The following is a 57,671-nucleotide window of genomic DNA, read 5'->3' on the forward strand; positions in this document are numbered from 1 at the left end:
GCCGATAGGTGGGAGAGTAGGTCGATGCCGAATTTAGAAGAGAGGGCGAGTTCAAAAGACTCGCTCTTTTTTATTTTGTCTCATTTTCAATTTTCAATTGTTTCATTACCTTTGTGTATTACAGTTTGTTTTTATGAGAATTCGGACCAATATAATATCGATAGGATTAATCTTGTTAGCTTTATTCATTGCCGCTATTTATTTAATAGGGGAAAAGATTAGTGACGTGGGGAACGATATGAATAATGCGAATGCACGAGAGGCTTGTCGATACCGGGCAGAATCTGTTGCGTATGAATTTAAGAAAACCGAAGAATTACAGCGATTGGCGAGAGAGTTTTTTGGGAAAAGTGAATCTTACCGGGAGCAGGATTTATTTTCGCTTTTGAAGACGATGCAACAATTGGACCCGAAATTAAGTAGAACTTGGTTTTTCAGGGGCACCAATGATTCTCTACGGTTGTTGGAACGGAATAGTTCCGAGTTACGTAAGATGAAACTTTCCGGGATCGAGTTAAAGTATATGTATACATTATTGGATTCACATGCGGATCACCATTTTAGTGGTACGTACCACGAGGATGGAAAGACTTACTGGACGACAATCGAGGCTATTGAACCGACAGCGACCCGACGTATTCTTTTTGGATTTGATATCTCGTTGACAGACTTACATTCATATTTTGCAGAGGTTACAGGAAAGGTGTCAAGTTACGTGTTTATTGTAAATGAACGGGGTATATTACTTTCGCATCCTGATGAAAATTTATTGGGAACCTCACCTTTCCAAAAAGAAGAGTTGGATTCCATCAAGGAGGTATTAAAAAGTCAGAGTGAATTGGAAATTATGATTCATTCTAATTTCTTGTCTTCACAGGTGCTTCGAATTTACTATCCCCTACTTGTCGGGAGTGAAAAGTGGGTGATTGCCGTTAACGTACCGCAGTATGGAAATCGGGAGATATTGGATGAATTTCATCGTTACACGGCGATGATTGCCTTGATTACGGTAGTTATATTCGCGATTTTGTTACTTTTTGCCCAGCATAAATGGCGTAAGGAATACCGCTTGCGGCGTAGTTTGGAACAGGAGTCGATGGAACTACATTTACAACAATTGAAAAATCAGATTAACCCTCACTTTTTGTTTAATTCCTTGAATTCCTTGAGTGTGTTGATTGGTTCGGATTCTACTTTGGCGAGGGAATTCGTGTTGAAGTTATCAAAGGTGTATCGCTATTTGCTGGAGACAAGAAACGAAAGCTTGTCCACGGTGAAGGAAGAGATCGAGTTTACCCGGCAATATTATTTTTTGCAGAAGATTCGTTTTGGGGATCAGTTGGATTTGTCCATAGATGTGAGACCGGATTGTTTGGAAGCAAAGATTCCTTCGATCAGTTTACAGATGTTAGTAGAGAACGCTATAAAACATAATCAGGTGACTTTACAAAATCCCTTGCATATTAAAATTTATGATCGGGATGAATGTTTAATCGTGGAGAATAATTACCAGCCCCGTGCAGAATCTAGCGAGGAGTCCATGGGCGTGGGTTTCGAACGTATTCAGGCCATTTATGACTTTTATTCTGGTGAGAAATTTGTATGTAATTGTGAAAATGGATGTTACGTTTGCCTGCTACCTCTTTTGAAAAATCGTTTATAACAAAAAAACGATGATTCACTCCTTTTTTTCGGGGTTTCACTCCCCTTTTATTTTTATTGATTGAAATCTGTCTTATCATTGTAAAGAATCAGTTAACCAGATAGATTTAATGAATAAAAGAAGTATGGTAAGAACAAAAACATTCATTTTAGGTGCGATAGCCCTTGTTGCCCTATCATTATTGTCTGAACCGGGATATTCTCTGGAAAGACGAAAGAAAAAACATGCCAAGGATACAACGGAAGTGTCCAAACCGGATGCTTACGGGGATTTGGTGAAAAAAGCCAAGATTACTGAAGGTATGGTAAAGATTTTAACGGTTGAGAATGATTACTATTTCGAGGTGGCTGATTCGTTGATGGGACGTGATCTTCTAATCGTTAATAAAGTGTCGGGAGTACCTTACGAGTTGAATGATGCAGGCTTGAATAGAGGAATGGAGTCGAATGACAAGCTCGTGCGTTTCTATAAAGATAAATCTATGAACAAGGTATGGGTGACAACTTACAATGGAAAGGTAAGCGTACCCGAAGGAGATGCGATCAGTGAATCAGTGAAAGCCAATTATCGCGAGTCCGTGATCGAGTATTTCCCGATCGAGGCTTACGGGAAGGATTCGACTTCCGTGGTTATCAAGGTGAACAAGATTTTTGATGGGAGCGAGAAAAGTTTTAATGATATATATAATGAGATTGCTTTAGGCGGTTCGGTAAAAAAGGACTTGTCGAAGATATTGGGCGTGAAGGTTTTCCCCAAGAATGTGGTGGTAAAGGCGTTAATGACGACGCAGGTGGTTGATGGCGGCGTGGCGGTGCCTCTTACGGTTGAAACGACAACGAATCTGGTGTTGTTGCCTAAGGTGCCTATGAAGCCACGTTTCGCCGACCCCCGTGTAGGCTTTTTTGCCACGGAGCATATTTATTTTACAGACGAGCAACAGCAAGTGGAAAAACGGGAATTCGTTCATCGTTGGAGATTGGAACCAAAACCGGAAGATATAGAGAAATATAAAAGAGGAGAGGTCGTAGAGCCTGTAAAACCGATCGTGTTTTATATAGATCCTTCTACCCCGAAACAGTGGAGAGAAGAGATTAAAGCAGGAGTTCGGGATTGGCAGGCCGCATTTGAGGCGGCAGGTTTTAAAAATGCTGTTGTCGCGAAGGATGCACCGGAAGGTGATGAAGATTTTGACATAGACGACATTCGTTATTCGGTCATCACCTACGCGGCATCCCAGCAGGCTAATGCTATGGGGCCGTCCGTGGTTGATCCCCGTTCAGGAGAGATTATCGAGGCTGACGTGGTTTGGTGGCATAACGTGATGTCATTATTACATACTTGGATGCGAGTACAGACAGCACCGATAGATCCGAGAGCCCGTGCAAATAAATTGAGCGACGAGCATATGGCCAGCGCTATCCGCTTTGTTTCTTCTCACGAGGTAGGGCATACTTTCGGGTTGAAACATAACATGGGTGCTTCTCATGCTTTCCCCGTGGATTCTTTGAGATCCCCGATCTTTACGGCAAAAATGGGTGGAACGGCAAGTTCTATCATGGATTATGCGCGTTTTAACTACGTGGCCCAACCGGGAGACGGGGTAAAGGAAATTACTCCTAAAATCGGGACGTATGACAAGTTCGCGATTAACTGGGCTTATCGTTGGCTAGACACGGAAACACCGCAAGAGGAGTTACCGATATTGAATGAATGGATTCAAGAGCATGAAGGTGACCCGATGTACTGGTATGGCGAGCAACAAGACCCGAAAGATCCGATCGATCCTCGTTCTCAGGATGAAGACCTTGGAGATGACATCGTGAAAGCCAATCGTTACGGGATTATGAATCTGAAACGGATTGTTCCGAATATTGTCGCTTGGACAGAGGAAGACGGAGAATCTTTCGCGGAGGCAGGAAAATTATTGATGGCGGTGATAAACCAATGGAAGATGTATGCCGGGCATGTTACGGCTAACGTGGGAGGTATTTATATTAATAACCCGGTGAAGGGAAGTCCGGAGGATCGGTATATCCCGGTGCCGAAAGAGATTCAGAAAGAGAGCGTGAAGTACTTGATTGAAGAGGTGTTTATTGTTCCAGAATGGTTGTTCGGTGCTGAGGTCTGGAAGAAGAGTTACCCGATCCAGATGGGCGTGGAATATTCTCCTTACACGGTTGCACGTGAGTTGCAGTACGCTACATTCTATAATCTGTTGAAGGACGAGCGTTTGTTGCGTATGTTTGATTCTGAAGCGACTTTAGGCCGGACAAAGAGTTACACACCGGAAGAGATGTTTGCGGATATTCATAACGTGATATTTGCTAGCAGTAAGGCTGGGCGTAACTTATCTATCTACGAGCGGATGACACAAAAGAATTTTATCGATGCGATCATCGTTAGCTCGAACAGGGCTGTGGAGAAAACGACCAAGAAAGCGTTGCATCATTCAAACACGTGTTGTTTTGCCTCTAAAGCCCCCGAATTTACGATTGAGCCTAGAGAAGAGGTGCAATTGAGGACCTTACACTTCTCTTCCATGGGTAGAGTTTCCGAGGCTGTATCGGTGAAGAGAGGCGAATTGTTGAAAATTTTAAAATTAGCGGAAAATAAACGAAACACGGGTAATGTAGAAACTCGTAATCATTACGAGGATTTGATTATCCGGATTAAAGAGGCGTTGAATATGAGATGATTTTACACCTTATAACATACAAATTAAATAAGTTAGCATGAAGAAAAGTTTATTATTGATTGCGTTATTATGTCCGCTTTGGCTGTTTGCCCAGAGCGAGAGCGACTATCGTACGATCAAAGGAGTCGTGATGGACTCCGTGACGAACGAGACTTTGATTGGAGCTACGGTAATGATTGACCCGGATGCGGCAGAGGCTAAGAATCTCGGCCCGAAGGGAACGATTACTGATTTTGACGGAAAGTTTGAATTGAAAGTGCCGAAAGCGGTGAAATATGTGGTGGTTAGTTTTGTTGGTTATAAAAATGTGAAACTGGACGTGACGAAAACCACGGAATTTAAGGTTATGCTGCAACCGGATCAGGAGCAGTTGACCGAGGTGGTGGTGACGGGTTACCAACAGATTGAGAAACGCAAAGTTACTTCAGCAATCCAGACTGTAAAAATGGATGATATTAAGCGAATTGGTGTTGCTAGTATTGATCAATTATTGGAAGGTCAAGTGGCAGGTATGACATCTATTCCTACGAATGGCGCTCCGGGAGCCCCGAACAAAATGCGTATTCGTAGTACGGTTTCCCTGACGGGAAGTACTGATCCTCTTTGGGTGTTGGATGGGATGATTTTGGAAGGGAATGATATTCCGGCAAATTTCAGTGATAAGGATAATATTGATAATCTTTATAATACTTCTATTGCAGGAGTGAATCCAGCGGATATAGAGGATATTACTATTTTGAAAGATGCTGCGGCAACGGCAATTTACGGGGCTCGTGCAGCCAATGGTGTTATTGTTGTAACCACTAAAAAAGGGAAAGCGGGAAAGATGCGTGTAAATGCATCCGGTTCTGTTTTTTATACGTTAAAGCCAGATTTAGATAAGTTGAATTTGATGAATGCTTCTGAGAAGGTAGATTTTGAGTTGGGGCTTGCTACCCAAAAAGATTTAACCTACCGGAGTGACTATGGAAGTGTTGCCCGTATTTTAAATAAATATGGACAGCTGGAAACATTGCAAAATAATGGCTTCGATGCTATTTCTATGGAGGCACAAAATGAGATCAATAAGTTGAGAAAGTCTGGTGTAGATTGGGGAGATGAAGTGTATCGTAACGCATTGAATCAACAGTATAATTTGAGTATATCAGGTGGAGGAGAGTTAGCAAATTATTATTTTTCTGCAGGATATTATAATGAAGAAGGAACCACTCGGGGAACTGGGTTCGAACGTTATAATATGACCATGAAGACGGATTTCAATTTGCTTGAAAATTTGAATGTTGGAGTGTCATTATTCTTGACGGACAGTAAACGTAAAAGCTATGTGACGGATACGGAGGCGTTTACAAATCCATCTAATTATACCAGAATGGTGAATCCATACTTGGAGGTGAAAGATGAGAACGGAGATTATATATATGATCCGGATATTTTGGACAATGATGGACGGAATTTAGAATTCAATTTTATAGAGGAAATGAAGAATACAAGTTATTCTTTGAAAAACAGATCTATAAAACCCATGATTACTTTGGACTATAAAGTTACTTCTTGGTTAAGGTTATTCTCTCAATTTTCAATGCAATTAGAAAATTCGAAAACGGAGAAAATAGCTAATAAAAACTCTTACTTTGTTCGGAAATATAAAGAAAAGTCCAAGTATACCTATCGGCCTTCAGATGGCTCTCCGAGTGAAACAAGATATTTTTTGCCTGATGGTGGAGTTATACAGTATTGGGACAATGACATGACTCAATATCAATGGAAATTGCAGGGAGAGTTTGCAAAATACTTTGGAGAGTTTCATTCTGTAAATGTGATGGCAGGTTTGGAAATGCGTGGAAATAAGACTACTAATGTTCATACGAAGGGATTTGGTTATGATCCTAATTCCTTAACTACGGAGACATTAGTTATTCCAGATAATACAAATTTTCAGAATGATGCGAATTTTGAACAATATAGTAAATCGTTCACGGAAGATAGATTTTTGTCATATTATATGACAGCATCTTATACCTATGATAATCGATATACCATGTTTGGGAGTTTACGTTATGACGGGTCCAATATGTTTGGGGTTGAACGGAAATATAAATATCTTCCGATATGGTCTATATCAGCAGCTTGGAATGCGGATAGAGAGGATTTCTTGCAAAATGCTGATTGGTTGACTAATCTGAAATTGCGTATTTCCTATGGAATTCAAGGAAATGTAGACAAGAACACTTCTCCTTTAGTAGTGGGAGAATGGGGAAACACTTCTGTATTACCGGGAGGTAGTGAGCCAAATATTGGAGTAACGAATCCTCCAAATCCATATTTGCGTTGGGAAAAAACAACAAACTGGAATGTGGGACTTGACATGGGTGTATTGAATAATCGTATCACGTTCTCTGTTGATGCTTATCACCGAGTTAGTTCTGATCTGATTGGAACCAGAGCTTTGCCGGGAGAGAATGGTTTTGACTATGCACCGATGAACTGGGCAAAAGTAACTAATAAAGGAGTTGAGTTCTCGTTATCAACGGTAAATGTTAAGACAAAAGACTTCCGTTGGGTGATGGATTTTAACATCGCTCATAACAAGAGTAAAATTAATAGTATAGAGACTCCAGATAATTCTTATCTGCCTTCCGGAGAAGGTTATTCTATCGGAGCACTCTTTGCATTAAAAACTGCAGGATTAGATGAGAATGGAATACCGATGTTTTGGAAGGACGGGCAGAAAGTATCATTCAGTGATTTTTATGGTTTGGAAGTGAACCATGACCTGTTTGGAGATGCTACTTTAAGTAGTAAATTATCCAATCAAGAGTATCGGGATTTGTTCACTTACGTGGGAACGAGTGAGCCAAAATTTACAGGAGGCTTGATTAATCGTTTTTATTATAAAAATTTTGATTTAACAATATCAGGTAGTTTTATCATAGATCAGACGGTTCAAGAAACACCCTTCTATGATCCTTCTCAAACTTCTCCGGGACAGAATTATTCCAAGAGAATGTTTGATGTTTGGTCTTCCTCCAATCCTAATGGGAAATATCCGGCATTGTTAGGTAAAACGATGGAAGACGGTAGTTTGAATATGGCTCAACAGTGGATTAGCTTGAAAGATCCGGGAAATTCATTTAGAAATTATGACATATGGTTTAAACAGATGAGTTATTTCCGAGTGAATAGTATCAGATTAGGCTATACTCTGCCTAGTGACATTGCGGAAAAATTACGATTGGCAAGTATGCGTGTAAGTTTGGAAACTCGTAATCCTTTTGTTATTGGAACTTCTTATAAAGGATACTTTGATCCGGAAACCTATGGAAGTATTTATGCTCAACCACTGGCAAAAACCTTTTCTTGTGGTTTAGACTTAACCTTTTAAAACTTGAAGATTATGAAGTTAATACATTATATAGTAATGATGACTGTGTTGTTTACATCTTGTAATTATTTGGATGTAGAACCAGTTGGAAAGGTAATTCCAGATGAAGTATCGGAATATCGGGCTCTATTGACAACGGCTTACAGTCGTTTTCCACAACATAAGAAATTACTGACAGTACGTGGGGATGAAGTGGGACCGGGAATGATTTCAATCACTTATGATGCATGGATTGATATTGTAACTTGGAATGACGAATCTCCTGATCCGGTAACTTATACATTCCCATGGACTCAAATGTACAATGTTATATTCTATGCTAACAGTGTTATTGAGGATGTTATGGATGCAGGGATTGATGATCGGACCGAGACTCGGGAACAATTGAAAGGAGAAGCTTTGTTATTACGGGCTTATGCTCATTTTGAATTATTGAATTTGTATGCTAAGCCATACGATGCCGCAACGGCTACTTCTGAAAGAGGTGTTCCACTTTATCTGACAATTGATATTAATCAGGAGTTTAAGCCTGTTTCAATAGAGAAAGTATACGAGCAAATCTTGTCAGATATAGAAGAGGGTGAGAAGTTAATGACTGTTGAGGAACAACCGGCCGAAACTCGTTATCGTTTTTCAAAGAAATCGGCTAAAGCATTAGAGGCAAGAGTACGTTTGTATCGAGGAGAGTGGGATAAGGCTTTAGCAGCAGCAAAGGAAATATTACCTTCTTGTTCTTTGGAAGACTTGACCGTAGATGGTTTTTCTGCTCCTTATTTGTATACCTCAAAGGAATCTATTCTTGCTTTAGAACAAACGGGTAATACAGAGATCACGGATGATATGGAGATGTTGTCTAATATTATGGATAAATATAATCAAAGTGAGGATTTACGAGTGAATTTGTATTATCGCGATGGGAGTGGCCCGAATAAATGCTATGATGCAAGTATGAAGATTACTTTCCGTAGTGCAGAGATCTACCTTATTGCAGCAGAAGCAGCAGCTCATATAAAAGAGAGTGTACCTGAGGCAAAGTCATACTTGAAAACATTGATTAAGACTCGTTTGTCGGCTAGCTATTATGCAGAACGTGAAGGAGAGATTGACGCAATGAGTCAAGATGAGTTAATTGCAGAAATTGCAGATGAAAGAGCTAGAGAGTTAGCGTTGGAAGGACATAGATGGTATGATTTACGTAGAACAACTCGACCTGAAATTGTAAAAACGTACTGGAATAAGAATTTTGAACAGGAGACTGTGACTTTACCTGCGAATAGTGCCAAATATACGTTGCCCTTCCCAACAGAGGCTATAACGAATAATCCGAACCTAAATGAGTGGGAAAAATAGTTATGTGGATTTATTTGAAATATAATCAAGGATAATTTGTATGTTACTAGGTTGATCTAGTAGTTGGAAGGCCGTGGGGGTGGTTCCCCCACGGCTATTTTATTGTTTCATGAATTATTTTCGTTATTTTTGTGAATACTGAAATGATGGATGAAAGAATCCGGAGAAAGTATTGATAAAAATAGCCTATGAATGCAATTATAATTGAAGATGAATATCTTGCAGCGGCAGAGTTGGAGCGATTGTTGGGAGAGGTAGCCCCGGAGATCACGATATTGACGAAACTGGATTCGGTGAGTGGGAGCGTGAAATGGCTGAAGAAGAATAAGGCCGATGTGATTTTTATGGATATTCATCTGGGGGACGGGCAGAGTTTTGATATTTTCGAGCAGGTGGAGATCACGGTACCGGTTATTTTTATCACGGCTTATGATGAATATGCGCTCAAGGCATTCAAATATCAGGGGATTGATTATATATTAAAACCTTTTGATAAAGAGGAATTACAGCAAGCATTGAATAAGTTGGAATCGCTTTCCCCGGTAAATGCTCCTTTCCCCGTGGCATCGTTGACCGTGTATCAGGAGCGTTTTCTGGTTACCGTGGGGACGAAGATGAAATCCGTGACGGTGGGGGATGTTGCCTATTTCATGGCGGACGGAAAGTATCTGGTACTTTTCACCCGTGACGGGCAAAATTATATTTTGGATCAAACGATCAGTGGTATAGAGACGAAATTGAATCCGGCACAGTTTTTCAAGATCAACAGGAAATTTATAATCAGCTATAATTCGATCAAGGAAATGGTGAAATACTCCAATAGTAGGATCAAAATCGTACTAACCCCGGCACCTCCTGTTGGAATTGAGGCAATCGTGAGTTCCGAAAGGATTCAAGAGTTTAAGCAATGGCTGAATCAATGAAGTAAAACTTATTTAGAATAAAAGTCTGATAAAAAAGCCGAAATCAGCCAAGCGAGGACAACTGATTGATAATGTGAGGTTAATATCCTTTGTTTGTCTGCTTCTTGCGCCATCGCTCATAACCTCTTGTAACTCAAAGTAAACTAATTTTGTAATCTGTAAAAACTTTGAGTTATGGCGCAGCGTAGCACATTCAAAATTCTGTTCTATTTGAAACGGAACAACATTAAGCCAGACGGAACAGTTCCGTTAATGGGAAGAATCACGATTGACAAAACAATCAATCAATTCAGTTGTAAAATGACCATACCGCCCAACCTTTGGGACACCAAAGCGGGACGGCTGACAGGCAAAAGTACCTTAGCAGTAAAAACAAACATTGCCTTAGACAAAATCCGAGTGGATATTAACCGCCACTATCAGGAAGTAATGCAGACTGACGGTTTTGTTACTGCCGATAAAGTAAAGAACGCTTATCTAGGATTAGGTGTAAAACAAGACACGTTCCTAACCTTGTTTGCTAAACACAACCAAGAGTTTTCCCGAAAGGTAGGATATAACAGAGCAAAAGGCACATATGCAAAATATTGTCTTTTATATCGTCATATAGAAAGTTATATCAAGCAGGAGTATAAGTGAGATGATATTTTTCTTAAAGAGCTGGATCTCGCTTTTATTAATGGCTTTGAACATTATTTGAGAACGGAAAGGGAGTTGTTCAACTAATACGATATGGTCATACATGATAGGTGTAAAGCATATTGTTTCTATTGCTCGCAATTCGGGACAGTTAGCTATTAATCCTTTTGCGGGTTATCTGATAAGTCCTGAAACCAAAGACAGGGGATTTCTGGACAAGGAAGAAATAAACTTGCTTGTCAATGCCAAGATGAAGAACGCCCAATATGAATTGGTAAGGGATTTGTTTGTTTTTTCAATTTTTACGGGGTTAAGTTATTCAGATGTAAAGAACTTGACGAAAAACCACCTTAAAACCTCGTTTTCATAAATTAGAATCTCTCGAAAAGCAGATTACCGAGAGGATATAATATAGGGCAGACCGAAAGGTCTGCTTTGTTTTTACGCTCTATATTGAAACCATAACATCAGATGCTATGATTCTTTCTATATTCCGTCAGCGACATACCTGTATGCCGCCGGAAGAAACGCCCCATGTACGACGTGTCCTCAAAATTCAACTGTTCAGCAATCATTTTCACAGGAAGGCTTGTAGTTTCCGCCAGTTTCTTTAGCTCCAGTATAACGTAAGCATCAATGATTTCCTTCGGAGATTCTTTCATATATTTTATCGTTATCGTCGAAAGATAATAAGGAGTGATGCATAATTCTCCGGCATAATAAGCCACATTACGATGTTTAGAAGCGTATTTGGCAACTAAATAAAAGAACTCTTGGAGTATTTTTTCACCACTCCCCACAAGTACCCTTTCGGGATTATCTTCTATCTTTTGTAGTTCGTAATGGATGGTCAGGTATAGACTTTCCAAATAATTCCTCATGATTGTACGGCTGTGTGGGTGAATATTCTCCTTTTCAAACCACTCCACCTGCTCTTGCCATGCCGACAACGTCCGGGCTTGTTCCGGATTGGTTTGCAATACCGGGTAAAGGTATAAGAGGTCGAAGAAAGTGATAGGCAGATTGTAGCTAACTTCACTCTCAAAAGGTTGGGACATCATACAGTAAAATACCGAAAAGTCTTCGGATACCCTTAAGAAAATAGCTATCATATCTAAGGAGAGGATCAGTATATCGTCTTTCCGGAAGAGATAGTTTTTGAAATAAATATTCACTACAGCCTGCCCGCTCCGGCATATAAACACTACGCTGCTATCGGCCAAATTCAGAGGACGATGAAGCATATTCTTCATGGTGGCCATGCCTGTTACATAGTATTTCTTTTCTTTCCGGAATGTAGGTTCTAATTGTATCATAGCCTGAAAATTGTAGCGTAAAAATAACATATTTCATTCATAAAACGATAGATACTTTCGAAAAGTACCCAAACTGTCGGCTTTATATACAGTATGCAAAAAGAGTATGTCCCTAATTTTGCAGACTAAAATAAATCTAATTTCTAATTCAATTACAAATAATAGTTTATGGTAAAAAGTATTTTCTCATTAGCGCTATGTTCTCTCATGTTTATGACAGCATGCAAACAGCAGGAGATTCCCGAAGAGCAGGTGGAATTTGCAACAACAGAAGTCAAAGTATCGGATGCAGAGATAAACGAATCTTATTCGGCCTCTATACGGGGACAGCAGGATGTGGAAATCTATCCGCAGGTATCCGGCACTATTTCCCAACTTAGAGTACAGGAAGGACAAAAAGTGCAGAAAGGAGAAGTACTCTTTGTCATAGATCAGGTTCCTTATCTAGCTGCCGTACAGACTGCAAACGCTAATGTCAATGCGGCTCAGGCCGAAGTTGAAACAGCTAAACTGCTTTACGACAGCAAGAAAATCCTTTTTGCCGAGAATGTAGTTTCCGAATTTGACCTGTCCACAGCAAAAAACAGTTTGGCAGTAGCAGAAGCTGCATTGGAGCAGGCAAAGGCACAGTTAACGGACGCAAAAAACAGCCTCTCCTACACAGAGATTAAAAGCCCGTCGGACGGCGTGGTCGGAACATTGCCCTACCGCTTGGGGGCGCTGGTCGATCCCTCGATGCCGCTACCACTGACGACCATATCCGACAATGCCCGGATGTTTGTCTATTTCTCCATGACGGAAAATCAAATCCGCTCTTTCATAAACCAACACGGTTCGCTTGAAGAAACCATCCGTTTGATGCCTCCGGTCAGGTTGCGACTGAACGACGGCTCTGTTTATGATACGGAGGGCAAAATAGAAAGTATAAGCGGAGTTATCAATCCGCAAACGGGAACGTTGTCCGTCAGAAGCGTTTTTCCGAACGAGAAGCGGGTGTTGTTCAGCGGAGGCGTGGGCAACGTGATCATTACACACGAGATCAACAATACGATAATCATTCCCCAGTCGGCCACTTATGAAGTGCAGGATAAGATTTTCGCTTATGCTGTGAAAGAGGGTAAGGTCACATCCAGATCGCTGGTTGTGGAAAAACTGAACGACGGGAACAACTATATCGTCAAAGCAGGGTTAGCTCCGGGCGATGTAATCGTTACGGAGGGTATTGGATTGTTGCGCGACGGCATGGAAATTACGGTAAAAGAGAATATTCAATAACAAAATCAAATTGACAATAGTATATGAATTTAAAATATTTCATTGACCGCCCCGTCCTTTCGGCAGTCATTTCAATAACCATTGTATTAATGGGGTTGGTGGCAATATTCTCCTTGCCTGTCGAACAATATCCCGATATTGCTCCCCCTACCATAAGCGTATCCGCCTACTATCCGGGGGCAAGTGCGGAGACGGCTCAGAAGGCCGTTGTAGTACCGCTCGAAGAAGCTATCAACGGCGTCGAGAATATGAACTACATTACATCTACGGCTGCTAATGGCGGAGACGTTTTTATTACCGTTTATTTCAAACAGGGAACCGATGCGGATATGGCCGCCGTGAATGTGCAAAACCGGGTTTCCACTGCATTAGGCGTGCTTCCGTCCGAAGTAGTACAGATCGGAGTTACTACCACGAAACAGCAAAACTCCGAGTTGAAAACAATTGCCCTGTACAGTCCCGACGATTCGTATGATATGCAATTCCTCAACAACTACATGAAAATCAATGTGGAGCCTCGCATCAAACGAATTGCAGGCGTTGGAAAGACCGAAGTGTTGGGGTCGAATTACAGTATGCGTATCTGGTTGAAGCCGGATGTAATGGCACAATACAAACTGATTCCGTCAGACATTACCTCTGTCTTGCAGCAACAAAATATAGAAGCTGCAACAGGTGCGTTTGGAGAAAACCACCCCAATGCGTTTCAATACACAATGAAATACAGGGGGCGTTATTCAACCCCTGAAGAGTTCGGCAATATCGTAGTCCGTGCATTACCGGGCGGTGAGGTATTGCACCTCCGGGAAGTGGCCGATATCCAATTGGGAGACGAGGCATATAGTTATAAATCAAGAATAAACAGTCATCCGGGTTCTGTAATGATTGTCTATCAGACCGCCGGCTCCAATGCTTCGAGCATTATCCAGGAGATTGACGACGTAATGGATGCAATAGCCGAAGACTTGCCCAAAGGAATAGGGTTTGTTACACTGATCGACACCAACGAATTCCTTTACGCATCTATTGAAGAAGTAATTAAATCCTTACTGTTGGCGATTGTCCTAGTTGTACTTGTGGTATATTTTTTCTTACAGGATATCCGGGCAACGCTGATTCCGACCGTGTCAATTATTGTTTCCATCATTGGTACATTCGCCTTTATGGCCGTAGCCGGATTCAGTATAAACCTGTTGACATTGTTCGCTTTGGTATTGGCAATCGGAACGGTAGTAGATGATGCCATTGTGGTGGTAGAAGCCGTACAAGCCCGTTTTGATGCCGGATATAGGTCTTCGCATAAGGCTGCAAGCGATGCCATGAAAGGAATTGCTTCGGCTATATTTACTTCCACCCTTATATTTATGGCCGTATTTATTCCCGTGTCGATGATGGGAGGAACTTCGGGGGCGTTCTACACCCAGTTCGGGATAACGATGGCCGTAGCGGTCGGCATTTCGGCTATCAATGCCTTTACACTTTCACCCGCCCTTTGCGCCTTGCTGATGAAACCATATAAAGACGAAAACGGCAATGAGAAAAACAACTTCGCGGCGCGTTTCCGCAAAGCATTTAATGCTTCGTTCACTGTCATATCAGGTAAATATACACGTGGAGTATTGTTATTCATTAAAAAGCGGTGGCTGATGTGGGGAACACTTGCCGTTTCGCTGGTGCTGTTGGTGTATTTTATGCGGACAACTCCTACCGGACTTATACCGGATGAAGACACCGGAACCATTATGGTGAGCCTGAACACCCCTTCAGGTACATCGTTGCACCGCACATCAGAAATCATGGACCAACTGGAAGAAAACTTTAAACAAATGCCCGAAATCGAATACTGCGCCGCCATACCCGGATTCTCCTTTACCGGCTCAGGACCTTCATACGGTATGTTTATGATTTCCCTCAAAGATTGGGGAGAACGCGAGAAATCCATCGTGGAAACGATCTACGAGATTTACTATGCCGCCGCGGATATTCCCGATGCGCAGATATTCGCCACCACACCGCCAATGATTGCCGGATACGGCATGAGCAACGGCTTTGACCTCTATGTTCAGGACAAAGCGGGAGGCGATGTAGAGAAGTTCAAGGAAGTAGCTGATGCGTTTATCGGCGAACTGAACAAGCGCCCTGAAATAGAAGGCATATATTCGCAGTTTGCCGTAGATTTTCCACAATATATGGTAGATGTAGATGCCGCCAAATGCGAACAGGCAGGCGTTACTCCGGCGGAAGTACTGGCGACTTTGGCCGACTATTACGGCGGAGGCTATATTTCTAATTTCAACCGTTTCTCCAAACTATACAGGGTAATGATACAGGCAAGCCCGGAATACCGTGTTACGCCCGAATCGCTCGACCGCATCTATGTGAGGGTCAGCGAAGATATGGCTCCCCTCAGCCAGTTTGTAACACTAACCAAGACCTACGGGCCGCAAGGCTTAGACCGTTTCAATCTCTATAACTCCATCACGCTTAATGGATCAGCCGCAATTGGTTACAGTTCGGGCGATGCCCTGCATGCGATTGAGGAGACAGCCCAGAAATTCCTTCCGAGAAATTATGGTTACGAATTTGGGGGCATATCGAGGGAAGAAAGCGGCACGAAGAACAATACAATCATCATTTTCGCTCTTTGCCTTGTATTGGTATATCTTATATTGAGCGCGTTGTATGAAAGCTTTTGGCTACCGCTGGCCATTGTTATATCCATTCCCTGCGGGCTTATGGGGAGTTTCTTTTTTGCTTGGCTCATTGGACTGGAAAACAATATCTATATGCAGACCGGATTGATAATGCTTATCGGTTTGCTCGCTAAAACAGCCATTCTTCTCACTGAATATGCTACCACGCGGCGACAGTCGGGGATGGGGTTGGTATCATCCGCCCTCAATGCGGCGAAAGTCCGCTTACGTCCCATTCTTATGACCGCTTTAACGATGATTTTTGGTCTGCTCCCGCTTTTATTCGCAACAGGTGTCGGTGCATACGGATCGTTCTCTCTGGCTACCGGAGCGGTCGGAGGTATGTTGGTCGGTACGGTCGTAATCCTGTTCCTTGTACCGGGGTTGTTCGTTGTATTCCAATATATACAGGAGAAATTCAAACCGATAGAAGTAACTACGAAAACCGATAAGTTATGAAACATATATTAATTATTATCCTTACAGCATTCCTGTTTACGGGCTGCGGAGTTTACAAACGATATTCGCGTCCCGAAATGAATACATCCGGCCTGTATGGAAGCGCCGAGACAGCCGACACGACCACGATTGCCTCACTAAGCTGGAAAGAACTCTTTGCCGATCCGTTACTGCAATCACTCATCGAAGAAGGACTGCAAAATAATACGGACTTAAAAATAGCCCGGCTCCGGGTAGAAGAAGCCGAAGCATCATTGTTTGCCGCAAAGCTGGCCTATCTCCCTTCGCTATCGTTGGAGCCACAGGGAAATATAAGCAGTTTCGACGGCAGTAAAGTATCAAAGACCTATAACCTTGCCGCCACGGCCAGTTGGGAGGTGGATATTTTTGGCAGAATAACCAATGCCAAACGGGGCGCAAAGGCTTATCATGAGCAAAGCAAAGCCTACGAACAGGCCGTGCAAACCACACTCGTTGCCACGATAGCCAACCTCTATTACTCGCTTCTCATGCTCGATGAGCAACGGGAGATCAGCCAAAAAACAACAGAGAGCCTGCGGCGCAACGTGGAGGTTCTGACTGTGCTGAAAAGAGCAGGACAGGCTAATGCCGCCCATGTAGCGCAAGCCGAAGCCAACCTGCTATCGGTCGAAGCATCCCTGCTGACGTTCCGGAAAGAAACGAACGAACTGGAAAACGCTTTGTCAAAATTATTAGGCAGAGCGCCGGAAGCCGCACAAAGAGGCCGCTTGCTGTCACAGAATTTCCCCGACCAGCTTGCGGTAGGAGTTCCTATCCAGTTGTTAAGCAACCGTCCGGACGTCCGCCATGCCGAATATACGCTTGCACAAGCATTTTATGCGACCAACGAAACCCGTTCCGCCTTTTATCCGAGTATTGTATTGGGAGGCTCGGCAGGATGGACGAACAGCGTAGGTGAAATGATTATCAATCCGGGCAAATGGCTGTTAAGCGCCGTCGGTTCATTGGTGCAGCCTGTTTTCAATCAAGGAGCAAATACCGCCCGCTTGAGAATCTCGAAGGCGCAGCAGGAACAAGCCCTTTTGTCTTTTCGGCAAATGCTGTTCGATGCGGGAGTAGAAGTAAACAATGCCCTCTGTCAATGGCAAACCGCCCGGCAGAAACAGGAATTGAACAAAGCGCAAATCCAAACCCTCCAATCGGCAGTAAGAAGCACACAGCTTCTTATGCAGCACGGAGATACCAACTATCTGGAAGTATTAATAGCGCAGCAAACGCTTTTGCAAGCCGAATTAGTGAACGCTTCGGATAAATTTGAAGAGATACAGGGGGTTATCAATCTGTATCATGCACTTGGGGGAGGACAATTTTAATAATTGGAGGATGTGCGATTGTAAAAAGGCAATAAAATACTATCTCCAAAGAGTAGTATTTTATACTAACCTAAAGACGTGCCAAAAGTTTCTTTTGACACGTCTCCCTATTGATTACCTAGTTGTTTAATCTGTTTAATTTCCCATAAAGACGATACCTACACTGATCGTGAAGTTTTGCATGGCTTCCACTTTCCCAGATTTGGTTCCGTAGGTGTATTTAGCCCCGATGTTGAATGCAAATTGGTCATTGACGGGGATAATGGTACCTATTTCGGGTGCGAAAGCGAATTGCCATCTTGCGTTCGTGGCAGTGAATTGTCCCAGATCGGTTTTTAGTTCTGTCCAACTGGTACCTAATCCGAGTCCTAGGTAAGGTCTGAACGTGGTGTTCTGATCTGTCAGCCAGTAACGTCCCATCACCATGATGGGTACCGTGTTGATGTAGCGGTATTGATAACCGGTGATCGTGTGAATATCTTTGCTACCTTTGAACAGGAAGTCTCCCGTTAATTTACCTTTGTCCTTGTAGAACGTGTTCCAACCGATCATACCCCCGATAGAGAATTTCTCGTTTAGGAAATGATGGTATTCAAGATCCATACCCCGGAAACTCATTTTGCCGGCATAGTCATTCATTTTTCCAAGTGGAACAGACATCTGGTAGTTTAAGTTCAGCATTTGTCCTTTTACTAATGGGCTAAGCCCGAATAGTATGAGCGATATAATTAATAACTTTCTCATAATCGTTTAAATTTAAAATTGACAATTAATGATCTATCCTACTATTTTTTCAAGTACGGTGACTGGATGAAACACTGGTCAATCGTCGATTCCATTCTGTCAATAATAGATTGTTTTGATCCTTGTAACAAACCGTCGGCGATACCGCTCCAGAGTACAGGAACTTTCTTGGTTGAGCTGGCTTCTTGGTTGGTTGCGATCATGTCAATCACGATGGAACCACTTCTGTAAGAGTATACCGTTACCGGGTACCACGGGTATGAAGGACCCCAGCCCGGACCCCATGTCGGACCCCAGATCCAGTTCCAGCCCGGATACCAACCCCAGTAGTTATACCAGTAGTCAGAGCCATAATAGTAGTTCACGTTAGAGAAAGCTGATACGGTGACAATGAAACTCGGTTGTTGATCCTCCTCGCTAGTCGGTTCGATGTACGAGTATCCGAGTTGGGTAAAATTGTCTTTTACCAGTTGTAAGATTTGGGCGTCGAACTCGTGGTTCGGAGTTTCTCCTTTTGCCACGAAATAAACAATAGTGTCGGGGAGCGAGAATGTGGTGTACTTGGTGAAGTCCGCATTTTTGTCATAATTCGTTATGGCAACGTCCATCTCCTCCACGTTGTCAGCGCCTCCGGGATAGCATGATACCAGAAACTGTGCAAACAGCCCGATGAATGATAAAAATAATAAACGTTTCATACTGTGTTAGTTTTAGTTTAACAATTGTTGCTAATATATTTATCTACAACGAGATAATCATTACAAGCGATGAATGTCAAGTTTTGCTCACTTGTGAGGTTGTATACGCCGACTTGAACGATAGGTTTCAGCTACACGATTATTTTTTTCGTGAACCTGTTCTGGGCTAATTCGGTAGTATGAATTTTTAGAGGCTATTCGGGTTCCGTGCTTAGGATAAGGCGGTAGTTGTGATCTTTGGCGATATTCATCACTTTCACGATTTGTTCCAGGGGAACAGATTTATCCGCTTGAAGGGAGATACACGGATCTTCCAATTCCCGCAGTTCTTCCACGAGCCGGCGCTCCAGCATGGAGAAAGGGATTACTTTTTCGTTCAGGTAGAACGTGTAGTTTTTGTCGATAGACACGACCGTGACAGGTTTGTCCGAAGTTTGATTCGTGCTTTTGGGTAATAATAATTTCAATGCGTTGGGATTGATCAACGTCGAGGATATCATGAAGAATAGCAACAATAGGAAGAATATGTCGGTCATGGACGACATGTTGAAATTCGGGTTGATCTTGCTTTTACGTTTTATTGCCATGACGAAATAATTGAAAATTGAGAATTGAAAATTATTTTTTGGGACGGAGGTATTCGATAAGTTCAGAGGAGTAGTGTTCCATGCGGAAAACGATTTTGTCAACACGGGCAACCAAAAAGTTGTAGGCCAATTGACCGATGATTCCGACGATCAACCCGGCCACGGTGGTGATCATGGCGGTGTAGATACCCCGGGAGAGAAGACCTATGTCGATGCTGTTTCCGGCCATGGACATATCGTAAAAAGATTGTACCATCCCGACCACGGTTCCCAAGAATCCGATCATGGGAGCGGTTCCGGCACAAGTGGCTAAGGTTGGAAGACCTCGTTCCAAGTTGGCGACCTCGTAATTGGCCGTGTCTTCCATGGCCTGGCGAATTTCTTGCGGGTCTTCGTTGCTTATTTTGATTCCCTTGGCGATAGTGTGTGCCAGTGGCGAGCCTTCTTTGTCACATTCTTCGAGCGCGACACGTGTGTTTCCGGTTTTCAAGGTTTCTTGTATTTTTTCCATGAAAGGGACATCCGTTAGCCCTGTTTTACGGATAAGCCAGAATCTTTCGCAAGCAATGTAGATAATGATAACAGACAATATAAATATGGGGATCATCAACCAGCCGCCCATTACGACCATATCCCATAGATTCATTCCAGCGTTGTTTGCGGGTGCAGTTTGCACTGCCAGTATAAAAGTTTTAATCATACTCGTTTTTTATAGTCGTGCGAAGATAATGTGGTTTTTACGAATTCACAAATTCGAGGGGAGAAAGTTTGTAAAGTCTATAAAGTTCATAAGGTTTGTAAAGTTAATAGAGGCCTTCGAACAATGTTTAGCGGCAGCTCTAGCTGCCATCGACAAAGCTACCGCTAAAGTTAACGGATGTTATGAACTTTTAGAACCGAAGGTTCAACTTTATAACTTTACAAACTAGAGGTGTGCCAAAAGTCTTTTGACACACCTCTTGCATTATCGGGATCTGATTTCCTTTCTCATGAAAGAACCATACGAGAGTGCGAAACAGATGACGGTGGCGGCAATCAGTCCCGTGAGTTGTGGCCAGACAACCATTAAACTTTGTCCCAGTGGTAGCGGGCTGGGGATTGCCCCATGAACCTGTTCCATGGTCAAGGGACCCAAGCTACGAACCGAGGGCATCAGTAGTGTTGTGGTTGCCTCGTTGAAGAGCATGCTTGGGGCAAAACGCAATAGGTTGAGCATGAATTTCTGGTAACTGATGACTTGGTAGGCGCTAGCCATGGCCGAGGGGCTGATGGCTTTACCGACCAAGTTGATAATCATGTTGTAAAAGACGCTGAAGAATAACCATACGGCCACGCATGCCAAAGCCGAGGTGGCGGCCTGTTTGAACTTTATCGAGAAGAAAATGGATAAGTTCAGCCAGAAGGCCACGTAAATAATACTAACCACTACAAAGGCTATAATACGCAAAAACTCTTCCGCTGTCGGCGGTATTCCTATCGCTATTAGCCCGAATCCCATAACCAGAAGTGCAAGGGCTAGTAACATGCTCCCGATGACGATCAAGGCTCCCACGAATTTGGCGTTGATCAGGTAATCCCGGTGAATGGGTTGGGACAGGATGCGACTAAGCGTTCCTTTACTTTGTTCGGAATTGATGGCATCAAACCCGAGCGCGATGCCCAATAACGGCCCGAGAAAGTTAATGAAGATCACGAACGAGGGCAGGGTGCCGTCGGATACGGTGAATAGTTTCAAAAACAAGAATGAACCGTCGGGATCATTGGGTTTGATGGCTGCCCCGATATTGGTTAATGCCGTGTAGAGGGAACCCATGCAAGTCAGCGCGATAATGGCTATCAGGATGATGAATTTCCAGCTTCTGACATGGTCGGCCACTTCTTTACGGACAATTACCCAGAACGGACTTTGTATTTTATTCATGGCTTTTTCCTCCTCCGAAATAACGGTTATACATATTTTCGAGCCCGTGTTCCTCGTTTTGTAACTCGTTGACGTTGACCTCTGCCAAGAGTTTACCTCCCCCGAACAGGCCTACCCGGTCGCAGATTTGCTGAACTTGATCCAGATGATGGGAAGAGAATAGTACGGTCAGCCCGTTTTCTTCTCTTAATTGCCGGATCAAATCCATGAATTCCTGAACCCCTGCCGGGTCAATACCGGATGTCGGTTCGTCAAGGATAATCACTTCCGGTTGCTTGATCAGCACATCCGCCAGTCCGAGACGTTGGCGCATACCCCGGGAGTATTTCCCGGCTTTCTTCTGTGTGTCAACCGGTAGCCCTACCCGTTCGAGTAATTCCTCGGCCTTGTTTTTTGCATCCGCTTCCGGGATCCGGTTCAGGCGGGCCGTGTACAACAGGTTCTCGATACCTGTCATGTCATCATAGAATCCGACGTCTTCCGGCAGGTAACCCACCTTTTCCCGTACTTGTATCGGGTTCCGGGTTGAATTGATCCCGCAGACCTGTACCGTTCCGGAAGTCGGGTCCGTCAATCCGAGCATCATTAGGATTGTCGTGGATTTACCGGCCCCGTTCGGGCCGAGAATCCCGAATATTTCCCCTTTTTGGACGGCGAGATTTATGTGGTCAACAGCGGTGAATTTCCCGTACTTTTTCGTCAGTTCATGAAGTTCGATGATAGGCTCGCTCATGATTTACCTCCTTCCATATTTGCGGAACAGGTAGTACACGCATCCCAAGGCGACAAGGATGATCAGTACGCCCATCCAACCCCAGATCATTGGTGTTCTCACCGCGATTCTGAAATCTGCCGAGGAGTTTACTTCCGGAGTTTTGGCCGATATTTTAGTCACGTAGTCTCCCGGAAGAGCTTTTTTGGATGCTTTTACCGTGGCCGTGACGTTAGCGGTTTCACCTGCTTTCAAGCGATTGATTTTTGCCGGTTCGAAGGTTACTTCCCAGTCAACCGGTTTGTTGGCAGATAGCTGGATGTCTTTTAGTTCTGCCGATCCGGTATTCCGGACAATTAAGTCTATATTTTTGTTATCTCCCGCGGTGATCTCGCTGCTGAGCAGGCCACGGGGTGTTGTCAGTTCCATCTGGTAGGTTCCCGTGATCACGACTTCCAGCTCTAGCTCGGCAGAGGTGGTGCTTGTCGTGGCACGTACCGGAATCTTGTAACTTCCGGCTTCAACGTTGGCCGGAGGGTTAATGTCAATCGTGATGTTCTGGGTGGCATTCGGTTCAACTTGGGCCGATGTGGCTTGCTTGTAGTTTGCCTTGAAGACCACGTTCCAGCCTCTGGGAGCTTGTGCCATCAGCGCGTAGAGCTGTTGTTCTGCTGTTTGGTTTTTCAGCGTGGCGTTGAAGGTAAACGAGGATTTGGAGTTCCCTTGCATGTTGGGTTGATTCGTGGTAAAATCGGTTTGGTAGGTTCCTTGTTTGGAGACCGTGATCGCGATGGGGAGTTCTCCAAGTCCCTCGGCAACAACCGTGAAACGGTAAGTTCCTTTGTTGACTTTTAGCGGGATGTCCACTTTTAACGAAACGTTCTTTTTGTCGTGGGGTAGGACCGCAAGTTCACTGATGGTCCACGTGCCGGCCTTTAGTTCGTAATTCCAGCCTCGTGGCAGTCCTTTCACGGATAAGTTCACGTTTTTAACTACATCGTAGTTGTTGATAACGTCAATACTGTAGTTTACAGATTCTCCCGGTGGAACAGCGATTTTCGTGTAGGGAGTGTACAGAATCACATTCTTGTCGGATTCCGAGGCCTGCAATTGTATGGGAAGAACACCCATCAGCAGTACCAGTAACAGATTAAAATAATTTGCACGCATTGTCATAAAAATTTTCATTAGATAATTTTGATATGATTTTCAATACGTTTCCAAATATATATACTATCTGTATTACTTATTTTTAAAAGATTTGAAAAAAAATTATTTTGGTTCATAAGGTTCGTAAAGTGACGGGAGGCCTTCGGACAGTATTTAACGATAGCTCAAACTACATAGACAGGGGCTGTCCAAAAATTCAATTTTAAATAACTACCCCCACCAACTCCCCCTTACACAGGGGGAGTTGGTGGGGGTAGTTTGTAGATACTGGATAAGACTTTTGGACCCCCTGACTTTATGAACTTTGTAAAACTTATGAACCACATCATAGTAGCATGATCACGCTAGCCGATAGTGTGCTGATGCAAATCCAAAGGATGATGCCTAACAGGATCGGTTTGAAACCAACTTGTTTGATGGTATCTTTAGAGAGTCCGGCACCGATGAGGAATAGTGTGAATAACATTCCGACTTTAGCGAATCCCACGATTTGAGTGTAGAGATGTCCCCATTGCGGCGTGTAGGTGGCGATGATCATGGCGACAATGTAGAAGAAAATAAAGTAAGGAATGGATATTTTTGATTTGGTGTTTGTTCCTTTATTATAGAAGAAGGCGGCGATCAATGAAACCGGGATGATCCAAAGCGCCCGGATCAGTTTGGTCGTGGTGGCGATAGCCAAAGCCTCGTTGCTGTATGTTTTGGCCGCACCGACCACGGAACTTGTGTCGTGAATGGCGATAGCGCACCAGTATCCGAATTGATGATCGTCCATCTCCAACCAACGTCCGATTATTGGGAAGATGAATAGTGCCACGGCGTTAAGCATGAAAATGGTTCCCATGGCCACGGTGATGTCCTTGTCTTTGGCTTTAATGACAGGAGCCAAGGCGGCAATGGCACTTCCCCCGCAGATGGCGGTTCCCCCGGAAACGAGGAATCCGGTGTCCCGGTTGACTCTTAGTTTGCTGGTAAAGAATAATCCCAAACCGATGGTAACGACAATAGAAAATATGGTGAATAGGATTCCTGTTTTCCCGGCCTCGATGGCTTGTTCCACGTTCATACCGAAACCTAGTCCTACAACGGATATTTGGAGAAGTATATGGGTGATCCGGCTATTGATTGCCAAGAATGGGTGACCGATAGTCAGCGATAAAATTAGACCTAGTAAAAGGGCAAAGCCCGGATCAAGAAATGGTACAAGAAATAAAGCTACGATGAAAAGTACTTCCTTTTGATTTTTGTTCAGTTGAATTTTGCTCATAATCTTTAGTTATTTGTTCGGTGCAAAATTCTCTCAAATATATGAATCTTGGAAATAAGAAATATTCAGATGGTATAACTTTTAGTTATACTTCAATTACCTCTATATTTTATGTTTCGATTTCCGATTCCGGGATTCGCAGAATCTCAGGAGTAGCTCGGCGTAGGGGTCAATGGTACCCTGCTTGTGAATGGCATAGAGCGTGCGGGAGATTTCGAGGTCGTCGATGTCGATGATTTTTAGCAAGCCACAGGCCAGTTCGTCTTGGATGGAAAACACGGAGACCAAGGCATGGCAATTGGAGTGTTTGAGGTATTGTTTGATTCCCTCGGTACTTCCGATAACGATCTGTTGGTTTAGCTCGTTGATAGACATCCCGGCTGCGGATAGCTGGCGCTGGATAATATTATATGTTCCGGAGCCTTCTTCCCGAACGACGAATTTTAACGTCTTCAGTTGTTCTTTCGTGATCGATTCCGGGGAATCATTTTTGGCCGAGGTAACCAGGACGATTTCATCCCTTAAAAAAGGGATGTAGTGAATGTCCGTTTGCGAGGGTACACCTTCAATGAAGGCGAGTTGGATGTTTTTATCCAGTAATTCCTGCTCGATCTGGTAGGTGTTACCGCTGATCAGGTTTATTTCGATATAGGGATGAGTTTCCCGGAAACGGGCCAAGTATTCGGGTAATATGTACTGGGATAGCGTGGTACTGGCCCCGATATGTAAAGTCCCGGAGAACTCTTTTTTCATGTGCTGCAGGTTGAAGGTGATGATGCGTTCCCGTTCAATCAGTTCTTCGCTTTGTTCCAAGAGGTATTTCCCAGCAGGGGTAAGCATCAACCGCCCTTTCTCACGATCAAAAAGAGTGATCCTCAATCCCTTTTCCAGTTCCTTGATACTTTTGGAAATGGCCGGCTGGGAAAGTCGTAATATCTCGGCAGCTTTTGTCGTGTTCAAATGCTTTGCCGTGTGATAAAAGATCGTGAGTTTATGGTCTAGCATCTTGTTTACTTTTAATTCTGAACAAAGGTAGAGAAAAATGGTCAATCTATTGCTTTAAAGTACACGTTCCTTTGCATCGTGGCTATTTTGACGTCATTATTGGTAAAAAGATAGTAATAATCATGTAATAATCTGATGTAAGTCTTTGAGGGGAGTTCATTCGCACTTCTAGTTCTATTGACAATGGGCGATGAAAGGGCGATGAAAGGGTGTGAGATGGGAGAGAGGAGATTATTATGGTGGCTTTTGTATGCCTTTATGGAGAATATATAGTGTTAAATGACTAATTTTTTTTCAAGAAAATATTATTTGTTTTTTGTAAAGAATTTTTGGGTAGGAAAAGGGGGTAATTTGTTGTTTATTAGTATGCTGTAAAGATCGAAAAACGATCGTTTAATGCGCTGCAAATATACATCAATTTTAAATATCACCATCTATTTGTCAATTTTTTTTGGATTCTTGTAATTAGATATTTACACTTTTAGGTTATCAATTTAACAGATCTGCTTTGTTAATATCATTAAACGATCGTTTTTTAATTTGAATGAATCGTTCGTGCAGACAGCTTTCATGCATTGTTGCTGTGTAGAGTGAAGTGCGTGGAACACATGGCCGTAAATCAGGACCCGTGACAGGGTTAGTGCGCGAAGCGCGTCCGGGCGGTTCGTGTGTCCGGGGATTACAAAGACAAAGAAAATCATCGTTCGCTAGAAAATAGGGAAAGAATAAAAATAATGGTTGCGTGTAACAAGTTAAACTGGTATGCTGCTTATACCCGTGTAAATCAGGAATTATTGATCAAAAGAAAGCTGGATGAACTGGGGATCGAGAATTTTTTGCCCCAGGAGGAACAGGTACGAGAAACCCCCGTTGGACGTAAAAAGATCCGGGTACTTTTGATTCATGGTTTAATATTTATCCGGACAGATAAGGCAACAAGTTTTTCCTTGATAAATGATCATTCGTTGAATATTGTTTATTTGAAAGATATAGAGGGACGCCATTCGCTGATAGTTCCGGATAAACAAATGCAGGATTTCATGTTTTTGTTGGATTTCTCAACTGGTAGCGTAGAAGTTTTGAACAAAGGAATCAAACGGGGTGATCGGGTAAGAGTTATTAAAGGTCCCTTGCAAGGATTGGAAGGAGAGTTGGTACGTTTGAAAAATCATAAACGTGTAATTATTCGTTTGGATGGGGTGGCCTCTATTGCTACTTCTTATATTCCAAGTTCGTTTCTTGAAAGAATAGAGTGATACAAAATAATGGAAAAAGGTTTATTTCACGAATTGTATAAACGGTCGTGTGAGTTAGAAATGGGGCGTTGTCCCTCCCCGGCGTTGTCAGGATTCTTGCATGGTTACTTGTCCGTGTACTCGATGGTTCGCGTCTATCCTTGGTTGGAAGAAAGTTTTGGGGAGACGTATGAAATTCATGAACGAGTGCGTGAGATCGCCCGGTTTATAGAGCCTCTGGCTGGAAACAAAAATCTCCCTGCAGATGTTCGGGCCGGTTACGTGGTGGATTTGATGGATGCTTACCTGTTATATTCTGACTTGAATTTCTTAAATACGGCGTTGGATGCGGCTTATGACATACTTACCCCGTGGGGAAGTGACAAAATTGTTTTACCGTGTCGTACCCCGAATATTTGCCGATTGTTATGTAGTTGTTACTATTTCACGGGTGAAATGGAGGACGGGGTTTTGGCCGGTAGTTTGATTTCCGAGGCGCTTGGCTCTATTCGTGATTTGGGCCGTCAGGGATCGATGGTATGGTGGGATGCATTCTGTTTTTATGAAGATGTTGTTGGGGCAATGGAGTTGCCGGAACCTGAACAGGTACGATTGGCCGAAGAGCGAGTTCGGTTGGCCGTCAGTGTAAAGCAGGAGGAGGAGGAAATGATAGAACGTTTTGTCCTGTCTACTCGTGACGATTTGGAGTTGTTCGGCCGGGTGTTTTGTATCTTGGCTAGGCGGGAGTTTGCCGCCAATGACAAATTGTATGGTAAAAAGGAATAATTTAGACTTGATTCACAATATAAATCTCAGATTCCGGGAGATGCAACCCCCGGTTATAGCGTCTCCCTCAACGGTACTTCTAAGCCGGATCAGCTATTAATACCGGAGGGGACGCTCCTTTTTGAAGTTTGGTATAAATGAGATACTCCATTCATTCCATTTGTGATTGTTTGTGCGAGAGAAAGAAGTACGTTAATTCTTGGACGGTTCTTTTCGTGGACATTTTGTTGTCCGTGGGAAGTTCATTTGTGGCTCTTCTTTTTGTAGACAATTTTATTGTCGACTTGTCAAGGAATGCTTACTTGTTCGTCATTGTGGGATCGTTCTTGATCAGTCTTCTCGTGTTTATGGCGTTGGGGGTGAATAAAAATATAATTCGCCATGCCACCATAAAAAGTATCGGGAAGATGGGCGTTGCGATCTTTTTTAAGGAGGTGCTTTTACTAGGACTAGTTTCTCTTGTTGTTTCCCGGATGTTCAATAACCATGCTTTTGCGTGTTTTCTTGTTGATTTTCTGGTAACAACGGTGGTTCTTATCGGGTTCCGGGTGATGCTTGTGCTTGTTTATGATTTGGTAATATCGCTGTATCGTTCAAGTAAAACGAGGGTGCTGGTGTACGGGACGGATGATAAAAGTGTGGCGTTGAAAAAAAGGATGCACACGAGTAAGCATTATCACGTGGTGGGATTCGTGAATCCGGATAAGCGACTTAAGTCTTACTCCATTTCGGAACTGCCGGTTTATTATTTTGAAGACGAGGCTAATTTTGCTTGTTTCGTGAAGAAATACAATATAAATGGTCTGCTATTTCCTTCTCCGGAAACAGCTCAACGGGAGGCTGAAGGGTTGGTACGTTACTGTCAGGCTTATGGAGTGAGAAACTTGGTGGCTCCACCCATAAACGTTTTGGGTGACGGGTTGAAGAAAACTGTTATCCGAGAAATCCGGATCGAGGATTTGCTTGGTAGGGAGGAAATCGAGATAAACACAAAGGGGATTGAGGCGAATTTTGCCGGAAAGGTCGTGATGGTAACAGGGGCAGCCGGGAGCATCGGTAGCGAGTTGTGTCGTCAACTGGCAACTTTTGGTGTAGCTCATTTGGTATTGTTTGATAATGCCGAGACCCCGATGCATGAACTCCGTCTTGAATTGGAACGGAATTTTCCAAGCCTAAAATTTACCCCTTTTATCGGTGATGTTCGGCAGAAAGAGCGTTTGAAAGGAGCTTTTGAGAAATTTCATCCGCAGGTAGTGTTTCATGCTGCGGCCTATAAACACGTTCCGTTGATGGAAGAGAATCCTTGCGAAGCTGTTCGGGTGAACGTGGTTGGTTCGAGACTCGTGGCTGACTTTTGTGTGGAGTACGGGGTGGACATGATGGTGATGATCTCGACGGACAAGGCGGTAAACCCGACTAACGTGATGGGGGCGTCGAAACGTTTGGCAGAGATATATGTGCAGAGTTTGGGACTGGCGATGGAACGAGGAGAGATCAGGGGAAAGACCCGGTTTGTGACCACCCGATTCGGGAATGTGCTGGGAAGTAACGGTAGTGTGATACCGTATTTCCGAAAACAAATAGAACAAGGTGGGCCGGTTACGGTAACCGATCCGAGAATCACTCGCTTTTTCATGACGATTTCGGAGGCATGTCGTTTGGTGATGGATGCGGCGACGATGAGTACTGGAAATCAGATCTTTGTTTTTGACATGGGGGATCCCGTGAAAATTGTTGACTTGGCAGAAAGAATGATTCGATTAGCCGGATATACGCCAAATGAAGATATCAAAATCAAATTCATCGGTCTGAGGCCGGGAGAGAAGTTGTACGAGGAAGTACTAAGTAACGAGGAAAATACGGTACCCACGGGACATGATAAGATTCGGGTGGCTAAAGTCCGGGAGTACAAGCGAGAAGAGGTGCTGGGGGCTTACGATCGGTTGGCTGAGTTGGCGTTGGCGGTGAAAGTGGAAGATTCCGTGCGATTGATGAAACAAGTGGTGCCGGAGTTTAAGTCGAAGAATTCGGTGTACGAAAAGTTTGATAAATAAGGAGGAATAACAATAAAATAATTAATTAGCGTGTTATGTTGAATAATAAGTCTGTGTTAATAACCGGGGGAACGGGATCTTTTGGAAAAAAGTTTGTAGAAACAATTTTGAGGGATTATCCTGAAGTAAAACGTATTGTAATTTATTCGCGGGACGAATTGAAACAGTTTGAATTAAAGCAAAAATACCCGCATGATCAATATCCTCAATTGCGTTTTTTTATTGGAGATGTGCGTGATTTGGAACGTTTGACTCGTGCATGTGAAGATATAGATGTGATTATTCATGCGGCAGCAATCAAGCAAGTCGATACGGCCGAATATAATCCAGAAGAATGTATTAAAACGAATGTTCACGGAGCTCAAAATGTGATTAAGGCTGCGTTGGCATCAGGTGTAAAGCATGTGGTAGCTTTATCTACCGATAAAGCTTGTGCTCCAATAAATTTGTATGGTGCAACAAAGTTGACTTCTGATAAATTATTTACGGCAGCTAATAATATTAGTGGTTCTAAAAATATTAAATTCTCGGTTGTCCGTTATGGAAATGTGATGGGATCCCGAGGGTCTGTGATACCATTTTTTGTGAATAAAAGAGATAACGGTGCAAAAGAATTACCTATCACGGATATGAGAATGACCCGTTTTAATATTTCATTGCAAGCGGGGGTTGATTTGGTGATGTTTGCTATTGGTCATCACCTAGGAGGTGAGATTTTTATCCCCAAAATACCTTCTTATCACATTAAAGATGTGGCGAAAGCTATTGCTCCCGATCTACCATGTCTGGAAGTGGGTATTCGTCCGGGAGAGAAGTTGCATGAAGAAATGATTACGACAACAGATGCGTTGAACACGATAGACCTGGGAGATTATTATGCAATATTACCCTCGGTGTCATTCAAGCATAAAAGAGAAGATTTTATTAAACATCATAATGCAGTTCCGGTTGCAGATGGATTCCATTATAGTTCGGATAATAACACGGAGTGGGAAACAGTCGAGAGTATACGGGAAAAGATAAAAAAGTATGTTGATCCTAATTTTGAGATAAAATGATAGATAAAGTGATTCCTTACGGTCGTCAATATATCACGGATGAGGATATTCAAGTCGTGGTCGAGACTTTGCGATCAGATTACTTGACCCAGGGACCAAAAATAACGGAATTTGAACATGCTTTTGCCAAGTATGTGGGAGTGGAGCATGCGGTAGCGGTGAATAATGCTACCGCCGGTTTGCATTTGGCGGCTTGTGCCTTGGGGATTAAACCGGGGGATAAAGTGATCGTGACTCCAATGACATTTGCAGCTAGTGCCAACTGTGTTCGTTATTGTGGGGGAGAGGTTGTGTTTTGTGATATTGACAAGGAGACTTATTTGATGGATGTTGTCAAGTTACGTCAATTGTTGGTTGAAAATCCTAAAGGAACATTTAAAGGAATTATTCCGGTCGATTTTGCCGGTTATCCCCAAAATTTAGAAGAGTTAAAAGAAATTGCGGATGAGTATGGCTTGTGGATATTGGAGGACGCTTGTCATGCTCCGGGAGGTTATTTTGTAGATCGTAGCGGAGAAAGACAATATTGTGGAAATGGAAGATTCGCAAATGCGGGAGTTTTTTCCTTTCATCCGGTGAAACATATTGCGACGGGAGAGGGAGGTATGGTGACAACGAATGACGAGGAGTTATATAAAAAACTTTGCTTATATCGTACGCACGGGATCACAAAGGATGTAGCTTTATTACACGAGAATCACGGGGGATGGTATTACGAGATGCAGGAACTAGGCTTCAATTACCGGATGACGGATTTTCAGGCGGCATTGGGCGTTTCGCAATTGAGTCGGGCAAATACCGGCTTGAGTCGCAGGCAGGAAATCGCTAATCGTTATGATGAGGCGTTTCAAGATATTCAAGGAATAAAAATACCATATCGGGCAGGAAACGTGTATCACGCCTTTCACTTGTACGTGATACAAGTCGAGGATCGGTTGGGATTGTATAATTATTTGCGAGCGAATAAAATATTGGCACAAGTGCATTACGTGCCGGTTCATTTGCAACCTTATTACCGGGAGTTGGGTAACAAGTCGGGGGATTGTCCTGTGGCTGAAGAATACTATAAACATTGTTTGAGTTTACCGATGTTTCCGACATTGACGGACGAGGAGCAACAATACGTGATCGATAGTGTTCTTGCATTTATGCGATAAAGAAAGGTGTATGAGATATGTATCCATTGAGTCTGGAGTATTTGTCGGAAAGTTATGTTGAGTAACATATCGATCAAGTTGTATCGATATGACACGTGGTCATCTTGTTTGGTTATCAAGTATCAGAAAAAGTAAAAGAAAATTATGGCAAATAATTTGGCAATTATTCCGGCTAGGGGAGGTAGTAAGCGAATACCTCGTAAGAATGTAAGACCTTTTATGGGGAAGCCTATTATGGCTTATTCTATCGAGGCGGCTTTGAAATCTGGATTGTTTGATGAGGTGATGGTATCTACTGATGATGAAGAAATCATAGGAATTGCCCGGCAATATGGTGCTCGAGTACCTTTTGTTCGTACGGAAGCTACGGCGAATGACCACGCAACTTTGGCTGATGTTATTCGCGAGGTGATGGAGCGTTACGAGGAAGAGGGGAAAGTTTTCGATAATGTCTGTTGCATATTGGCAACGGCCCCGTTGATTTCTCCTGAAGATATACGATCCTCGTACGATAGATTGGTGTCATCCGATTTCGTGACGGTGTATCCTGTCGTTGCGTTCTCTTATCCTATATTAAGGGCGTTGCAGATGGATGAGACGGGTTTTATGGATATGCGATGGCCGGAATATGCGAAAACACGCAGTCAGGATTTGGAGACAATGTACCACGATAGTGGAACATTTTACTGGCATAAAGTGGCTCCTTGGAGAGCTGGAATCCAGCGGCGCGGTGGAATCGTGGTGGATGAATCGAGAGTGCAGGATATCGACACGGAAACGGATTGGAAATTGGCAGAGATGAAATTTCGAATGTTGCATGGATAAAAAAGTGTATATATGGGCTGATGCTAGTCAAGATATTGGCTATGGCCATTTTACCCGTAGTTTGGCATTGGCTGATATGTTGAAGGCTGATTTTGATTGTACTTTTTTCACCCAATATCCAACGAATTACCAGAAAAAAGAGGTTTTGAAAGTTTGTAAGTTGATAGAACTTCCCGATACAGATGAAAAGTTTAATTTGTTTTTGAAGGTTTTGAGAGGGGATGAAATAGTTGTCCTTGATAATTATTTTTTCTCTTCAGATTATCAAAACGAGATAAGGAAGTGCGGGTGCAAGTTAGTATGTATAGGTTCGAATGATAAACATTATTATGCGGATGTTGTTATAAATTACATCCTGTCGTCACATGATTTTTCGGCAGAGCCTTATACCCGTTTTTGTACGGGAATAGAATGGGCAATATTGAGAAAACCGTTTTGGATATCTTCACCGGTAAGGGACTTCCGCCCCACAGTCGAGCGGATTGTTATCTGCTTCGGAGGTACAGACCAATTTCTGTTGACCGAAAAAGTCGTTAGGTTTTTAAGATCGTATTTTAATAAGCTGGAAATACATGTGGTGTCGACGGATGTACTCGGAGAAATACGAATTAGTTCTTTGGCGAATGAAGGGGTAGAACTTCATATAAATGCTTCGGCTCAACATGTACATGACCTTTTCGAGTATTGTGATCTGGCGATACTTTCTGCAAGTACTGTCGTATTGGAGGCTCTTGCTTGCAGAATACCGGTTTTGGTGGGATATTACGTGGCAAACCAAGAAAGATTGTACGAATACTTAGAACGGGAGTTGCCGGGAATCGGACTCGGAAACTTGTTGGATGCTTCTTTGGAAATGCGGGTAATAGATGTACTAAAAGGTTGGAGTTGTAAGAAATCGCAATTTATTTTATCCGGTTTACAGGATAGTAAAGCCAAGTATTTGGAGTTATTTAAAACATTATGAAGATAGACAGATATAAAATATATACGTTAGATGGGTACACTTACGAGAATTTTGTATCCTTAGATCGCAAAGAGCTTGAAATGATTTTAACGTGGAGAAATCATGCTGAAGTTAGAAAATGGATGATGAATACCGCTCCGATTACATTAGAAGATCATTTGGCTTATGTGGAAAGTTTGAAGCAGCGGGATGATGCTTACTACTGGTTGGTTCGTCGAGGGGGAATTCCCGTGGGGGTTCTTAATATTATGGGAGAAGGTATTCAAGAAGGTATTGGAGAACCGGGGTTTTATTTGGCACCGGAAGTATTGAATCGAGGCGAAGGAATTTTACTATTGCAGAATTACAAAAAATTGTTTTTGAATATATTAGATTTTGAAATATTGTTAGGACATAATTACGTGGAGAATGTGAATGCACTTCAATTATCTTTATTTTTTGGGGCAAAAATTGATGGTGTAATAGAGAAGAGTGGAAGAAAATATATATCTATTTCTTTGCGGAAAGAGAATTTTAAAGATTTCAGGAACGAGAATATTGTATTGAGTTTTGTTCGTTATAAAAAGAATAATCCGGTTTCGATCAGTGATATCCTTTTAAAATACAATTGTCATGAATAGTGGAAAAACATTTATAATAGCAGAATTATCCGCAAATCATAATCAAGATTTTGATTTGGCAGTAAAAACGATAGAGGCGATAGCGGAAGCGGGAGCTGATGCTGTAAAAATACAGACGTATAAGCCAGAGTCGTTGGTGTTAAACATGGATAATGAATATTTTGGAACAATACAATCTGGATTATGGAAAGGTTTGCGGAGATATGATTTATATAAGATGGCCGCAACACCTTATGAATGGCATCCGAAATTGCAACAAATAGCTCAAAACTTAGGGCTTGTTTTTTTCTCGTCTCCTTTTGACTTTGAGGGAGTGGATTTGTTAGTTTCCATGCATGTTCCAATTTATAAAATCGCTTCGTTTGAGATTAATGATATTCCTCTTATCAAATATGTGGCAAAACAGGGAAAACCAGTGATCATGTCCACGGGATGTGCAAATATAGATGATATTAATCTTGCTATTGAAGCTTGTAAAGAGATGGGTAATGAGCAAATTACGTTATTGAAATGTACATCGGAATATCCGGCATCTTACGATCGGGCAAATTTGCTTACTATTCCTGATATGAAAAAGCGTTTTGGTTTACCTGTGGGGGTATCGGATCACACACTTGGAAGTGTTGTACCTTTAACAGCCGTAGTGTTAGGGGCAGAGGTCGTGGAGAAACATTTTATATTAGATCGTTCTTTGGGTGGGGCAGATTCTGCATTTTCGATGGAACCGGCAGAGTTTAGGCAAATGGTTAATGATATACGTAATGCGGAAGCGTCTTTAGGACAGGTAAAATACGAAATTACAGAGCAGGAGCGTTTAAAACGTCGTTCATTATATGCCGTGGAAGATATTAAAAAAGGTGATATTTTCACTTCGAGTAATGTGCGTTCTTTACGTCCCGGATATGGATTATCTCCGTTTTTTTATGAGAAATTATTAGGGAAGGAAAGCGTTAGAAATATTAAAAGAGGAGAACCTTTAACCCGTGAAGATTTATGTTAAGAGGTAAAAATGTTATTATCACTGGAGCTAACAGAGGGATCGGGCATACACTGCTTGTTATGTTAGCAAAAAGCGGTGCAAATATATGGGCTTGTTGTCGTAAAAGTAATTCTTCATTTGAAGAGGAGATTGCCTGTCTGGCAGCAGAGAATAGAGTGTGGATAAAACCTGTTTATTTTGAATTGACGGATTCGAATTCTATCGAGAGAGGTTTACAATGTATTATTGCGGATCGGCAATCTATAGATGTCCTTGTGAACAATGCCGGAGTCACGGCAACGGCGTTGTTGTATCAAACATCCATCGAAGAAATTAAAGAAATTTTCGAAGTTAATTATTTTTCGTTATTAACTATAGTAAAGCGAATCAGCAAGGTGATGATTCGGCAGAAATCAGGTAGTATTGTAAACATGGCTTCTGTTGCGGGCATGGAGCATCAGCCGGGGCGGATTGCTTACGGTTCTAGTAAAGCTGCCGTAATATGGATGACACAGGCTTTGGCGAAAGAGTTTGGACCATTTGGTGTTAGAATTAATGCCGTGGCTCCGGGTGCGATAAAAACGGAAATGATCGCTGAATATTCGGAAGAAAAAATAAATAAAATTGTATCAGAAACGTCTCTTCGAAGATTGGGAAATGTAGATGAAATTGCAGAGGTCGTGTTGTTTTTAGCATCCGATGCTTCTTCCTTTATTACAGGACAAATTATAAAAGTTGATGGGGGACGATGAAATGAAATTGAATAGAGAAGATGTGGTGCGTATAGAAAGGATGTGTCAGAATATGCGTTTGTCGTTATTGGATATGGCGTTGTCCTCTGGGCAGCGGGGGGCGCATATTAGCGGGAGTCTTTCTTGCATAGAAATTTATGCCGTATTATATGGTTTGGTTTTAAAATACGATGTGAATAATCCTGCATGGGAGGGACGGGATCGGATGATTGTGGGGAAGGAGCATGCGCGGTTGGCCGAATTTCCCGCTATGGCCGAATGTGGTTTTTTCCCGAAGAGTGAATTGCTCCATTTCGAGGGCGACAATGCATTACTAGCAGGTCACCCGCGAAATTTAGAAATAGGCTTGGAATATAGTTCTTGTAGTCTGGGAATGGCGCTATCTTTTGCTGTTGGTAAAGCGATATATGCCAAACAACATAGGCGAAATTATCGCCATTATGTAATATTGGGTGATGCAGAATGCGGGGAAGGTTCTGTTTGGGAATCCGTTATGGCGGCGGCTCATTATAAATTGGATAATCTGGTTTTGATCATAGATCGCAATTACCTTTCTGTTGATGGAAATACGGAATATCTAATGGCTCAACGAGATATGGAAGAGAAATTCAAAAGTTTCGGATGGAGTTCCGATACGATAGATGGGCATAATATAGAAGAACTTTACATGTATTTAACAAGTGTGCGTGAAGAAAAGCCATACGCATTAATAGCTGAAACTGTGAAAGGAAAGGGCGTTTCTTTTATAGAGAATCATAAAGAATGGCATCAAGCGGTATTGGATGCAGAACATTATGATATGGCGAAGGAGGAAATCTTGAAAAAATATTCAAATGAAGATTAACGGGGGATTAATAAAGGCTTATTCCCAAATGGGACAGAAAGGGGCTGCATCCGGGATTGGAATGTTGGAAGTAGTCAAGAGAAATCCGGATGTAGTGGCGGTTGTGGCAGATAGTGTTGCGATAGCTAGTTTGGATCGTTTCCAGAAATTATACCCGGATAAAATTGTAAATGTCGGGATAGCGGAACAAAATATGATCGGTGTTGCTGCAGGGATCGCTTCAGAATCCGGTAAGAGCGTGTACGCATTTACCTATTCGGCATTTATTATAGCTAGGGCATTGGAGCAGGTACGGCTAAACTTGGCATATCATCAATTTAACGTGAAGTTGGTCGGTAATTCCGCTGGTTTTGCTATGGAAATGTTGGGCGTTTCGCATTGGGCAGTTGAAGATATTGCTTTTACGAGAGTATTACCCAACATGACGGTATTATCGGCGGCCGACAGTTTACAGGCAATAAAGATGGTTATTGCGGCAGATGAAATAGATACACCTGTTTATATTCGGTTGTCCGGGGGGCAAAATATTCCTGTTGTTTATGAACAGGATTTCGAGTATCAGATAGGAAAAGCTATAAAGTTAAAGGAGGGAAAGGATATTGCTATCATTGCTACTGGATTGATGGTTCACGAGTCGCTTCTTGCTGCAGAATTGTTGGAAAAGCGTGGCATACATTGTTCAGTCATTGATATGCATACGATAAAGCCTTTGGATGAAGAGATTCTCGATGATGTTTTTTCGACTTTCGAATTGATTGTAACCGTGGAGGAGCATAATGTGATTGGTGGGTTGGGCAGTGCTGTTGCCGAGTACAAAGGAAGTCGAAAAAATGCACCTCGCCAAGTGTTTATAGGTGTGAAAGACCAATATTTGAAGCTTGGAACTCAACGATATATATGGCAACAATACGGACTTACAGCAGAGCAGATTGCCAATAAGATTATAAGTGAAATATAATAAATAATAAAATTATGACGAATATTGAGAAGTATAAGAATGCTTTTGTAGAGAGTTTGGATATACCATTAGAGAATGTGGAAAGAGCAACGATGGATTCTGTCACTAGCTGGGATTCCATTGGTCAGATGAGTTTGATTGCTATGCTGGAAGAAGCATTTAATATTGAACTGAAACCGGATGATATTATTGGTTTTAATTCGTATGAATCAGGAATATCTATATTGAATGCATATGGGATAAAGTTATAATTGCAAATAATGTTGGAGAAAAGGAGTTATTCAGTAGATGTTTTAAAATTGGTATCAGCATTATTAGTCGTTTTTTGCACACGACAAATTATTGGGGCAAGAATATGTATTTGCTAGTTGCAAGAAGTTCCTCTGTTTTTTATGATATCTAGCTATTACCTGTATAATTGAGGAGAATCATTTGGTTATTTCTAGAGTTAAATTATTTCTATGATAACGATTGTTTTTTGTTTGTTAAAAAATAAGATATTTTATTATGTCTGAAAGTGTAAATAAGCGAATAGCAAAAAATACATTTTTATTGTATTTTCGCTTGTTAGTGGTAATGGGGATTTCTCTTTTTACGGTTCGTGTCGTTTTAAAAACATTGGGTGTTGTAGATTATGGTATTTATAATGTTGTTGGTAGTATTGTGCTGATGTTTAATTTTATAACAACTACTTTAAGTACTGGTACTGTACGTTTTTTTGCTTACCAGTTAGGTGAAAACAATAAAGAGAAGTTGAATCAATTATTTAATTTGTCCATACTGTTTTTCTTTTTAATAATTGTTGTTGTTATTTTGTTTGCAGAAACAATAGGAATATGGTTTTTGAATACTAAAATGGTTATCCCCGAATTACGATTAGACGCTGCAAATTGGGTTTTTCAATTTTCGATCATATCATTTATTATACATTTATTGACAATACCGTATAAATCATTGATATTAGCTCATGAAAGAATGGGTATATATGCCTATATTAGTGTTGTTGAAGTGGTATTGAAATTGTTGATTGTCTACATATTGGTCATTTTCCCTCTAGATAAATTGAAAGTATATAGTGTTTTAATGTTTTGTTCTACATTCGTGATTTCATTCGTATATTTTTTTTATTGCAATAAAAAAATACAAGGTTGTAAATTGCGGATATTTTGGGATGTGGCGATGTTTAAAGAATTGTTTGGTTTTTGTGGGTGGAATTTATTAGGAGCGATGTCCAGTGTGTTACGAAGTCAAGGTATAAATATTTTGTTGAATATTTTTTTTAATCCGGTTGTAAATGCAGCGAGGGCGATAGCATTTCAAATTAATAATGCGGTAAATAATTTTGTCCTTAATTTTTATTCGGCCTTTCGTCCACAAATAACTAAACAATACGCATCAAAAGATTATGATAGTATGATGAAATTAGTGTTCGTGTCTTCACGAATCAGTTATTATCTTATTTTCGTGTTGGCCTTACCGATTTTATTAGAAACGACTTTTATTCTAGAGTGGTGGTTGAATAGTGTTCCTGAGTACACGAAAATTTTTACTAGACTTGTAATAATAAATGCGATAATAGAGGCTTTCAGTTACCCGCTTTCTGCGGCAGTATTAGCTACAGGTAAAAATAAATGGTATCAGATTATTACTGGAGGTATACTTTTGTTGAATTTACCGATATCATATGTGTTTTTAAAATTAGGTTTTCCTCCACAAATAACAATGATTGTCTCAATTGTATTAACAACTTTTTCAATAGGAACACGAGTATATTTCGTAAAAAAATTATTATCAATTTCGATTAAAAATTATTTACGCAGTGTTTTCTATTCGGTCTTTGTGGTTACAATGTTTTCTTTACTAATGCCGTTGTTTATTTATAATGTGATGAATGATGGGTTGTTGAGGTTTATTATTGTCGGAATAATTTCAGTGTTGAGTTGTTTGTCATTTATTTATTTTGTCGGAATTACGAAAAATGAGAGGAAAATAGTTAATTCATATCTAAAAGGAAGGATAACTCACATTTACAAAATTATGAAATCATGAAACTAGGTATTCTTACATATCATAGGGCTGAAAATTATGGGGCATTATTACAAGCTTATGCCCTGAGAACCTATTTGAAAAGGCATGTAGAGAAGGTGGAATTTGTTGATTATTGGCCGGATTATCATCGAGAACACTATAAAGTATTCTCATGGAAAAAATTGAAAAAACAAAATTTCAAAGGCAAGATGTCATATCTCGTCTATTTTTTCATATTTGCGATATTTAAATACCAACGTAAGAATAAGATAAATAAATTTCTACGTCGACATTTGAATTTAGGGAGTGTGATCACTTATAAGACAGATCAGGATATTTGTAAAGAATTTGATATTGTTGTTTATGGAAGTGATCAGATTTGGAGAAAACAGGATGTATTATCGAAGATTGGATATAATCCTTGGTATTTTGGTAATGCAAATGTTGAGGCATCCCGTAAGATAAGTTATGCTGGAAGTATGGGCGTAATAGCTTCTGATATAAATGAAATTTTATTGTTGAAAAAGAATTTTGTAAACTTTGATGTTATTTCAGTGCGCGAGTTGGATCTGCAGAAGTTTTTGTCTGATCTTGGTTTTGATGTTCGTTTGGTTATAGATCCGGTATTTTTGTTAAACAAAAAAGAGTGGCGGAAGTTAACGCAAGTAAGAAAGATTGCTTCGAGTGAGAGATATATATTATTTTATAATTTATTGAATACCCCAGAGAGTAATGATTTTGTGAATACATTGCAGGTAAAAATGAAACTGCCCGTTAAAGAAATTAACATGAAACTTGATTTTGCCCATTTAGGAGTGAAGTATATCAAATCTGCATCGGTAGAAAAGTTTCTTTCCTTGATTGATAATGCAGAGTTTGTTGTAACTAATTCTTTTCACGGTACTGCTTTTTCTATTATTTTTGAAAAACAATTTTATGCTGTTGGGTTAAGAGACAAATCTTCAAGGGTGTGTTCACTGCTGGAGTTAGTCGGGATAAGAGAACGTTATATAGAGGATATAACGATGCCGATAAACGATGACAATATTGACTACGTGGAAGTAAATACCCGTCTTCATGAAGTGGTAGAATATTCCAAATCATTTTTGATAGAGAATATTGTTGATGAAAAAAAGTGATCTGATATTTGGTTTTTTTCTGGTGATTCTTTTTTTATTTGTACTATTTTCAATAAATTATTGGAATCAGGTGACAAGTGGGGAAGCTATAGAGGGATCAAAACATTCTTTGTTGAAGATGATCTCTTTAGTTATCGTTTTATTTTGTGTTCCGGTACTTTTGGAATATAGGACAAAGATTCGCTTGAAGGGAATTCATGGGGTATGCTTGTTGTGGGTGTTTATCATGCCTATCGTGGTCTATATTAACAGAGGATTGAATTCGGATTATATTTTTACCTTGTTATGGCCCTTGTTTTTCGAAATTTCGTATGTGATGATAAGTTCGAAAAACAAGCGGATGAAGATATTTGTACGATTTTTCTTGGTAGTGTTTTGCGTGGGTTTTTATCTGTTTATTGGGGCTATTAGTGCTGCTGATGGCAAACAATCAAATGCCATATTTTTTCCGTTATTGACATTACCTTGGTTAGCATGTATCGAACGAAAATATTTGCGGGTATTGTTATTAGGAGTCCTTACTATTGCTGTGTTATTTTCGATGAAACGCTCAAGTATTATTGTGATATCGTTGGTTTGGGTAATATATGGTTGTTTGACTATTCGTAACGAAAGGCGAAAAATGGTAGCATTGCTAACGGTTGTAATTTTGTTTGTTGTGGGATTTTTTGCCTTTGATATAATAGACGAGAGAACAGGAGGAATGATAACAGAACGCCTGAATAGAGAGGAAACGAATGAAGGACGTAATAGACTGGCTATTTATGAGATCGTGGGGGAAATGCAGATGAATTCTTCGAAGCTGGCTTGGGTGTTGGGACACGGACATAACGGGGTTTGGAAAAATTCTCCCTTGGAGATATCAGCTCATAATGATATACAAGAAGTCCTTTATGATTATGGGCTAATCATTATGGTGCTTTATTTATGTTTATGGTGGTATGTGATAAAAAGAAGCATATATTTATATAGGATTAAATCGCCGTACCTATTTCCTTATTTGAGTTCTCTCGCTATTTTTGTTGTGATGTCGTTGGTTAGTCATTTGATTTTGTATACCTCATATTTTAATTTTTTGGTGATATTTTGGGGTTGTATTGAAGGGATGATTTATGTAGAAAGAAGGATGAAATTTGTGCGCATGATGCAAGATCGGGAACAAAAAAAATGATATACGAATGAAAGTATTGTTTATAACGCGAGGTTATCCCTCTAAGGCGAATCCTATGGATGGGAATTATGAAGCAGTGCAGGCAAAAGCAATAAAAGCAAAAGGGCATGAAGTAATTAATATTTCAATTAAATGGAAATCTGTTTTCTATTTATTCAAATGGAATAGATTTAAATACAAAAATGATGAAGGGATACAAGTTTATGAGTATGTTGGAATTTTGCCTACGATTCCTTTTGTTTTTAATAATGACCGTTTGTCATTATGGATGAAAAAAAGAATATTGTGTAAAGTTTATTCGAAAATATTCAAAAAGCAAGAGAAGCCCAATGTGGTACATTCTCATTCATTGTTTATTTCGGAGTTCGCTATTGCCCTCAAGAAAAAATATTCACTTCCGATAGTTTTTACGGAACATTGGAGTAAATTGAACACTGAAAATATAGATGTGAATTTATATAGAAAGGGGCAAGTTTACCATGAGGCTAATAATGTGATTGCCGTTTCAAATGCGCTATCAGAGAAAATGTTGAAACATTTTGGGGTTAAAAGCCAAGTCATATATAATATGGTTGACAATTCTTTTTTTGATGAAGTGAGCATAGATGATGTGTCTCATTCTAAATTTACGTTTGTTTCTGTTGGAAATCTATTGGTAGGGAAGGGGTTTGACACGCTTGTTAAAGCTTTTTTTGAGTCGAAGTTTCCTTCAAATGTTGTTTTGAATATCATTGGCGAAGGTGGGGAACGTGAAAAACTAGAAGAGTTGATTCGTGCATTACATTTGACAGACCGAGTTAAATTGCTTGGGGTTAAATCTCCGGTGGAAGTGAGTTCGATTTTAGCACATGCTGATATTTTTGTTTTAGCAAGTCGGAAAGAAACTTTCGGCATTGTATACGTAGAGGCCATGGCTAAGGGGTTGCCCGTAATTGCAACAAAATGTGGTGGACCGGAGGAGTTCGTGAACAAGGAGAATGGAATTCTAGTACCAGTGGATAATGTAGAAGAACTTTCAAAAGCTATGCTTTTAATGTATAAAGAAGGGCAACATTATTGTAAACATGCTATTCGGAAATATTCTTATGAAAATTTTTCACAGGATGTAGTTGCAGATAAGATTTTGAAGGTATACAGGGATATATTATAATTGAGAATAGCCATGTTTTTAGATATAGATAAAAAAATCATCAAATTTTATTTAATCCGAATGTGATAGATATATAAATAGTTATGAGAAATATTGCAGTTTATGGAGCCGGAAGTTATGGTCAAGAGATTGCTTGTTTGATAGAAAAAATTAATAGTCGGAATACGATCCCCGGTACAGAATGGAAATTTGTCGGTTTTTTTGATGATAACGAGAAATTGAAAGGAGAAGATTTGGGATATGGAACAATTTTAGGAGGAAGAGATGTTTTGAATGATTGGGATTCTTCTCTTGCTGTTGTAATTGCTATCGCAAATACTTCTATAATTAAGAATATTTTGAGTGGAATTTGTAATGAACGAGTGTATTTCCCGAATATAGTTGATCCTGATACGTCATTTTTAGATCGGAAATCGTGTAGAATGGGGCAAGGAAATGTGATCGGGGAGGGGTGTCGATTTAGTCCGAAAGTATCCATCGGGGATTTTAACATTGTGGTGAATGATTCGGTGTTTGGACATGATGTCGTGATGGGAAGTTACAATGTGCTGTTTCCAGAAGTTCGTTTGTCGGGTTATGTGAAAGTTGGCGATAGTAATTTATTCGGGGTAAGAACGGCTATTTTGCAGGGCTTTTCGGTTGGATCGAACGTGCGCATAGCTTCTGGTAGTATACTAATGAATGATGCGCAAGACGGTTTCGTGTATAGGGGAAATCCTGCAAGAAAAATGGCGCTGTAAATAAATTTTGATAACGATGTTTTTAGATATAGATAAGAAATTATCATCGAAAATTGCGGCAATAGATGATAGTGGTGCTTTGATTACTTATGGAGCACTGAAGGAATTTTGTGAAGAGTTTTATGACGCTTTACCTCGTAGAACGTTAATATTTATAATGGCAGAGAATGTGATCGGGTCTCTGGGTGGTTATGTTGCCGCTTTGTCGAACCGGATCGTGCCGTTGATTATTAATGCTCATATTGATAGGCAACTCTATGAAACATTGAAAGATTTATATAAACCGGAGTTTATTTGGGGACGAGAGACTTTGTTGGAGGGGATGCCGATCGTGTTTTCCAAGTATGGCTTTGGACTTGCCAGAACGGGTTTGTTACCTGATCCTTTGTATGATGAACTGTCGTTGTTGCTTCCAACTTCAGGATCGACAGGAAGTCCTAAATTAGTTCGCCATAGTTATCGTAACGTGGAGTCGAATGCTCGTAATGTCGCAAGTTTGTTTAACTTGAATGATCAAGAACGAGCGATGGCATCATTGCCCATGCATTACACGATGGGATTATCTGTAATATCCAGTCATCTGTACGCTGGGGCAACGCTTTTGCTTTCTGATAAGTCGTTAATGGATGCGAGTTTTTGGAGGATGATGAAAGAAGAACGAGCAACGAGTTTTACGGGTGTTCCATATAGTTTTGAGATCTTAAACAAGATGAGGTTTTTTAGAATGGATTTACCTTATTTGAAATTGATCACTCAAGGTGGAGGAAAGTTGCCGGACGAACTTTTTAAAACTTGTGCGGAATATGCGGAGAGAACGGGCAAGAGATTTATTGCAACTTATGGACAAACAGAAGGAACGGCACGGATGGCTTATTTGGCACCAGAGTTAGCTATGACAAAGGTTGGAAGTATAGGTGGCGCCATTCCTAACGGAAGTTTATCAATTATAGATGAGAGTGGGCATGAAACGAGCGAGGGGGAAGGCGTGGGAGAGATGATTTATAGAGGTCCGAATGTGACCTTGGGATATGCTGTTTGTGGGGAGGATTTGGGGAAAGGGGATGAAAATAACGGGATATTACATACGGGAGATGTTGCCCAAAGGGATAAAGACGGTTGTTATTACATCGTGGGACGAATGAAACGCTTTTTAAAGATATTCGGTTTACGTATAGGATTGGATGAGGTTGAGCATTTGGTGAAATCTGCTTTTGATACGGATTGTTTGTGTGGGGGAGATGATGAAAAATTGATAATTAAGATAACGAATAGAATGATTCCGGAGCAAGTTCTTGATTTTGTTGTTCAAAAAACAAAATTGTTTCACAAGAATGTACAGGTGGAAGTTGTGGATGTGATAAAAAGGAATGCGGCAGGAAAAGTAATTTTGAATTGAAATGGAAAACGTGGGAACAAAAAGTTTAGAAAGTAAGGTTTGTTTGATAACGGGGGCTGCTCGCGGCATAGGGAGAGCGATTACCGAGAAACTTGCTGCACGGGGAGGTATTGTATATGCTAATGACCGTTTGGTAGAAGAAATGGGGGAATGGGTAAAGGAGTGTGCGGATAAGTATGCGACAGAAATCATTCCAGTGTCTTGTGATATTTGTGATTTTCAAGCCGTCAAACAAATGATAATTCAAATAAAGAAAGAACGAGGACGTATTGATGTCTTGGTAAATAATGCTGGGATTGTTACATATGAATACTTGGGAATGATTGATTTTGAAAAATTGAGACAAATGTTCGAGGTAAATGTGATTGCCATGATTCATTTGATACAACTTGTTTCGAGGTTGATGACAAGGCAAAAATCAGGTTCAATTATTAATATGGCAAGTATTGTTGGTGTAAAGGGAGCGAAAGGGCAATTGGCATATTCTGCCACAAAAGGAGCCGTTGTTTCAGTTACAAGATCAGCTGCAAAAGAATTGGCAGAACATCAAATTAGAGTGAATGCAGTGGCTCCAGGTATGGTGGCGACTGATCGTTTTTTGCATTCAATAGAGAATCGTTTTGAAGACAGGTTAAATAGTGTGGGTTTTGGACGTTATGCGTTGCCTGAAGATATTGCCGATGCAATTTCGTTTTTTGCCTCGGACGAATCAAAATATATAACAGGACAAGTGTTGGGTGTTGATGGTGGATTTATTTTGTAAAGAGTAATCTCTAGTGATATGGAAAATGGAAAGAAGTATAATGTGATTTTCATGGAAGTCTTTTCTGTCGGAGAAGAGTCCCTAAATGATGAGTTTAAACAAGAGAATGTTGAGAATTGGAATTCAATACATCAATTAAATTTAGTTTCTTATATAGAGGAATCGTTTGATATTATGTTGGATTCGGAAGATATCTTAGGGTTAACGTCTTATTCTAAAGGTAAGGAAATTCTTACTTCTAAGTATAATATTAATTTTTAATTTTTAGATAGGTGTATGCGTGTATTGTATAACACATGTGTGGCAGATCCGTGGGTAAAAGTTGCTCAAAGATTGCGGGATGATTATGGATATGAGCCCGTGTATTGGATTGGTTTTAATTACGATGATTCGGAGAATATCGTGAAAGAATTGTTGCCAACAGCTTGTTATCAATCTTATTCTAATGCATGGAGAGGAATTTTTTCAAAAGAAATTGCAGATAAGGCTAAAGAATGTTATGTAGATATTGATTTTTTGAAAGAAATTGCCGTGTATGAATTACAAGCTATTAAAATGATGGATAGATTGGATTATGATCGGTATAGCTTTAATTATATGGAGCGGGAACGGCATTTCCTTAATTTGTTGAAAAGTTGGATGGCTTGCATTGAAATTTATAAACCAGATTTAGTAGTTAGCGCAGTGAATCCTCATCGTGTATATGATTATGTGTTGTATTTGTTGTGTAAACGAATGAATATAAAGTTTATTACATTCCAATATTCCATGTGTGTGGAGCGGATTTATGCAACAACTAATTTTTATACCGTGGGAGATCTTTTTGAAAAAGACTATAAATATTATTTGTCAAAAAAAGAGTTGGATAAAAACGAACTTCCAGTTGAAATTCTGAATCAATTTGAAAAAGTTTTGAAAGATTATTCCGAAGCTGCACCTGCTTATATGAAGACACATCCGCTTATGGATAAAAAATATAGGAATTTTTTCTTTTTGGTAAAAACCTTTGTAAAGAAATATGACTTTTTCGGGAAAAATGGAATTTTGCGAAAAGGGTATGTTTCTGTTACAATGTTCAAAAATCGGAAATATAGCTTAGAAAAATCTCATTTTGGAATAATCGAAATAGCACTAAAAAAGGAAAAAAATCTAGCATACAGTAAAAGAATGCATAGATATTATTCTTCTTTAGCAGAATATCCGCAAAAGAATGTCGATTATATTTTGTTACCGTTACATTATCAACCGGAGGCGACAACTTCTCCGGCTGGAGATATTTTCGTGAACCAGAGGTTGTGCGTGGAGATGTTATTGAAATATACCTCAGACAACTATTTTATTTACGTGAAAGAACATCCGCAGCAATTTATGTCTCATATGTTGGGGCATACAAATCGAATAAAGGAATTTTACGATGATTTAATAGCTAACCCTCGTGTAAAATTGATGCCATTTGAACTGGATTCATATTCTTTAATGAGAAATGCAAAAGCTGTTGCAACTGTTACAGGTACTGTGGGGTGGGAAGCAATGATGCATAGGAAACCTGTCATCGTGTTTGGTATGATTTGGTATGAGCAATGTCGTAGTGTGTTGAGAGTTACGGATGAAACTTCTGCATCAAAAATAATGTCTTATATCGAAAATTATTGTTATGACGAACACGATATTTTAGCTTATCTCATGGCTTTTGCTAAAAATTCCATTCGAGCTTATCATTATCAAGGTAGAAAAGAAAAAATGAATTTATCGGAAGAGGAGTGTGTACGCAATATAATAGGAAAGCTTTTATTTTTTCAGGGATAAATTGTAATGAAAATCCTATTTTTTATACTTATTTGTAGTTTATTGAGATGCGAGTGTTTATCTGCTCAATGTGTGAATATTAGCAATAAGAGAATATTGTTTCTTGATTATGACATTATTGAAAAATTGGACGGTGCAGAACTCAAGATGAATTCTCCTATTGATAGAGGAGTCGCTTTTTATTTTGATAAATCTTGGGAAGGACCGAGTTGTGCTTATGTTACAATAATAAAAGATTCAACATTTTATAGGGCTTATTATCGGGGACGGTTGACCTCTAAAACGGGTGGGGCAAAACAAATAACATGTGTTGCAGAGTCAAAAGATGGTGTTCATTGGTATAAACCACGATTGAGTATTTATCGAATTGCAGGATACGATAAGAATAATATTGTGTTAATGAATGAAGGGGATGTTTCCCATAATTTTTCACCTTTTATTGACATTAATCCCAAGCATGATCTTCGATATAGGTATAAAGGTATTGGAGGTAAAGAAGGTAAAGGACTTTTTGTTTACCAGTCAATTGATGGGTTGAAGTGGGAGAAAATGAAGGAAGAGCCTTTTTATACAGATGGAAATTTTGACTCGCAAAATGTCGTGTTTTGGAGTCCGGAGCACAACTCGTATTTGTTGTTTTTTAGAAAATGGAGGAAAGTTGATAAGGTGTTATACCGAACAATAGCGATGAGTCGTTCCGAGGATTTTGAAAAGTGGGAGAAATATAAATTATTGGATTTTGGAGATACTCCCATTGAAAACTTGTATACAAATCAAATCGGATTTTATTATAGGGCTCCTCAGTTCTTAATTGGCATAGGAGCAAGGTTTTTTCAAAATAAGAAGGTGATACCAGATTCTTTATCTACAAGGATGAATGCTGCTTATGTGAATGATTGTTCGGATGTTTATTTAATGTCATCTAAGGATGCTCTTCATTTTGATCGGATTTTTATGGAATCTTTTATAAGACCAGGGATAGGGTATAATAATTGGACTTCCAGAACAAATTACCCGGCATTGAATATTGTTGAAACGTCGGATAGCGAGTTGTCTGTTTATGTGAATGAAAATTATATGCAGCCTGAAGCCCATTTGAGAAGGTATTCTATTAGAATAGATGGTTTTACTTCTATTTGTGCGGGGTATGTCGGTGGAGTAGTTATTACGAAGCCAATTAAGTTTAGTGGGACAAAACTTGAGATAAATTATTCTACTTCTGCAGCGGGAGAAATACGAATAGAATTGCTTGATGAAAGAGATGACGTTATTCCGGGATATTCAAAAGAGGATTGTGACTCTATTGTTGGAGACGAGATTTCGAGGGGTGTCACTTGGCATGGTAGGGGCGATTTGTCTTCCATTGAAGGGCAAATTGTAAAAATGAAATTTTATTTGAAAGATGCGGATGTGTTTTCGTTCAGATATTACTAGTTGTTTGAAAGAGTATATCGGTTATGTATAAAAATTGTTTGAAACGTTGCGTTGATTGTTTGCTTGCTATTTGTGTGCTATTTATTGTTTGGCCATTTTTACTAATTGTTATTATCTTCTTGTATTTTGCAAATAAAGGGGCTGGTGTATTTTTTACACAAGAACGTCCGGGGCGAAATGCTAAAATATTTAGGGTGATAAAATTTAAAACGATGACTGATGAGCGTGATAAGGATGGAAAATTATTGCCTGACGAGAAACGTTTAACAAGGGTTGGAAGGGTGGTGCGCTCTTTGTCGATAGATGAATTACCACAATTGATAAATGTATTGAAGGGAGATATGGCGTTTGTTGGGCCTCGTCCTTTGTTGCCAAAATATTTACCGTTATATTCAAAAGAACAGTTTCGACGTCATGAAGTTCGTCCCGGTATTACCGGTTGGGCGCAAATTAACGGAAGGAATAACATATCGTGGACAAAAAAATTTGAATATGACGTCTGGTATGTCGATCATTTGTCTCTGGGTTTGGATTTGAAGATTTTGCTTTTGACGGTAAAGAAGGTTTTTGTGAGAGAAGGAATATCAAAAGAGGGAGAAGCAACGACTGTTCCTTTTGATGGAACAAATTGAGTACGTTGTTTTTTTCGCAAAATAACGTTATCTCCGTATGAACCGAAAGGAGAATGTATTATGACAGCGATAGAATTAGATGCCTTTAAGATGCAATTGATACGTGATATCCTTGCTATTAATAATTTGGAGATGTTGGATGATGTGAAGAAGTATGTAAGGTAATTGATCAAGATACACCAACGTCAATGTTCTTCGGAGTTTATGCTAAATGTTCCTACCACTGTAGAGGAATTGAAGGAAAGTGTCGAACGGGGATTAGCTGATATTAAAGCCGGACGGCTGACTCCAAGCGAAGATGTTTTTTGCGAGTTGGAGAAAAAATATCTATAATGTATACGAGTAGTGTGGTGGTGGGTAACTAGGTATTTTGACTGATGAGTTGAAGGTAGAATAATCATTAAAAATTTTTCAATATAGAGTTTCAAGCGGGACGGGATGAATAAATCCCGTGATGGCCCGTGGCGGGACGTTTACTGTTTATATGTATGGATCGAAAACGAATTTATCTTTGCTTGGCACATATGAGTGGCAAAGAACAAGACTTTATTAAAGAGGCGTTTGATACGAATTGGGTGGTTCCATTGGGACCGAACGTGAACGCTTTCGAGAAATCCCTTCGGGACTTCTTGATTGAAAATGGAAAATTGAAAGTTGAAGATGAGGGGAAACAGGTGGTGGCGTTGAGTGCGGGAACGGCAGCTTTACATTTGGGGTTGATATTATTGGGGGTGCAAGCGGGGGACGAGGTGATTTGTCAGAGTTTCACGTTTTGTGCATCAGCGAATCCGGTGACTTATTTGGGGGCAACGGCTGTTTTTGTGGATTCGGAAGAGGATACTTGGAACATGAACCCCGTATTGCTGGAGGAAGCTATACGAGATCGGATGGCAAAAACCGGACGGAAACCGAAGGCAATTATTCCGGTACACCTGTACGGGATGCCTGCAAAGATGGACGAGATTTGTGCCGTGGCCGAGAAGTATGAGATTCCCGTATTGGAGGATGCTGCAGAGGCGTTGGGATCGGAATATAAGGGGCAGAAATGTGGTACTTTGGGGGTATATGGGGCGTTGAGTTTTAACGGGAACAAGATGATCACGACCTCGGGGGGAGGTGCGTTGGTAGTGCCTAATGAAGAATCCAAAAAGGCTGCGATGTTTTACGCTACGCAGGCACGGGAACCGTACCCCTACTATCAACATGAGAAGATTGGCTATAATTATCGGATGAGTAATATTTGTGCCGGGATCGGGTTGGGACAAATGACTGTATTGGAAGAGCATGTAGCTCATCACCGTCGTGTACATGAGTTATACGAACAAGCGTTTGCCAATGTGAAAGGGATCGAGTTGAAATCGAATCCCGACGAGCGGTTTCATGCAAATTACTGGTTATGTACAATACTAATAGATAAGGAGGAGACCGGTGTGGATTGTGAAGAGTTGAGAGTGTTCTTGGATAGTAAAGGAATTGAAACCCGGCCACTCTGGAAGCCAATGCATTTGCAGCCGGTGTTTGCGGGCAGTCCTTGTTACGTGGACGGAACTTCGGAGAAATTATTCGAGAAAGGATTGTGTATTCCTGCCGGGCCTTGCGTGACGGATGAGGATGTAGCTTATATTGTGAGTGAGATAAAAAGTTGTATCTGTAAATAATTAAAAGTATGCATGTGATAAAGAACGTGATTATGTTGGTATGGGCTGCGGGATTGTTTGTTTCGTGTGCTTCGAGCAAGAAGGTGGTGTATTTGCAGGATGTTGATGTAAACAAACGGATCAAAGCGGAGTGTGAATATAAAACCGTGATTCATACGGATGATTTGTTGTCGATTATCGTGTCGTGTGATGATTTGGAATCTGCACAACCTTTTAATACACCAATGATTGGATTGGGACGTGACGTGAGTACAACCTCTAGCCAGCAAATTCCGAGGGGGTATCTCGTGGATAAGAATGGTGAGATTGATTTTCCTGTGTTGGGAAAATTGAAAGTCGTGGGAATTTCGAGAAACGAGTTGGCGGAAATGTTGAAAGAGAAGTTGTCGGAGTACTTGAAGAACCCGATCGTGACTATTCAGTTCCAGAATTTCAAGGTGACGATATTAGGGGAGGTGAAAGCTCCTGGTAGCTATAAGGTCGTTAGTGAGCGGGTATCGTTGTTGGATGCACTCGGAATGGCAGGGGATTTACAAATTAATGGTAAACGGAAAAACGTCTTGGTGATGCGGGAGCAAGGAGATGAAAAGGTTTTTGCCCGAATAGATTTGACATCGAGTGATTTTATCGATTCTCCATTCTTTTATTTACAGCAAAATGATGTGGTTTACGTGGAACCGAACAAAGGACGGATTGCTGGGGGAAGTGTCAGCACATTTTTACCTTATATTTTATCAAGTTTGTCGACAATCGTGGCCTTGATTTCTTTGACAAGATAGTTCCAGATTAATAATATATGAAATGATCAATCAAGATAATAATTTGTTACAGACAGAAGAAGAGGAGTATTTTGATCTGAAAACTTTTTTCTATAAAATTTTGGCCCGTTGGTGGTGGTTTGCTATTAGCATACCGTTATGCGCTCTAATTGCTTTGTATATTTGTTTTAGTTCGCCTCCGGTGTATAAGGTGGGGGCGAAGGTGATGATTAGCGATTCGAAAAAAGGGGAGGTCGGGATAAATCCGATGTTAAAGGAATTGGGGTTGTTTCAAGGAACGATGATGGTGGAGAATGAGATTGTAGAGTTGAAATCCAAGAACTTGATATTGGATGTAGTAAAAGAGCTGGAGCTAAATGTGGATTATACGAGGGAAAAGGTGTTGAGAGAAGAGAAGTTGTACAAGGATTCTCCTTTTCGAATGCTCGTGGATTTACCCGAGAATATAAAGGATACAACCTTTTACGTGATTGCAAAGGGGGCAGATAGGATTGAGGTATTGGATGCAGATAAAAACGTGATGTTCGAGGGGAATTTTTCTCAAGCGATATCAATGGGAGACTACCGTATGACCGTGGAAAAAAATGATTCGTTATTACAAGTTGGAGATGAGATTCGAGTGGATTTATTATCTTACGGGAAAGCAGCAACGGATTTTCACAAGCGTTTGGAGATAAGTTTGTTGGAGAAAAATGCTAGCGCTGTGGGTGTTTCGTTAAAGGAAACGAATCCGGGGAAAGGGGTAGATTTCCTTTACACGATGATTCGGCGTTACAACCAAAATGGTATAGAGGATAAACAACTCGTGTCAGAAAAGACGGTTGAGTTTATCAACGAACGTCTTCGGGTCATTAATCAGGAATTAGGAGATATTGAGAATAGTGCGGAAACATTCAAAAAGACGAACCAGTTAACTAACTTGACGTCAGATGCAGCTCTTGCCATGGAACAAAAGAAGGCGACTGATGCTGAATTATTGAAATTGGGTACCGAGATGGATGTGGTGAAGAGTGTGCGTGCTTACTTGGAAGATAGACGAGGAGAAGAGTTTAGAATATTACCGGAACAGTTAGGGTTGACAGATGAATCTCTTAATAGTGGTATCAGTAAGTATAACGAGATGATTCTTCGTAGAGGGAAATTGTTACAATCGGCTAGGGAAAGTAACCCGATCGTGTTGGGTTTGGAGGCACAGTTACGGGAGTTAAAGAGTAGTATTCGGTCGGCTATTGCTAACGTGGAGAATGGATTGGATATAAAGATTAAGAGCTTAGAACGGGAAAGCCAACAGGTGGAGGATAAATTAACTTCCGTACCGACACAGGAAAAGCAGTATCGTTCTATTGCCCGAGAGCAGGAGTTGAAGGAGAACTTGTTTTTGTTCTTAATGCAGAAACGCGAAGAGGCGGAGATCGCCAAGTTGATGTATGTGCCGATGGCTAAGATCATAGAGAATCCGGATCCGGGGGAACATCCAGTGGCTCCTAGAAAAATGCTTATATTGTTGTTCGGAATGTTCATGGGAGTGGTGCTTCCCGTGGGAATCATGTTCGTGGCGGATATGTTGGATACAAAAGTGAGAAATGCTGATGAGGTGGGAAAAGTGGTGAACGCCCCGTTACTGGGAACTTTACCGCAATTGCCGGAAGAGAAAACATCGATAGAGAGTGAGGACTGGATGATGTCGGAGTCGATGCAGTTGATCCGGGAGAATTTGAATTACCTGATCAAGCGAAAGGACACGCCCGTGATCATGGTGTCATCGACGATACCGAGTGAAGGGAAATCTTTGGTCGCGGCGCATTTAGCGAGTGCTTACGCCCGGGCGGGAAAGAAAGTGATCGTGATCGGTTGTGACTTGCGTAACCCGAGGTTAAACGAGTACTTCAAGAGGGAAGGCCGGAAGGGATTATCGGCTTACCTGGCCGGGATGGTTGATGACCCGGGGATGCTGGTAGAGAAGGTAAACGATAACTTGCACGTGATATTTGGAGGAACGGTACCCCCGAACCCGACACAGTTGATAGCTAGTCCCCGGATGGGAGAGTTGCTGGCGTGTTTGAAGAGTGAGTTCTCGTGTATTATCCTTGACACGCCGCCGCTGGGTATCCTAGCTGACGGTTTCTCGTTGAGCGAGTATGCGGATGCTTGTGTTTACGTGGTTCGCGCGAACGTGCTTGACAAGAAAGGTCTGAGGGTTGTTGCCGATCTGGAAAAGGGTGGTCGTTTGGCGAACCTGGGAATCGTGGTGAACGGGATCAAGGTCAGTCGTTCCGGTGGTTACGGCTATGGTTATGGCTATGGTTATGGCTACGGTTACGGGTATGGCTACGGTTATGGGCAGGATGGCAAGGATAAAAAGAAGAAAAAATAACGATCATGGACTGGTTTAAAAGAAAGGACAAGCAATATTTTTCTTATGATCATGATATCCATTCTCACATTTTACCGGGATTGGATGACGGGGTGAAGCGGGTAGAGGATTCTGTGGTGATCGTGAAAAAGATGCTGGAACTGGGGGTGAAACAGTTTTCTTTTACCCCTCATATTTCTTTTCCGTCACCGATGAACACGCCGGAGATAATTCTTGGAAAACTGAACGAGCTGAAAGAACGTTTATTGAAGGAGAAAATTGAAATTGAGGCGGATGCAGGGGCGGAGTACAAGATCGGTGAATACATGATAGATTTGATCCGTCAAGGGAATATTGCCTCGTTTCACGGAGGAAAGGTGCTGGTGGAACATAGTTTCGTGGCCCCGTCTCCGGCTTTTGAGGAGGTGATTTTTCGCCTGCAGGACAAGGGTTACACGCCCGTGCTGGCACATCCGGAGCGTTACCCGTTTTACATGAAACATCTGACGGAACGGGTGTGGGAATTGAAACGACGGGGATGCCGGATACAGGTGAACTTGCTGTCGTTTGTAGGTTTTTACGGGAAAGAGGCAATGGCAGGGGCGAGGGAGTTATTGGTGGCAAGGTTGATTGATTATTTTTCCGGGGATATACACTCGGTGAAACAGGCGGAGTTGTTGGAAAAATTCTTAAAATCGAAAGAATCGGAAAAGTTATTGGTTTAAGATTTACAAATTCGTGTTTAAGCGGAGATATAACCTCGGACGAAGAGTGTCCGAGGTTTTTTAATTTATAAATTTTAATATTTAAGTTATGAAAGAGTTATTAAATGCAAGGTTTTTCTCTTGGTTGGAAGAGTGTGGTGGGAAAGATGTCACGAGGGAAGAGGTAGAACTGGTCGTCGGGGAATTCGTGGCGGATTTGGAACGGATGTGTGACAAGGAAAAGAACTACAAGGAAGAGGTACGGGTGTTGGAGCGTGTGCGAATCCGCCTGCACGTTTGGGATGAAGTGTGCCAAGCGAGTGACGGATCGGGGAAAAAAGGGGATGTTCGGGTATTGCGTGGAGGCCGTGTTGCAACGGGTGGAGGCCGAGATCCGGTTTGCCCGGGAGCGGCAGGAATACCCGGAGAGGTATGCCGGGAGTTCGGATGACGGGCCGTTGGCGGTCTGGACATCGAACAATAACAAGATGGAAATAGCAGAACTGATGCTGGGAATTTATCTAGCGAAGGTGTTACGCACGCCGGACGGAATGTTGATGGAGTATCGAGAGGTTATCCGGTTGGCCGAACGGGCGTTCGGGGTAAAAATTTCGAATCACAGGGAGTTGAAGCGGGATATTTTCAAACGGACGAACGAGCTGGTGATATTTCTGAAACGGTTGATCTTTTTGATTGAACAGGAACGGGATAAGAAAGATGCTTGACAGGGGGAAGGCGTGGTAAAAGTTTTTTGCCACGCCTTTAATTTATACAGTTTAATATCGGTTCTGAAAGAATTCATTAAGTCAATAAATATTTATTTATAATGAATAAAACACGTTTTAGCTGCCTGTATATCTGAGAAAAAATATTAATTTTGTGTGATAACTGATTTATAAGGAGGACTATCATGAATCGATCACAAGTTATATCTCAAATTAGAGAGGCTCTACATCGGCTTGCACCGGGCATTAGGGTTATTCTTTACGGAAGTGAGGCAAGGGGGGATGCTCGCCCAGATAGTGATATTGATTTGTTGTTATTGTTAGATAAAGACGTTATTACCTTGGAAGATCGAATGGCCTTGACTGCTCCATTGTATGATATAGAATTACAAACGGGTATACAAATTAATCCGTTCATAGAATCTATGCGCAAATGGGGAAAGCGTTTTACACCATTTTATGAAAATGTAATGAAAGAAGGAGTGGTATTATGACACCAGAACAAAGGTCGGATATAATATTATATAGACTTGATTCTGCGAGGAACTTGTTATTAGAGATCGAATCGCATATCGAACGGGGATTCTATAACACGGCGATGAATCGTATGTACTATGCTTGTTTTTATGCTGCAAGTGCTTTGTTGTTGTATGCTGAAATTGATGGTGTCAAAACACATGAAGGTGTACGCCAAATGTTTGGGAAACATTTTATTTTAACGGGAAAAGTGCCTAAAGAATGGGGTAGATTTTACACGGTCATATATAATAATCGTTCTGAAGCCGATTATGAAGATTTTAAGAATTTTGACTTGACTACGGTGGAAGAATTTTATCCTTTGGTTTGTGAGTTTATAAATTTGATCAGAGAGCGGATTGTTTCTAATAAGTTAGATTAATAATAATTTACTCAATAAAAACTTAATAAAAAGAGATCTGGGCGATGTGCTTGGGCCTCTTTTTTTTATTGATAATAATCAATGGTTTGTGGGAAGATGGAAACACACGTGGGATGGTGTGTAGTGATGAAATTTCGGGGGTGTTGTAGTTTTGTCGTTAGAAAAATGAGAGAGAGTATTCATTTAAAAAACGAGAAATTATGGCATCA

Annotated in this window: 52 protein-coding genes and 1 pseudogene (1 of these 53 running past the window's edge); 43 read left to right on the forward strand and 10 right to left on the reverse strand. The window is 41.0% G+C overall.

The features are described from left to right. The first annotated feature begins 133 nt into the window (after positions 1 to 133). From QVC79_RS15755 to QVC79_RS15780, 6 genes and pseudogenes are all read left to right on the forward strand, one after another. Entirely contained in the window at positions 134 to 1,663 is a 1,530-nt protein-coding gene (locus tag QVC79_RS15755; protein WP_270595393.1) for a sensor histidine kinase, read from the forward strand. A 124-nt stretch (positions 1,664 to 1,787) separates the two neighbouring features. Further along, positions 1,788 to 4,358, forward strand: a complete 2,571-nt coding sequence (locus QVC79_RS15760) for a zinc-dependent metalloprotease (RefSeq protein ID WP_270595394.1) — start codon at positions 1,788 to 1,790, stop codon at positions 4,356 to 4,358. 37 nt (positions 4,359 to 4,395) lie between these two features. Beyond that, positions 4,396 to 7,740: a SusC/RagA family TonB-linked outer membrane protein gene (locus QVC79_RS15765; protein WP_270595395.1), complete on the forward strand. Its 3,345-nt coding sequence runs from the start codon at positions 4,396 to 4,398 to the stop codon at positions 7,738 to 7,740. 12 nt (positions 7,741 to 7,752) lie between these two features. Beyond that, the gene (locus QVC79_RS15770) at positions 7,753 to 9,090 is read left to right on the forward strand and encodes a RagB/SusD family nutrient uptake outer membrane protein (RefSeq protein WP_270595396.1); all 1,338 of its coding nucleotides are present in this window, start codon (positions 7,753 to 7,755) and stop codon (positions 9,088 to 9,090) included. A gap of 188 nt (positions 9,091 to 9,278) precedes the next feature. Beyond that, positions 9,279 to 10,013: a LytR/AlgR family response regulator transcription factor gene (locus tag QVC79_RS15775; RefSeq protein ID WP_270595397.1), complete on the forward strand. Its 735-nt coding sequence runs from the start codon at positions 9,279 to 9,281 to the stop codon at positions 10,011 to 10,013. 174 nt (positions 10,014 to 10,187) lie between these two features. Then, a pseudogene (locus tag QVC79_RS15780) lies at positions 10,188 to 11,016 on the forward strand (phage integrase SAM-like domain and Arm DNA-binding domain-containing protein); the annotation flags it as partial. 103 nt (positions 11,017 to 11,119) lie between these two features. On the opposite strand, the gene QVC79_RS15785 reads toward QVC79_RS15780, so the two are convergent. Further along, positions 11,120 to 11,968: an AraC family transcriptional regulator gene (locus QVC79_RS15785; protein WP_270595398.1), complete on the reverse strand. Its 849-nt coding sequence runs from the start codon at positions 11,966 to 11,968 to the stop codon at positions 11,120 to 11,122. Between the two features lie 168 nt (positions 11,969 to 12,136). On the opposite strand from QVC79_RS15785, the gene QVC79_RS15790 reads away from it, so the two are divergent. From QVC79_RS15790 to QVC79_RS15800, 3 genes are read left to right on the forward strand one after another with little or no spacing between them, the layout of a single operon-like run. Next, complete coding sequence (locus tag QVC79_RS15790) at positions 12,137 to 13,243, forward strand: efflux RND transporter periplasmic adaptor subunit (protein WP_287642517.1); 1,107 nt, start codon at positions 12,137 to 12,139, stop codon at positions 13,241 to 13,243. Between the two features lie 23 nt (positions 13,244 to 13,266). Next, positions 13,267 to 16,395, forward strand: a complete 3,129-nt coding sequence (locus tag QVC79_RS15795; protein ID WP_270595400.1) for an efflux RND transporter permease subunit — start codon at positions 13,267 to 13,269, stop codon at positions 16,393 to 16,395. Next, positions 16,392 to 17,750: an efflux transporter outer membrane subunit gene (locus tag QVC79_RS15800; RefSeq protein ID WP_270595401.1), complete on the forward strand. Its 1,359-nt coding sequence runs from the start codon at positions 16,392 to 16,394 to the stop codon at positions 17,748 to 17,750. The genes QVC79_RS15795 and QVC79_RS15800 overlap by 4 nt, the downstream gene beginning before the upstream one ends. Before the next feature lie 135 nt (positions 17,751 to 17,885). Here the strand turns inward: QVC79_RS15800 and QVC79_RS15805 are convergent, their stop codons facing one another. From QVC79_RS15805 to QVC79_RS15845, 9 genes are all read right to left on the reverse strand, one after another. Further along, complete coding sequence (locus QVC79_RS15805) at positions 17,886 to 18,494, reverse strand: outer membrane beta-barrel protein (protein WP_117721399.1); 609 nt, start codon at positions 18,492 to 18,494, stop codon at positions 17,886 to 17,888. A 41-nt stretch (positions 18,495 to 18,535) separates the two neighbouring features. Beyond that, positions 18,536 to 19,192, reverse strand: coding sequence for a DUF4136 domain-containing protein (locus tag QVC79_RS15810; RefSeq protein WP_270595402.1), 657 nt, complete (start codon positions 19,190 to 19,192; stop codon positions 18,536 to 18,538). Between the two features lie 194 nt (positions 19,193 to 19,386). Beyond that, entirely contained in the window at positions 19,387 to 19,779 is a 393-nt protein-coding gene (locus QVC79_RS15815; protein ID WP_027201730.1) for an ExbD/TolR family protein, read from the reverse strand. 31 nt (positions 19,780 to 19,810) lie between these two features. Further along, positions 19,811 to 20,479 (reverse strand): MotA/TolQ/ExbB proton channel family protein, encoded by a 669-nt coding sequence (locus QVC79_RS15820; protein WP_270595403.1) that lies wholly within the window; start codon positions 20,477 to 20,479, stop codon positions 19,811 to 19,813. A 264-nt stretch (positions 20,480 to 20,743) separates the two neighbouring features. Further along, positions 20,744 to 21,700 carry an ABC transporter permease gene (locus tag QVC79_RS15825; RefSeq protein ID WP_087422533.1) on the reverse strand — a complete coding sequence of 319 codons (957 nt, stop codon included), beginning with the start codon at positions 21,698 to 21,700 and terminating at the stop codon, positions 20,744 to 20,746. Next, a complete protein-coding gene (locus QVC79_RS15830; RefSeq protein ID WP_270595404.1) occupies positions 21,693 to 22,433 on the reverse strand; it encodes an ABC transporter ATP-binding protein in 741 nt (246 codons plus the stop codon). The genes QVC79_RS15825 and QVC79_RS15830 overlap by 8 nt, the downstream gene beginning before the upstream one ends. A 3-nt stretch (positions 22,434 to 22,436) precedes the next feature. Next, positions 22,437 to 23,582 carry a COG1470 family protein gene (locus tag QVC79_RS15835; RefSeq protein ID WP_270595406.1) on the reverse strand — a complete coding sequence of 382 codons (1,146 nt, stop codon included), beginning with the start codon at positions 23,580 to 23,582 and terminating at the stop codon, positions 22,437 to 22,439. Between the two features lie 325 nt (positions 23,583 to 23,907). Continuing rightward, positions 23,908 to 24,849 (reverse strand): YeiH family protein, encoded by a 942-nt coding sequence (locus QVC79_RS15840; RefSeq protein ID WP_124316027.1) that lies wholly within the window; start codon positions 24,847 to 24,849, stop codon positions 23,908 to 23,910. A gap of 102 nt (positions 24,850 to 24,951) precedes the next feature. Continuing rightward, on the reverse strand, positions 24,952 to 25,854 hold the full coding sequence (locus tag QVC79_RS15845; protein WP_270595407.1) for a LysR substrate-binding domain-containing protein: 903 nt from the start codon (positions 25,852 to 25,854) through the stop codon (positions 24,952 to 24,954). 734 nt (positions 25,855 to 26,588) lie between these two features. Between QVC79_RS15845 and QVC79_RS15850 the strand changes: the two genes are divergently transcribed. From QVC79_RS15850 to QVC79_RS16015, 34 genes are all read left to right on the forward strand, one after another. Beyond that, positions 26,589 to 27,110 (forward strand): UpxY family transcription antiterminator, encoded by a 522-nt coding sequence (locus tag QVC79_RS15850; protein WP_027201723.1) that lies wholly within the window; start codon positions 26,589 to 26,591, stop codon positions 27,108 to 27,110. 9 nt (positions 27,111 to 27,119) lie between these two features. Next, on the forward strand, positions 27,120 to 27,875 hold the full coding sequence (locus QVC79_RS15855) for a hypothetical protein (RefSeq protein ID WP_270595408.1): 756 nt from the start codon (positions 27,120 to 27,122) through the stop codon (positions 27,873 to 27,875). A gap of 137 nt (positions 27,876 to 28,012) precedes the next feature. Next, positions 28,013 to 29,929 (forward strand): polysaccharide biosynthesis protein, encoded by a 1,917-nt coding sequence (locus QVC79_RS15860; RefSeq protein ID WP_270595409.1) that lies wholly within the window; start codon positions 28,013 to 28,015, stop codon positions 29,927 to 29,929. A 35-nt stretch (positions 29,930 to 29,964) separates the two neighbouring features. Beyond that, a complete protein-coding gene (gene pseB, locus QVC79_RS15865; protein WP_270582189.1) occupies positions 29,965 to 30,987 on the forward strand; it encodes a UDP-N-acetylglucosamine 4,6-dehydratase (inverting) in 1,023 nt (340 codons plus the stop codon). Next, complete coding sequence (gene pseC, locus QVC79_RS15870) at positions 30,984 to 32,144, forward strand: UDP-4-amino-4,6-dideoxy-N-acetyl-beta-L-altrosamine transaminase (RefSeq protein ID WP_270595410.1); 1,161 nt, start codon at positions 30,984 to 30,986, stop codon at positions 32,142 to 32,144. The genes pseB and pseC overlap by 4 nt, the downstream gene beginning before the upstream one ends. Before the next feature lie 144 nt (positions 32,145 to 32,288). Further along, positions 32,289 to 32,969: a pseudaminic acid cytidylyltransferase gene (gene pseF, locus QVC79_RS15875; protein WP_270595411.1), complete on the forward strand. Its 681-nt coding sequence runs from the start codon at positions 32,289 to 32,291 to the stop codon at positions 32,967 to 32,969. Continuing rightward, positions 32,962 to 33,933: a PseG/SpsG family protein gene (locus QVC79_RS15880; protein WP_270595412.1), complete on the forward strand. Its 972-nt coding sequence runs from the start codon at positions 32,962 to 32,964 to the stop codon at positions 33,931 to 33,933. Before pseF ends, QVC79_RS15880 begins: the two co-directional genes overlap by 8 nt. After that, positions 33,930 to 34,553, forward strand: a complete 624-nt coding sequence (locus tag QVC79_RS15885; RefSeq protein ID WP_270595413.1) for a UDP-4-amino-4,6-dideoxy-N-acetyl-beta-L-altrosamine N-acetyltransferase — start codon at positions 33,930 to 33,932, stop codon at positions 34,551 to 34,553. Before QVC79_RS15880 ends, QVC79_RS15885 begins: the two co-directional genes overlap by 4 nt. Further along, a complete protein-coding gene (gene pseI, locus QVC79_RS15890; RefSeq protein WP_270595414.1) occupies positions 34,546 to 35,553 on the forward strand; it encodes a pseudaminic acid synthase in 1,008 nt (335 codons plus the stop codon). The genes QVC79_RS15885 and pseI overlap by 8 nt, the downstream gene beginning before the upstream one ends. After that, positions 35,547 to 36,284, forward strand: coding sequence for an SDR family NAD(P)-dependent oxidoreductase (locus QVC79_RS15895; protein ID WP_270595415.1), 738 nt, complete (start codon positions 35,547 to 35,549; stop codon positions 36,282 to 36,284). Before pseI ends, QVC79_RS15895 begins: the two co-directional genes overlap by 7 nt. Then, positions 36,271 to 37,128 (forward strand): transketolase, encoded by an 858-nt coding sequence (locus tag QVC79_RS15900; protein ID WP_287642518.1) that lies wholly within the window; start codon positions 36,271 to 36,273, stop codon positions 37,126 to 37,128. Before QVC79_RS15895 ends, QVC79_RS15900 begins: the two co-directional genes overlap by 14 nt. Next, positions 37,118 to 38,086 (forward strand): transketolase family protein, encoded by a 969-nt coding sequence (locus tag QVC79_RS15905; protein ID WP_270595417.1) that lies wholly within the window; start codon positions 37,118 to 37,120, stop codon positions 38,084 to 38,086. The genes QVC79_RS15900 and QVC79_RS15905 overlap by 11 nt, the downstream gene beginning before the upstream one ends. Before the next feature lie 14 nt (positions 38,087 to 38,100). Continuing rightward, the gene (locus tag QVC79_RS15910) at positions 38,101 to 38,337 is read left to right on the forward strand and encodes an acyl carrier protein (protein WP_270595418.1); all 237 of its coding nucleotides are present in this window, start codon (positions 38,101 to 38,103) and stop codon (positions 38,335 to 38,337) included. 256 nt (positions 38,338 to 38,593) lie between these two features. Next, entirely contained in the window at positions 38,594 to 40,135 is a 1,542-nt protein-coding gene (locus tag QVC79_RS15915) for a lipopolysaccharide biosynthesis protein (protein ID WP_270595419.1), read from the forward strand. Next, positions 40,132 to 41,253 (forward strand): polysaccharide pyruvyl transferase family protein, encoded by a 1,122-nt coding sequence (locus QVC79_RS15920; protein WP_270595420.1) that lies wholly within the window; start codon positions 40,132 to 40,134, stop codon positions 41,251 to 41,253. The genes QVC79_RS15915 and QVC79_RS15920 overlap by 4 nt, the downstream gene beginning before the upstream one ends. A gap of 340 nt (positions 41,254 to 41,593) precedes the next feature. Next, positions 41,594 to 42,424 carry an O-antigen ligase family protein gene (locus tag QVC79_RS15925; RefSeq protein ID WP_270595421.1) on the forward strand — a complete coding sequence of 277 codons (831 nt, stop codon included), beginning with the start codon at positions 41,594 to 41,596 and terminating at the stop codon, positions 42,422 to 42,424. Positions 42,425 to 42,431: 7 nt separating this feature from the next. Next, positions 42,432 to 43,574 carry a glycosyltransferase gene (locus QVC79_RS15930; RefSeq protein WP_270595422.1) on the forward strand — a complete coding sequence of 381 codons (1,143 nt, stop codon included), beginning with the start codon at positions 42,432 to 42,434 and terminating at the stop codon, positions 43,572 to 43,574. A gap of 83 nt (positions 43,575 to 43,657) precedes the next feature. Next, positions 43,658 to 44,314 (forward strand): PglD-related sugar-binding protein, encoded by a 657-nt coding sequence (locus QVC79_RS15935; RefSeq protein WP_270595423.1) that lies wholly within the window; start codon positions 43,658 to 43,660, stop codon positions 44,312 to 44,314. Positions 44,315 to 44,330: 16 nt separating this feature from the next. After that, on the forward strand, positions 44,331 to 45,710 hold the full coding sequence (locus tag QVC79_RS15940; RefSeq protein ID WP_270595424.1) for an AMP-binding protein: 1,380 nt from the start codon (positions 44,331 to 44,333) through the stop codon (positions 45,708 to 45,710). Position 45,711: 1 nt separating this feature from the next. Further along, a complete protein-coding gene (locus QVC79_RS15945) occupies positions 45,712 to 46,473 on the forward strand; it encodes an SDR family NAD(P)-dependent oxidoreductase (RefSeq protein ID WP_270595425.1) in 762 nt (253 codons plus the stop codon). 18 nt (positions 46,474 to 46,491) lie between these two features. Continuing rightward, entirely contained in the window at positions 46,492 to 46,734 is a 243-nt protein-coding gene (locus QVC79_RS15950) for an acyl carrier protein (protein ID WP_270595426.1), read from the forward strand. Between the two features lie 15 nt (positions 46,735 to 46,749). Then, positions 46,750 to 48,279, forward strand: coding sequence for a capsular polysaccharide export protein, LipB/KpsS family (locus QVC79_RS15955; protein ID WP_270595427.1), 1,530 nt, complete (start codon positions 46,750 to 46,752; stop codon positions 48,277 to 48,279). A gap of 6 nt (positions 48,280 to 48,285) precedes the next feature. After that, the gene (locus QVC79_RS15960) at positions 48,286 to 49,713 is read left to right on the forward strand and encodes a glycoside hydrolase family protein (protein ID WP_287642519.1); all 1,428 of its coding nucleotides are present in this window, start codon (positions 48,286 to 48,288) and stop codon (positions 49,711 to 49,713) included. Between the two features lie 23 nt (positions 49,714 to 49,736). Continuing rightward, positions 49,737 to 50,345 (forward strand): sugar transferase, encoded by a 609-nt coding sequence (locus QVC79_RS15965; RefSeq protein ID WP_270595429.1) that lies wholly within the window; start codon positions 49,737 to 49,739, stop codon positions 50,343 to 50,345. A 204-nt stretch (positions 50,346 to 50,549) separates the two neighbouring features. Continuing rightward, positions 50,550 to 50,678: a hypothetical protein gene (locus QVC79_RS15970; RefSeq protein ID WP_270595430.1), complete on the forward strand. Its 129-nt coding sequence runs from the start codon at positions 50,550 to 50,552 to the stop codon at positions 50,676 to 50,678. A gap of 155 nt (positions 50,679 to 50,833) precedes the next feature. Further along, positions 50,834 to 52,003, forward strand: coding sequence for a DegT/DnrJ/EryC1/StrS family aminotransferase (locus QVC79_RS15975; RefSeq protein ID WP_270595431.1), 1,170 nt, complete (start codon positions 50,834 to 50,836; stop codon positions 52,001 to 52,003). An 8-nt stretch (positions 52,004 to 52,011) separates the two neighbouring features. Continuing rightward, positions 52,012 to 52,782, forward strand: coding sequence for a polysaccharide biosynthesis/export family protein (locus tag QVC79_RS15980; RefSeq protein WP_270595432.1), 771 nt, complete (start codon positions 52,012 to 52,014; stop codon positions 52,780 to 52,782). 22 nt (positions 52,783 to 52,804) lie between these two features. Beyond that, positions 52,805 to 55,156 carry a GumC family protein gene (locus QVC79_RS15985; RefSeq protein ID WP_270595433.1) on the forward strand — a complete coding sequence of 784 codons (2,352 nt, stop codon included), beginning with the start codon at positions 52,805 to 52,807 and terminating at the stop codon, positions 55,154 to 55,156. A 5-nt stretch (positions 55,157 to 55,161) separates the two neighbouring features. Continuing rightward, positions 55,162 to 55,860: a tyrosine-protein phosphatase gene (locus tag QVC79_RS15990; RefSeq protein WP_270595434.1), complete on the forward strand. Its 699-nt coding sequence runs from the start codon at positions 55,162 to 55,164 to the stop codon at positions 55,858 to 55,860. Positions 55,861 to 55,948: 88 nt separating this feature from the next. Beyond that, positions 55,949 to 56,290 (forward strand): hypothetical protein, encoded by a 342-nt coding sequence (locus QVC79_RS15995; protein WP_270595435.1) that lies wholly within the window; start codon positions 55,949 to 55,951, stop codon positions 56,288 to 56,290. After that, a complete protein-coding gene (locus tag QVC79_RS16000; protein WP_270595436.1) occupies positions 56,184 to 56,564 on the forward strand; it encodes a hypothetical protein in 381 nt (126 codons plus the stop codon). Before QVC79_RS15995 ends, QVC79_RS16000 begins: the two co-directional genes overlap by 107 nt. 185 nt (positions 56,565 to 56,749) lie before the next feature. Further along, positions 56,750 to 57,058, forward strand: a complete 309-nt coding sequence (locus QVC79_RS16005) for a nucleotidyltransferase domain-containing protein (protein WP_124318364.1) — start codon at positions 56,750 to 56,752, stop codon at positions 57,056 to 57,058. After that, entirely contained in the window at positions 57,055 to 57,462 is a 408-nt protein-coding gene (locus tag QVC79_RS16010; protein WP_270595437.1) for a HEPN domain-containing protein, read from the forward strand. The genes QVC79_RS16005 and QVC79_RS16010 overlap by 4 nt, the downstream gene beginning before the upstream one ends. Positions 57,463 to 57,662: 200 nt before the next feature. Further along, a protein-coding gene (locus tag QVC79_RS16015) for a hypothetical protein (protein ID WP_270595438.1) crosses the window boundary here: on the forward strand, positions 57,663 to 57,671 show its 5' portion. Its footprint extends 255 nt past the window's final position; the window shows 9 of its 264 coding nt (coding positions 1-9); it begins with the start codon at positions 57,663 to 57,665; its stop codon lies off the right edge, out of view.

Source organism: Butyricimonas sp. (assembly GCF_019423355.1).
Taxonomy (GTDB): Bacteria; Bacteroidota; Bacteroidia; order Bacteroidales; family Marinifilaceae; genus Butyricimonas; species Butyricimonas faecihominis.

What these genes read in the sequence shown, in the direction of transcription:
- QVC79_RS15755 (WP_270595393.1), top strand. Translation starts at nt 134, where the DNA reads ATGAGAATTCGGACCAATATAATATCGATAGGATTAATCTTGTTAGCT.
- QVC79_RS15760 (WP_270595394.1), top strand. Translation starts at nt 1,788, where the DNA reads ATGGTAAGAACAAAAACATTCATTTTAGGTGCGATAGCCCTTGTTGCC.
- QVC79_RS15765 (WP_270595395.1), top strand. Translation starts at nt 4,396, where the DNA reads ATGAAGAAAAGTTTATTATTGATTGCGTTATTATGTCCGCTTTGGCTG.
- QVC79_RS15770 (WP_270595396.1), top strand. Translation starts at nt 7,753, where the DNA reads ATGAAGTTAATACATTATATAGTAATGATGACTGTGTTGTTTACATCT.
- QVC79_RS15775 (WP_270595397.1), top strand. Translation starts at nt 9,279, where the DNA reads ATGAATGCAATTATAATTGAAGATGAATATCTTGCAGCGGCAGAGTTG.
- QVC79_RS15785 (WP_270595398.1), bottom strand. Translation starts at nt 11,968, where the DNA reads ATGATACAATTAGAACCTACATTCCGGAAAGAAAAGAAATACTATGTA.
- QVC79_RS15790 (WP_287642517.1), top strand. Translation starts at nt 12,137, where the DNA reads ATGGTAAAAAGTATTTTCTCATTAGCGCTATGTTCTCTCATGTTTATG.
- QVC79_RS15795 (WP_270595400.1), top strand. Translation starts at nt 13,267, where the DNA reads ATGAATTTAAAATATTTCATTGACCGCCCCGTCCTTTCGGCAGTCATT.
- QVC79_RS15800 (WP_270595401.1), top strand. Translation starts at nt 16,392, where the DNA reads ATGAAACATATATTAATTATTATCCTTACAGCATTCCTGTTTACGGGC.
- QVC79_RS15805 (WP_117721399.1), bottom strand. Translation starts at nt 18,494, where the DNA reads ATGAGAAAGTTATTAATTATATCGCTCATACTATTCGGGCTTAGCCCA.
- QVC79_RS15810 (WP_270595402.1), bottom strand. Translation starts at nt 19,192, where the DNA reads ATGAAACGTTTATTATTTTTATCATTCATCGGGCTGTTTGCACAGTTT.
- QVC79_RS15815 (WP_027201730.1), bottom strand. Translation starts at nt 19,779, where the DNA reads ATGGCAATAAAACGTAAAAGCAAGATCAACCCGAATTTCAACATGTCG.
- QVC79_RS15820 (WP_270595403.1), bottom strand. Translation starts at nt 20,479, where the DNA reads ATGATTAAAACTTTTATACTGGCAGTGCAAACTGCACCCGCAAACAAC.
- QVC79_RS15825 (WP_087422533.1), bottom strand. Translation starts at nt 21,700, where the DNA reads ATGAATAAAATACAAAGTCCGTTCTGGGTAATTGTCCGTAAAGAAGTG.
- QVC79_RS15830 (WP_270595404.1), bottom strand. Translation starts at nt 22,433, where the DNA reads ATGAGCGAGCCTATCATCGAACTTCATGAACTGACGAAAAAGTACGGG.
- QVC79_RS15835 (WP_270595406.1), bottom strand. Translation starts at nt 23,582, where the DNA reads ATGCGTGCAAATTATTTTAATCTGTTACTGGTACTGCTGATGGGTGTT.
- QVC79_RS15840 (WP_124316027.1), bottom strand. Translation starts at nt 24,849, where the DNA reads ATGAGCAAAATTCAACTGAACAAAAATCAAAAGGAAGTACTTTTCATC.
- QVC79_RS15845 (WP_270595407.1), bottom strand. Translation starts at nt 25,854, where the DNA reads ATGCTAGACCATAAACTCACGATCTTTTATCACACGGCAAAGCATTTG.
- QVC79_RS15850 (WP_027201723.1), top strand. Translation starts at nt 26,589, where the DNA reads ATGGTTGCGTGTAACAAGTTAAACTGGTATGCTGCTTATACCCGTGTA.
- QVC79_RS15855 (WP_270595408.1), top strand. Translation starts at nt 27,120, where the DNA reads ATGGAAAAAGGTTTATTTCACGAATTGTATAAACGGTCGTGTGAGTTA.
- QVC79_RS15860 (WP_270595409.1), top strand. Translation starts at nt 28,013, where the DNA reads ATGAGATACTCCATTCATTCCATTTGTGATTGTTTGTGCGAGAGAAAG.
- pseB (WP_270582189.1), top strand. Translation starts at nt 29,965, where the DNA reads ATGTTGAATAATAAGTCTGTGTTAATAACCGGGGGAACGGGATCTTTT.
- pseC (WP_270595410.1), top strand. Translation starts at nt 30,984, where the DNA reads ATGATAGATAAAGTGATTCCTTACGGTCGTCAATATATCACGGATGAG.
- pseF (WP_270595411.1), top strand. Translation starts at nt 32,289, where the DNA reads ATGGCAAATAATTTGGCAATTATTCCGGCTAGGGGAGGTAGTAAGCGA.
- QVC79_RS15880 (WP_270595412.1), top strand. Translation starts at nt 32,962, where the DNA reads ATGGATAAAAAAGTGTATATATGGGCTGATGCTAGTCAAGATATTGGC.
- QVC79_RS15885 (WP_270595413.1), top strand. Translation starts at nt 33,930, where the DNA reads ATGAAGATAGACAGATATAAAATATATACGTTAGATGGGTACACTTAC.
- pseI (WP_270595414.1), top strand. Translation starts at nt 34,546, where the DNA reads ATGAATAGTGGAAAAACATTTATAATAGCAGAATTATCCGCAAATCAT.
- QVC79_RS15895 (WP_270595415.1), top strand. Translation starts at nt 35,547, where the DNA reads ATGTTAAGAGGTAAAAATGTTATTATCACTGGAGCTAACAGAGGGATC.
- QVC79_RS15900 (WP_287642518.1), top strand. Translation starts at nt 36,271, where the DNA reads ATGGGGGACGATGAAATGAAATTGAATAGAGAAGATGTGGTGCGTATA.
- QVC79_RS15905 (WP_270595417.1), top strand. Translation starts at nt 37,118, where the DNA reads ATGAAGATTAACGGGGGATTAATAAAGGCTTATTCCCAAATGGGACAG.
- QVC79_RS15910 (WP_270595418.1), top strand. Translation starts at nt 38,101, where the DNA reads ATGACGAATATTGAGAAGTATAAGAATGCTTTTGTAGAGAGTTTGGAT.
- QVC79_RS15915 (WP_270595419.1), top strand. Translation starts at nt 38,594, where the DNA reads ATGTCTGAAAGTGTAAATAAGCGAATAGCAAAAAATACATTTTTATTG.
- QVC79_RS15920 (WP_270595420.1), top strand. Translation starts at nt 40,132, where the DNA reads ATGAAACTAGGTATTCTTACATATCATAGGGCTGAAAATTATGGGGCA.
- QVC79_RS15925 (WP_270595421.1), top strand. Translation starts at nt 41,594, where the DNA reads ATGAAGATATTTGTACGATTTTTCTTGGTAGTGTTTTGCGTGGGTTTT.
- QVC79_RS15930 (WP_270595422.1), top strand. Translation starts at nt 42,432, where the DNA reads ATGAAAGTATTGTTTATAACGCGAGGTTATCCCTCTAAGGCGAATCCT.
- QVC79_RS15935 (WP_270595423.1), top strand. Translation starts at nt 43,658, where the DNA reads ATGAGAAATATTGCAGTTTATGGAGCCGGAAGTTATGGTCAAGAGATT.
- QVC79_RS15940 (WP_270595424.1), top strand. Translation starts at nt 44,331, where the DNA reads ATGTTTTTAGATATAGATAAGAAATTATCATCGAAAATTGCGGCAATA.
- QVC79_RS15945 (WP_270595425.1), top strand. Translation starts at nt 45,712, where the DNA reads ATGGAAAACGTGGGAACAAAAAGTTTAGAAAGTAAGGTTTGTTTGATA.
- QVC79_RS15950 (WP_270595426.1), top strand. Translation starts at nt 46,492, where the DNA reads ATGGAAAATGGAAAGAAGTATAATGTGATTTTCATGGAAGTCTTTTCT.
- QVC79_RS15955 (WP_270595427.1), top strand. Translation starts at nt 46,750, where the DNA reads ATGCGTGTATTGTATAACACATGTGTGGCAGATCCGTGGGTAAAAGTT.
- QVC79_RS15960 (WP_287642519.1), top strand. Translation starts at nt 48,286, where the DNA reads ATGAAAATCCTATTTTTTATACTTATTTGTAGTTTATTGAGATGCGAG.
- QVC79_RS15965 (WP_270595429.1), top strand. Translation starts at nt 49,737, where the DNA reads ATGTATAAAAATTGTTTGAAACGTTGCGTTGATTGTTTGCTTGCTATT.
- QVC79_RS15970 (WP_270595430.1), top strand. Translation starts at nt 50,550, where the DNA reads ATGCTAAATGTTCCTACCACTGTAGAGGAATTGAAGGAAAGTGTCGAA.
- QVC79_RS15975 (WP_270595431.1), top strand. Translation starts at nt 50,834, where the DNA reads ATGGATCGAAAACGAATTTATCTTTGCTTGGCACATATGAGTGGCAAA.
- QVC79_RS15980 (WP_270595432.1), top strand. Translation starts at nt 52,012, where the DNA reads ATGCATGTGATAAAGAACGTGATTATGTTGGTATGGGCTGCGGGATTG.
- QVC79_RS15985 (WP_270595433.1), top strand. Translation starts at nt 52,805, where the DNA reads ATGATCAATCAAGATAATAATTTGTTACAGACAGAAGAAGAGGAGTAT.
- QVC79_RS15990 (WP_270595434.1), top strand. Translation starts at nt 55,162, where the DNA reads ATGGACTGGTTTAAAAGAAAGGACAAGCAATATTTTTCTTATGATCAT.
- QVC79_RS15995 (WP_270595435.1), top strand. Translation starts at nt 55,949, where the DNA reads ATGAAAGAGTTATTAAATGCAAGGTTTTTCTCTTGGTTGGAAGAGTGT.
- QVC79_RS16000 (WP_270595436.1), top strand. Translation starts at nt 56,184, where the DNA reads ATGTTCGGGTATTGCGTGGAGGCCGTGTTGCAACGGGTGGAGGCCGAG.
- QVC79_RS16005 (WP_124318364.1), top strand. Translation starts at nt 56,750, where the DNA reads ATGAATCGATCACAAGTTATATCTCAAATTAGAGAGGCTCTACATCGG.
- QVC79_RS16010 (WP_270595437.1), top strand. Translation starts at nt 57,055, where the DNA reads ATGACACCAGAACAAAGGTCGGATATAATATTATATAGACTTGATTCT.